Annotated in this window: 48 protein-coding genes (2 of these 48 cut by a window edge); 32 read left to right on the top strand and 16 right to left on the bottom strand. The window is 70.1% G+C overall.

What is annotated here, in order from left to right; genetic code table 11:
- Positions 1-1,098, bottom strand: partial view of a DUF4350 domain-containing protein gene (locus tag WBK31_RS29935; protein ID WP_378786351.1) — the 5' portion only. Its footprint begins 78 nt before the window's first position; the window shows 1,098 of its 1,176 coding nt (coding positions 1-1,098); it begins with the start codon at positions 1,096-1,098; the stop codon falls past the left edge of the window.
- Positions 1,099-1,379: 281 nt separating this feature from the next.
- Between WBK31_RS29935 and WBK31_RS29930 the strand changes: the two genes are divergently transcribed.
- The gene (locus WBK31_RS29930) at positions 1,380-1,730 is read left to right on the top strand and encodes a hypothetical protein (protein ID WP_406673515.1); all 351 of its coding nucleotides are present in this window, start codon (positions 1,380-1,382) and stop codon (positions 1,728-1,730) included.
- 58 nt (positions 1,731-1,788) lie between these two features.
- Here WBK31_RS29930 and WBK31_RS29925 read toward each other — a convergent pair whose 3' ends face one another.
- Positions 1,789-2,802 (bottom strand): glycerophosphoryl diester phosphodiesterase membrane domain-containing protein, encoded by a 1,014-nt coding sequence (locus WBK31_RS29925; RefSeq protein ID WP_364060196.1) that lies wholly within the window; start codon positions 2,800-2,802, stop codon positions 1,789-1,791.
- Between the two features lie 488 nt (positions 2,803-3,290).
- On the opposite strand from WBK31_RS29925, the gene mtrA reads away from it, so the two are divergent.
- The 6 genes from mtrA (at position 3,291) to WBK31_RS29895 (ending at position 10,902) form a co-directional block, all read left to right on the top strand.
- Positions 3,291-3,968, top strand: coding sequence for an MtrAB system response regulator MtrA (mtrA, locus tag WBK31_RS29920; protein WP_090763607.1), 678 nt, complete (start codon positions 3,291-3,293; stop codon positions 3,966-3,968).
- 18 nt (positions 3,969-3,986) lie between these two features.
- Entirely contained in the window at positions 3,987-5,732 is a 1,746-nt protein-coding gene (mtrB, locus tag WBK31_RS29915) for an MtrAB system histidine kinase MtrB (RefSeq protein ID WP_378786356.1), read from the top strand.
- Between the two features lie 10 nt (positions 5,733-5,742).
- Entirely contained in the window at positions 5,743-7,458 is a 1,716-nt protein-coding gene (locus WBK31_RS29910; protein ID WP_378786358.1) for an LpqB family beta-propeller domain-containing protein, read from the top strand.
- Between the two features lie 594 nt (positions 7,459-8,052).
- Positions 8,053-8,736, top strand: a complete 684-nt coding sequence (locus WBK31_RS29905; RefSeq protein WP_406673514.1) for a ComF family protein — start codon at positions 8,053-8,055, stop codon at positions 8,734-8,736.
- Positions 8,737-9,362: 626 nt separating this feature from the next.
- Positions 9,363-10,031: a ribosome hibernation-promoting factor, HPF/YfiA family gene (gene hpf, locus WBK31_RS29900; protein WP_364060209.1), complete on the top strand. Its 669-nt coding sequence runs from the start codon at positions 9,363-9,365 to the stop codon at positions 10,029-10,031.
- Between the two features lie 172 nt (positions 10,032-10,203).
- Positions 10,204-10,902, top strand: a complete 699-nt coding sequence (locus WBK31_RS29895) for a response regulator transcription factor (RefSeq protein WP_364060212.1) — start codon at positions 10,204-10,206, stop codon at positions 10,900-10,902.
- 878 nt (positions 10,903-11,780) lie between these two features.
- Here WBK31_RS29895 and WBK31_RS29890 read toward each other — a convergent pair.
- Positions 11,781-12,980, bottom strand: coding sequence for a DNA glycosylase AlkZ-like family protein (locus WBK31_RS29890; protein WP_364060215.1), 1,200 nt, complete (start codon positions 12,978-12,980; stop codon positions 11,781-11,783).
- Between the two features lie 903 nt (positions 12,981-13,883).
- Positions 13,884-14,144, bottom strand: coding sequence for an HGxxPAAW family protein (locus tag WBK31_RS29885; protein WP_364060218.1), 261 nt, complete (start codon positions 14,142-14,144; stop codon positions 13,884-13,886).
- A gap of 224 nt (positions 14,145-14,368) precedes the next feature.
- Between WBK31_RS29885 and secA the strand changes: the two genes are divergently transcribed.
- Positions 14,369-17,158: a preprotein translocase subunit SecA gene (secA, locus tag WBK31_RS29880; protein WP_364060221.1), complete on the top strand. Its 2,790-nt coding sequence runs from the start codon at positions 14,369-14,371 to the stop codon at positions 17,156-17,158.
- A gap of 287 nt (positions 17,159-17,445) precedes the next feature.
- On the opposite strand, the gene WBK31_RS29875 is transcribed toward secA, so the two are convergent.
- The 4 genes from WBK31_RS29875 to WBK31_RS29860 all read right to left on the bottom strand — a co-directional run bounded on the left by WBK31_RS29875 (position 17,446) and on the right by WBK31_RS29860 (position 21,749).
- Complete coding sequence (locus tag WBK31_RS29875) at positions 17,446-17,874, bottom strand: Rv3235 family protein (RefSeq protein WP_378786364.1); 429 nt, start codon at positions 17,872-17,874, stop codon at positions 17,446-17,448.
- Between the two features lie 191 nt (positions 17,875-18,065).
- Positions 18,066-19,301, bottom strand: a complete 1,236-nt coding sequence (locus tag WBK31_RS29870) for a PTS transporter subunit EIIC (protein WP_364061361.1) — start codon at positions 19,299-19,301, stop codon at positions 18,066-18,068.
- Between the two features lie 300 nt (positions 19,302-19,601).
- Entirely contained in the window at positions 19,602-20,915 is a 1,314-nt protein-coding gene (locus WBK31_RS29865) for a PTS transporter subunit EIIC (protein WP_406673513.1), read from the bottom strand.
- A 93-nt stretch (positions 20,916-21,008) separates the two neighbouring features.
- Positions 21,009-21,749 carry a GntR family transcriptional regulator gene (locus WBK31_RS29860; RefSeq protein WP_364060231.1) on the bottom strand — a complete coding sequence of 247 codons (741 nt, stop codon included), beginning with the start codon at positions 21,747-21,749 and terminating at the stop codon, positions 21,009-21,011.
- A 127-nt stretch (positions 21,750-21,876) separates the two neighbouring features.
- Here WBK31_RS29860 and WBK31_RS29855 point away from each other — a divergent pair, with 127 nt between their 5' ends.
- The 11 genes from WBK31_RS29855 to WBK31_RS29805 all read left to right on the top strand — a co-directional run bounded on the left by WBK31_RS29855 (position 21,877) and on the right by WBK31_RS29805 (position 31,120).
- Complete coding sequence (locus WBK31_RS29855; protein ID WP_364060234.1) at positions 21,877-22,911, top strand: SIS domain-containing protein; 1,035 nt, start codon at positions 21,877-21,879, stop codon at positions 22,909-22,911.
- 38 nt (positions 22,912-22,949) lie between these two features.
- On the top strand, positions 22,950-23,186 hold the full coding sequence (locus WBK31_RS29850; protein ID WP_364060237.1) for a PTS glucose/sucrose transporter subunit IIB: 237 nt from the start codon (positions 22,950-22,952) through the stop codon (positions 23,184-23,186).
- 10 nt (positions 23,187-23,196) lie between these two features.
- The gene (locus tag WBK31_RS29845) at positions 23,197-23,643 is read left to right on the top strand and encodes a PTS glucose transporter subunit IIA (protein WP_364060240.1); all 447 of its coding nucleotides are present in this window, start codon (positions 23,197-23,199) and stop codon (positions 23,641-23,643) included.
- Positions 23,644-23,825: 182 nt separating this feature from the next.
- A complete protein-coding gene (locus tag WBK31_RS29840) occupies positions 23,826-24,086 on the top strand; it encodes an HPr family phosphocarrier protein (protein ID WP_364060243.1) in 261 nt (86 codons plus the stop codon).
- Complete coding sequence (ptsP, locus tag WBK31_RS29835; protein ID WP_364060247.1) at positions 24,083-25,750, top strand: phosphoenolpyruvate--protein phosphotransferase; 1,668 nt, start codon at positions 24,083-24,085, stop codon at positions 25,748-25,750. The genes WBK31_RS29840 and ptsP overlap by 4 nt, the downstream gene beginning before the upstream one ends.
- A gap of 186 nt (positions 25,751-25,936) precedes the next feature.
- Positions 25,937-27,232, top strand: a complete 1,296-nt coding sequence (gene nagZ / locus WBK31_RS29830; protein WP_378786367.1) for a beta-N-acetylhexosaminidase — start codon at positions 25,937-25,939, stop codon at positions 27,230-27,232.
- A gap of 63 nt (positions 27,233-27,295) precedes the next feature.
- On the top strand, positions 27,296-27,940 hold the full coding sequence (locus WBK31_RS29825; RefSeq protein WP_364060253.1) for an HAD family phosphatase: 645 nt from the start codon (positions 27,296-27,298) through the stop codon (positions 27,938-27,940).
- Positions 27,941-28,030: 90 nt separating this feature from the next.
- The gene (locus WBK31_RS29820; RefSeq protein ID WP_364060256.1) at positions 28,031-28,537 is read left to right on the top strand and encodes a DUF6912 family protein; all 507 of its coding nucleotides are present in this window, start codon (positions 28,031-28,033) and stop codon (positions 28,535-28,537) included.
- 104 nt (positions 28,538-28,641) lie between these two features.
- Positions 28,642-29,085: a DUF2690 domain-containing protein gene (locus WBK31_RS29815; RefSeq protein WP_364060259.1), complete on the top strand. Its 444-nt coding sequence runs from the start codon at positions 28,642-28,644 to the stop codon at positions 29,083-29,085.
- A 570-nt stretch (positions 29,086-29,655) separates the two neighbouring features.
- Positions 29,656-30,282, top strand: coding sequence for an HAD family hydrolase (locus tag WBK31_RS29810; protein ID WP_364060262.1), 627 nt, complete (start codon positions 29,656-29,658; stop codon positions 30,280-30,282).
- Positions 30,283-30,379: 97 nt separating this feature from the next.
- Positions 30,380-31,120, top strand: coding sequence for a haloacid dehalogenase-like hydrolase (locus WBK31_RS29805; protein WP_364060265.1), 741 nt, complete (start codon positions 30,380-30,382; stop codon positions 31,118-31,120).
- Positions 31,121-31,187: 67 nt separating this feature from the next.
- Here the strand turns inward: WBK31_RS29805 and WBK31_RS29800 are convergent, their stop codons facing one another.
- Positions 31,188-32,759: a penicillin-binding transpeptidase domain-containing protein gene (locus tag WBK31_RS29800; RefSeq protein WP_364060267.1), complete on the bottom strand. Its 1,572-nt coding sequence runs from the start codon at positions 32,757-32,759 to the stop codon at positions 31,188-31,190.
- Between the two features lie 87 nt (positions 32,760-32,846).
- Between WBK31_RS29800 and WBK31_RS29795 the strand changes: the two genes are divergently transcribed.
- From WBK31_RS29795 to WBK31_RS29785, 3 genes are read left to right on the top strand one after another with little or no spacing between them, the layout of a single operon-like run.
- Complete coding sequence (locus WBK31_RS29795; RefSeq protein WP_364060270.1) at positions 32,847-33,764, top strand: LysR substrate-binding domain-containing protein; 918 nt, start codon at positions 32,847-32,849, stop codon at positions 33,762-33,764.
- The gene (locus tag WBK31_RS29790) at positions 33,761-34,618 is read left to right on the top strand and encodes a serine hydrolase (protein WP_364060273.1); all 858 of its coding nucleotides are present in this window, start codon (positions 33,761-33,763) and stop codon (positions 34,616-34,618) included. Before WBK31_RS29795 ends, WBK31_RS29790 begins: the two co-directional genes overlap by 4 nt.
- A 58-nt stretch (positions 34,619-34,676) precedes the next feature.
- Complete coding sequence (locus tag WBK31_RS29785) at positions 34,677-36,638, top strand: acetoacetate--CoA ligase (protein WP_378786370.1); 1,962 nt, start codon at positions 34,677-34,679, stop codon at positions 36,636-36,638.
- 88 nt (positions 36,639-36,726) lie between these two features.
- Here WBK31_RS29785 and WBK31_RS29780 read toward each other — a convergent pair whose 3' ends face one another.
- Positions 36,727-37,362 carry a GNAT family protein gene (locus WBK31_RS29780; RefSeq protein WP_364060279.1) on the bottom strand — a complete coding sequence of 212 codons (636 nt, stop codon included), beginning with the start codon at positions 37,360-37,362 and terminating at the stop codon, positions 36,727-36,729.
- A 168-nt stretch (positions 37,363-37,530) separates the two neighbouring features.
- Here WBK31_RS29780 and WBK31_RS29775 point away from each other — a divergent pair, with 168 nt between their 5' ends.
- Positions 37,531-38,325 (top strand): L,D-transpeptidase family protein, encoded by a 795-nt coding sequence (locus WBK31_RS29775; protein ID WP_364060282.1) that lies wholly within the window; start codon positions 37,531-37,533, stop codon positions 38,323-38,325.
- A gap of 911 nt (positions 38,326-39,236) precedes the next feature.
- Here WBK31_RS29775 and WBK31_RS29770 read toward each other — a convergent pair.
- The 4 genes from WBK31_RS29770 to WBK31_RS29755 form a co-directional block, all read right to left on the bottom strand.
- A complete protein-coding gene (locus WBK31_RS29770; RefSeq protein WP_406673512.1) occupies positions 39,237-40,853 on the bottom strand; it encodes an NADH-ubiquinone oxidoreductase-F iron-sulfur binding region domain-containing protein in 1,617 nt (538 codons plus the stop codon).
- Between the two features lie 28 nt (positions 40,854-40,881).
- Positions 40,882-41,733, bottom strand: coding sequence for a ferric reductase-like transmembrane domain-containing protein (locus WBK31_RS29765; protein ID WP_406673511.1), 852 nt, complete (start codon positions 41,731-41,733; stop codon positions 40,882-40,884).
- Between the two features lie 71 nt (positions 41,734-41,804).
- The gene (locus WBK31_RS29760; RefSeq protein ID WP_406673510.1) at positions 41,805-43,460 is read right to left on the bottom strand and encodes a DUF1996 domain-containing protein; all 1,656 of its coding nucleotides are present in this window, start codon (positions 43,458-43,460) and stop codon (positions 41,805-41,807) included.
- A gap of 14 nt (positions 43,461-43,474) precedes the next feature.
- A complete protein-coding gene (locus WBK31_RS29755; protein WP_378786376.1) occupies positions 43,475-44,101 on the bottom strand; it encodes a DUF4142 domain-containing protein in 627 nt (208 codons plus the stop codon).
- Positions 44,102-44,218: 117 nt separating this feature from the next.
- Between WBK31_RS29755 and WBK31_RS29750 the strand changes: the two genes are divergently transcribed.
- The 4 genes from WBK31_RS29750 (at position 44,219) to WBK31_RS29735 (ending at position 50,769) form a co-directional block, all read left to right on the top strand.
- Complete coding sequence (locus tag WBK31_RS29750) at positions 44,219-44,764, top strand: sigma-70 family RNA polymerase sigma factor (RefSeq protein ID WP_379482605.1); 546 nt, start codon at positions 44,219-44,221, stop codon at positions 44,762-44,764.
- On the top strand, positions 44,764-44,967 hold the full coding sequence (locus WBK31_RS29745; protein ID WP_364060295.1) for a zf-HC2 domain-containing protein: 204 nt from the start codon (positions 44,764-44,766) through the stop codon (positions 44,965-44,967). The genes WBK31_RS29750 and WBK31_RS29745 overlap by 1 nt, the downstream gene beginning before the upstream one ends.
- Before the next feature lie 85 nt (positions 44,968-45,052).
- Positions 45,053-45,856, top strand: a complete 804-nt coding sequence (locus tag WBK31_RS29740) for a tryptophan 2,3-dioxygenase family protein (RefSeq protein WP_364060298.1) — start codon at positions 45,053-45,055, stop codon at positions 45,854-45,856.
- Positions 45,857-45,894: 38 nt separating this feature from the next.
- Positions 45,895-50,769 (top strand): NAD-glutamate dehydrogenase, encoded by a 4,875-nt coding sequence (locus WBK31_RS29735; protein ID WP_364060301.1) that lies wholly within the window; start codon positions 45,895-45,897, stop codon positions 50,767-50,769.
- 179 nt (positions 50,770-50,948) lie between these two features.
- Here the strand turns inward: WBK31_RS29735 and WBK31_RS29730 are convergent, their stop codons facing one another.
- Positions 50,949-51,965, bottom strand: a complete 1,017-nt coding sequence (locus tag WBK31_RS29730) for a hypothetical protein (RefSeq protein ID WP_364060304.1) — start codon at positions 51,963-51,965, stop codon at positions 50,949-50,951.
- 47 nt (positions 51,966-52,012) lie between these two features.
- Here WBK31_RS29730 and prfB point away from each other — a divergent pair, with 47 nt between their 5' ends.
- On the top strand, positions 52,013-53,131 hold the full coding sequence (gene prfB, locus WBK31_RS29725; protein ID WP_364060307.1) for a peptide chain release factor 2: 1,119 nt from the start codon (positions 52,013-52,015) through the stop codon (positions 53,129-53,131).
- Here prfB and WBK31_RS29720 read toward each other — a convergent pair.
- The gene (locus tag WBK31_RS29720) at positions 53,114-53,308 is read right to left on the bottom strand and encodes a hypothetical protein (protein ID WP_364060310.1); all 195 of its coding nucleotides are present in this window, start codon (positions 53,306-53,308) and stop codon (positions 53,114-53,116) included. The two genes, prfB and WBK31_RS29720, sit on opposite strands and share 18 nt — an antisense overlap.
- A gap of 202 nt (positions 53,309-53,510) precedes the next feature.
- On the opposite strand from WBK31_RS29720, the gene ftsE reads away from it, so the two are divergent.
- The 4 genes in view from ftsE to WBK31_RS29700 are tightly spaced (at most 47 nt apart) and all read left to right on the top strand, a layout consistent with a single transcriptional unit that may run on beyond the window.
- Positions 53,511-54,200 (top strand): cell division ATP-binding protein FtsE, encoded by a 690-nt coding sequence (gene ftsE, locus WBK31_RS29715; RefSeq protein WP_127939948.1) that lies wholly within the window; start codon positions 53,511-53,513, stop codon positions 54,198-54,200.
- Between the two features lie 20 nt (positions 54,201-54,220).
- On the top strand, positions 54,221-55,132 hold the full coding sequence (gene ftsX, locus WBK31_RS29710) for a permease-like cell division protein FtsX (RefSeq protein WP_364060313.1): 912 nt from the start codon (positions 54,221-54,223) through the stop codon (positions 55,130-55,132).
- A 47-nt stretch (positions 55,133-55,179) separates the two neighbouring features.
- Complete coding sequence (gene smpB / locus WBK31_RS29705; protein ID WP_364060315.1) at positions 55,180-55,647, top strand: SsrA-binding protein SmpB; 468 nt, start codon at positions 55,180-55,182, stop codon at positions 55,645-55,647.
- Between the two features lie 19 nt (positions 55,648-55,666).
- Positions 55,667-57,496, top strand: the 5' portion of a protein-coding gene (locus WBK31_RS29700; RefSeq protein ID WP_364060318.1) for a penicillin-binding transpeptidase domain-containing protein. It continues 48 nt past the right edge of the window; 1,830 of the gene's 1,878 nt are visible here — the first part of the coding sequence; its start codon is at positions 55,667-55,669; its stop codon lies beyond the right edge, outside the window.

Raw genomic sequence — 57,496 nt, 5'->3', positions numbered from 1 at the left:
CGGGCCGTAGAGCGCGTCGCCGACCAGGTGGGGGTCCTCGCCCGTACGGGCCGCGAGCGCGGTCACCACCTCGTGCCGGGCCGCGCCCGTGCCGAGCCCCAGCCTGGGCGTGAGCCGGTCGATCGTAGCGGCGCGCAGCGCGTCGGCCGCGCGTTCCCGCGCGCGCCTGGCGCGGTAGAGCCTGCCCCGGCCCTCCACGGTCTCGGCGGCCCTGACCACGACCGGCAGCTTCTCCACGACCACCGGGCCCAGGCGGCGGCCCCGCCAGAACGCGGTGACGGCCACCGCGATGATCGCCATGTAGACGCCCCAGCGGATGCTGCCGGGCATCAGGTCGTACAGCGAGGCGCCGCTCTCGCCGGGCAGCCTCGCCGGAGGCGGCGTCTGCGGGCGTACGACCCAGATGACCGGCTTGCCGGTGCCGATGAGGTTGAGCGCCAGCGCCGCGTTGCCGTCCTCGGCCAGACGCTGGTTGGTCATGAACGAGCCGTCGCCGACGACCGTGATCGTGCCGCCGCCGTACTGGTAGCGCACCAGCGCGTACCCGCCCTCGACCGGGTAGCAGCCGGTCGAGCCCGCGGGGCCGCGCAGCCGCGCGCCGCCGAGATAGGCGCTGCCCGCCGCCGTGGCCGCCGGCAGGTCGCACTCGGGCTCGCGCGAGCGGGTGCGGGCCAGGCCGTCGGGCGCGGAGGTCACGCCGGGGGCGAGCGCGGGCAGGCCGGGCAGGTCGCCGACGAGCACCCGGTCGCCGGGGACCCTGGCCAGGCTGTAGTGGTCGAGGTAGGTGGTGTCGGTGATCAGCAGCAGCCGGTCGCCGCCCGCGCCCTTGGCGGCCGCCGCCTCGACGGAGTCGACCTTCTCGACGGTGACGCCCCGGCCGCGCAGCAGCTCGGCCAGCGCCTTGGAGCCGGCGAGCGAGGTGTCGTCGGGGTCGAGATGGCGGGCGGGTGCGGGGTCGCGGCCCAGCAGCACCGACAGCACGGCGGCCAGCACGATGGCGGCGCCCAGCAGCACGATCGTCCGGCTGGAGCGCCAGGCGGAGCGCACGGTGGGCGAGGTGGGAGTGGAGGCCGCCGGGGGGACGGTGGTGAGGCTCACGGGCCGCTCCCCGTGGCGGAGCCGGCGGTGGGCCGGCGGCGGTGGCCTCCGCGCCGGTGGGCTTCGCGCCGGTGGGTTCCGCGGCCGTGGCCATGGGGGCGGGGCGGGCCTGGCGCAGGCGCTCGTCGAGGCTCGCCATCGCCGCGTACGCCTCCCTGGTGCCCGCCACCCCGCCATAGGTCACGTCGTCGAACGAGCGGGCCGCCGCCGCGAGTTCCCCGGCGAAGGCGGGCAGCGCCTGGGCCGCTTCGGCGGCGAGCTCGTCGGCCGTGCGTCCGGGCATGCCGACGACCAGCGCGCGCTCCTCCAGGTCGCGGGCGATGGCGCGCAGGCGTTCCTGCAGCGCCTCCGTCCAGCGCTCCTGGGCGGCGAACTCTTCCGCGGCCTGGCGGTGCTGGGCCGCCGTCATGGCCTGCTCGCCGAACAGCCCGGCCGACGGGGCCGCGTCGCGGCGGGACGCCTTGCTCAGCCGCCAGCCGATGAGCGCGATGAAGCCCAGGATGATCGCCGTGATGATCACGGCCGCGATGACCCCGCCCGCCGTGCCGCCGCCGATGACGCCGTCGACGAGGTCGCCGATGAACTGGAGGATGTACCGGCGGATGCGGTCGAGCAGCGGCTCCTTCTCGTAGTCGGGGCGCAGGAGCTCTTCCGCGGCCCTGCGGGCGGCCTCCTCCCGGTCGATCGGGCTCACGACCGCGCGGAGTTGTCCGAGTGCCACAGCTCGTCGGCGGAGGCGTGCACCCAGCCCTGGCGCTGCTGCTCGATGGCCGCCGTCTGCAGGACGAGGTCGAACGCCTCGCTGCGCATGCGACGGTCGGCGTACAGCAGGCCGGCCACGCCCGCCTCGAACGGATAGACCACCATCAGGCCGACCGTCGAGCCGACGGCCAGCAGGACGGCGGTCACCACGGTCGTCGCCGCCGAGCCCGCACCGAACGTGCCGAGGGCGGTGCCGACAACCGTGAACGGAAAGGTCAGGACGCTTCCGACGAACTGCACCAGCAGCATGGTGAGCAGCAGGATGCCGAACATCCGCCAGAAGTCGCCGGTGACGAGCCGCCACGAGCGGCGCATGGCGGCGATGGGGCCAAGGCCCTCCAGCACGACGGCGGGGGATGCGAGGGCGAAGCGGGTTCTGAAGAACAGGTAGTAGCCGATGTAGAAGAGCAGGAACAGCAGCGTCGCTCCGAGCATCCCGCCGCCGCTCGCCCCGGAGACGCTGAGCCCGATGACGAGCACGGCGAACACCACCACCGGTATGATCATGATGAGGGTCATCAGCCCCACCACGCCGAACAGCGCAGGAACGCGCGACTTGGACAGCTGCCACGCCTCGCCCGCGGTGATGTTGCCGCCGAAGACGGCCCGGCCGAGAATGCGGGTCAGCACACCGGTCAGCAGCGTGACGGCGATGAACTGCACGGCGTACGAGACCAGCGTGGCGCCGAACGTGCCGACCATGGCCTCGAACTCGGCGTTGGAGGCGCGTACCGGATCCTCGATCGCGGCACGGCTGGAGTCCATGATGAGCGCCTGCCCCACGCCCAGCGGGACGGAGGTGAGCAGCGCGGCGACGGCCGACAGGCCGAGCACGGCCTTGGGGTTGGACCTGATGAGCTTGATCGTGCCGTCGAGGATGTCGCCGAGACCGAGCGGCCGGAGCGGGATGATGCCGGGCCTGAGCGCCGGCGGATGGAGCATGCTCTGGTACGGCCGCTGCGGGGGATGGGGCGGTTGATGCCCGTCATGGGGTGCCTGCGGCCCGGTGGGCGCCTGCTGATAAGGGGGGCCGCCGTAGGGCACCTGCTGCTGAGAGCCAGGCGCGGTCCAAGGGGAGGCCGGCGGGGCGCTGTAGGGCGGGGGCTGTTCGGCCGACCAGCCTGATGGCGTCTCGGGCGTGGGACCGTGACCGTCTGACATATCCCAATCCTGGCATGCTGGGCCGGACGATGGTGTCACGGAGAGGATTCACCGGTGCATCTTGCCCCCATAGGTTGATGATTCGGGGCAAGGTTCGCGTCCAGGGATGGCCGAAAGTCACCTTGTTCCCGCAGACTGAGATAGCGGTCGCGGGGGCGGACCTAAAATTCGCCTTTTGTAGGGCTCAGGTCACACTCATGGGCCGACCAAGGGTAACCTTCAGCGATCGTGCGGGTATGTCCCACAATGCGTAGAACGAATGAGGGGCCATGAAAGGTCGCGTGCTGGTCGTTGACGACGACGCCGCTCTCGCCGAGATGCTGGGGATCGTGCTGCGAGGGGAAGGCTTCGAGCCGTCTTTTGTCTCCGATGGCGACAAGGCCCTCGACGCGTTCCGGGATACACGCCCGGACCTGGTCCTGCTCGACCTGATGCTGCCGGGAGCCGACGGCATCGATGTCGCGCGCAGGATCAGGGCTGAGTCGGGGGTCCCGATCGTCATGCTCACGGCGAAGAGCGACACGATCGACGTCGTGCTCGGCCTCGAGTCGGGTGCCGACGACTACATCGTCAAGCCGTTCAAGCCGAAGGAACTGGTCGCCAGGGTGCGGGCGCGGCTGCGCCGTACGGACGAGCCCACCCCCGAGATCCTGCAGATCGGCGACATCACCATCGACGTCGCCGGCCACTCGGTCAAGCGAGGCGACGAGACCATCAACCTCACGCCGCTGGAGTTCGACCTGCTGGTGGCCCTGGCCCGCAAGCCGCGCCAGGTCTTCACCCGTGAGGTGCTGCTCGAGCAGGTGTGGGGCTACCGCCACGCCGCCGACACGCGGCTGGTGAACGTCCACGTGCAGCGGCTCAGGGCCAAGATCGAAAAGGACCCCGAGCACCCCGAGATCGTCGTGACGGTACGCGGCGTCGGCTACAAGGCCGGCCCGGCCTGATCCTCGTTCCACCCCGCCATGCCCCCGACGACGAGACGTAAGACCCGCCGACGGACGCTCCGCCAGATTCTTGGCGGCGTCCGCCGGAGGGTCCGTCGTGCGGCGGGCAGGACGCGAAGCATCTGGCGGCGCTCGCTCCAGCTCCAGGTGGTCACCAGCACGCTGGTGATCTCGATGATCGTCGTGGTGGTGCTCGGCACCTTCCTGTACGGCCAGATCTACCAGTCGGTCATCAACAGCAGCACCCAGTCGGCCACCAACGAGGCGTTCACCGACCGCCTGCAGATCGCCGACGCGCTGGCCCCGGAGACCGACGACGAGACGCAGACCGCCGACTCCGGCAAACAGGGCGTGGTCAACCGGCTCGACGAGGTCATGAACACCGTCGCAGGCACCGGCGAAGACGGCTCGGGCAAGCGCTACGACGTGCTGATACTCAACCTGACGACCCCCGGCGAGTCGCGGGCGTCCGGCAACGTCGTGCCCGCGAACGTGCCCGAGCAGCTCAAGCAGAGCCTGCGGCGCAACATCAAGAACGGCCGCTTCGACAAGACCGTCGCGTCGATCCAGACGATCAAGTTCTCCGGCGAGAGCCAGCCGCGGCTCACGTTCGTCGTGGTCGGCGCCGTGCACCAGCCCGACGGGCGCAACTACGAGGTCTATCACTTCTTCCCGATGACCGAGGAAGAAGAGATGCTCTCCAACGTCCGGCTGGCCATCGTCGTGGTGGGGCTCGGGCTGGTGCTGCTGCTCGCCGCCATCGCGTACCTGGTGGCCAGGCAGGTCGTCACCCCCGTACGGCTGGCCCGCCAGGCCGCCGAGCGCCTCGCCGCGGGCAAGCTGGACGAGCGGCTCAAGGTGCGCGGCGAGGACGACCTCGCCCGGCTCGCGAACTCGTTCAACGAGATGGCCGCCAACCTCGCGCTCAAGATCCACCAGCTCGAAGAGCTGTCCCAGGTGCAGCGGCAGTTCGTCTCCGACGTCTCCCACGAGCTGCGCACCCCGCTCACCACCGTCCGCATGGCGGCCGACCTGCTCTACGACGCCCGCGAGGACTTCGACCCCATGGTCGCGCGCTCGGCCGAGCTGATGCAGGCCCAGCTCGAACGCTTCGAGTCGATGCTGGCCGACCTGCTGGAGATCAGCCGCTACGACGCCGGCGCCGCCACACTCGACCTCGACTCCGTCGACATCCGCGACGTCGTGCTGCGCGCCATCGGCGACTCCGAGGCGCTGGCCGAGCGCCACTCCACCCGCTTCGAGCTGCGGCTGCCCAACGAACCCTGCATGGCCGAGATCGACAACCGACGGGTCGAGCGCATCCTGCGCAACCTGCTGTTCAACGCCATCGAGCACGGCGAGGGCCGCGACATCGTGGTCACCGTCGGCGCCGACCGCGACGCCGTCGCCGTCGCCGTACGCGACCACGGCATCGGACTCAAGCCAGGCGAGGAGACGCTGGTGTTCGACCGGTTCTGGCGGGCCGACCCCTCGCGGGCGCGCACCATCGGCGGCACCGGGCTCGGCCTGGCCATCTCCCGCGAGGACGCCACCCTGCACGGCGGCTGGCTCCAGGCGTGGGGCCAGCCCGGCGAGGGCTCGCAGTTCCGGCTCACGCTGCCGCGCGTCGCGGGCGCCGACCTCAAGGGCTCGCCGCTGTCGCTGGTGCCGCCCGAGATCGAGATGCGGCGCACGTGGCGCACCTCCATGACGCCCGTCCTCCTCCCCGCCACGGCAGACGGGGGCGCCCATGAGGAGGACTAGCCGGCTCGTCGTGACGGCCCTGATCGCGATCCTCGCGATGCTCGCGGGCTCCGGGTGCACGGTCATCCCGCCGAGCGCGCCGTACACGGTGAACGACGAAGGCGCGGGCGACCCGCTGACCAAGCCGTTCCAGCGCATGATCGCCATCGGGCCGCAGCGGTCCTGGGGGCCCATCGAGACGTTCAGGGGGCTGCAGGCCGCCATGGCGGCCTACCCCGAGGACCCGGCCGTGCTCCAGCAGTACCTGACGCCCCAGGCGCGGCAGAAGTGGAGCGCGTCCGGGCCGGTGACCGTGATCGAGGACCTGTACGAGGTCATACCGCCCGCATCCATGGACGGCACCGAGCCCTCCATGAAGATCACGGTCAAGGGCCGGTGGGTCGCGCAGATCAGCGAGGACGACTCGTACAAGCCGACCGCCGGGCCGTGGTCGCAGGACTTCGAGCTGGTCAGAGAGCCGGGCGGCGGCTACCGCGTCAACAGCCTGCCGCAGGGGCTGCTGCTGACCGCCGCCGACGTGGCCCGCTCGTACCGGCCGACCAACCTCTACTACCTGGCACTCGACGGCCAGTCGCGGCTCGTCGTCGACCGAGTGCGGCTGCGGCTCAAGACCACCGAGACGTACGCCGAGACCGTGCTCAAGCGCCTGCTCGAGCCGCCGACGGAGGCGCTGCGCGGCGCCGTCACCACGGGCTTCCCGGCCGGCAGCGCCATCGAGTCCATCCGCTCCGGCGAGGAACGCGTCGTCATCAACCTCCGGGGCGACTTCGACGTGCTCGACCTCAGCGCCGAGGACGCCCTGCGCGCCCAGATCCGCCACAGCCTCAACAACAACGAGATCGCCAAGGGCCGCATCATCGAGGTCCAGGTGGACGGCGAGCCGTACATCACCGACCGGCCGGGCACCGAGGACAGCTGGCTCGGCGACGGCGGCGAACGCGCCTACTACGTGGACAACGGCGCCCTGCACTACCTCGGCCAGGACGGCGCGGCCGGCGCCGTCGCCGGCGCGGCGGGCGAGCAGCGCGACGGCTACGACCACTTCGCCGTCTCCAAGGACAACGGCAACGGCATCTACGTCGCCGCCCGCACCTCCACCGGCGTCTCCATCGCCAAGATCGGCCAGGACGGGGGCTGGCAGGAGGTCATCCAGGGCAAGCACCTCACCCCGCCGACCTGGCGGCGCGACGGCACGCTATGGACGTACGACCGCGACAACCAGGCCCTGCTGCGCTACGACCCCAACGGCAGCGGCGGCCCCCAGCGCGTCGCCACGCCCAAGCAGTTCGTCGGCCTGAACATCACCGGCCTGCGCATCGCCAGGGACGGCGTGCGCGTCGTCGTCACCATCGACAACGAGACCGTGCAGATCGGGGCGCTGATCGGCGAGGGCCGCGGCGTCCGGCTCGGCAACCTGCAGTCGCTGACCACCACGGAGGGCAGCGACGAGATCATCGACGTGGCCTGGGCAGATGACCTGCGGCTGCTCGTGCTCGTGAAGAGCAAGGCCGGGCAGATACTGAACGAGATCAACGTGGGGGACGGGCAGACCAGCGGCGTGCCCTTGAAGGACCGCGTGTCCTCGCTTGCCGCCCTGAACGACCGCATCCTGGCCGGGGTGGGGAGCGGCGGCGACGGCAAGATCCTGGAGCTCAACCAGGACCGCCAGACCTGGACCGCCAAACTGGAGTCGGCTGCCGGCGATCCCCTCTTCCCCCTGGGCTGAGCGATCCGCCGGCGCCCGGCCCGGCCGCGGCCCAAGGCAAGGACCACGACCGCCACCGCCCAAGCCTCGGCCCGGCACCATGCGAGAGCACGAAGGGCCGAGCCCGTCGCTGTCCAGGTCACTGGGGAGCAAGTTCGGCACCGCTGAGGACGTTGAGAGCCGAGCCTGTCACCGCTGTGGGCGTTGAGGACCATGCCCGTCACGGCCGAGGAGGTTGAGGACCACGCCTGGCACCGCTGAGGAGGTTGAGGACCACGCCTGGCACCGCTGAGGAGGCTGAGGGCCGAGTCGGCACCGCTGAGGGGTTGAGGACCATGCCCGCCATCGCCTGGGGACGGTGAGGGCCATGCCCGTCACCGCCGAAGACGTGAAGGACCGAGCCCGGCACCGCGGGCAGGTAGAGGACACAAAGGGCATTTGCGCGGGGCCCTCGGCCGTGGGGCGGAATTGTCGGTGGCGGGCGGCATGCTGGGGCGCGTGCTGACCGCCGTACTCGATCTGGTGTTGCCCGCCGCCTGTGTGGGGTGCGGGGCGAAGGGGGCGTCGTGTTGCGCCGGCTGCCACGCAGCGCTCACCGCCGCGCCTGCGCGGCGCATGCCCGACCCGGCCCCGCCCGGCCTGCCCGACTGCTGGTCGGCGGCGCCGTACACCGGCTCGGTGCGCCGCCTCATCCTGGCCTACAAGGAGCGGGGCGCGGTGGCGGTGGCCGGGGCGCTGACGGAGGCGGTCACGCTGGCGGCGTTGACGGCGTTCGGGTGGTGGCCGCCTCCGGAGAGGCACGCGGCGGCGTTCGGGCGGTGGTCTCCGGAGAGGCGCGCGGCGGCCTTCGGGTGGCCTCTGCCGGAGAGGCGTGCAGCGGCGGCGGCGTTCGGGCGGTGGCGGCCGCCGGAGAGGTTCGCGGTGGTGCCCGTGCCCAGCTCACGCAGGATGCGCAGGGGGAGGGGGCACGACCCCGTGGGGCGGCTGGCGGCGCTGGTCGCGGACCGGCTGCGGGGGCTCGGGCTGGGCGCGGAGCTGTGGCTGGGGCTCGAGCAGGCACGCATGGTGACCGACCAGGCGGGCCTGAGCGGCACTGAGAGAGCCGAAAATCTCGCAGGCTCACTCCAGGTGCCCCAAGCCGTGAAAACGCCTCCAGGGCCCTGTGCGCTGCTCGTGGACGACATCGTCACGACCGGCGCGACGCTCGCGGAGGCCGCGAGGGCGCTGCGGGCGGCCGGCGTGAGGGCGCCACTCGCGGTGACCGTGGCCGCGACACGCCTGACTTACCGAAGATCTTGACCTTTATTACGGTCACCGTCCGTTAGAAAGATCATTTTCATCAATATGCCCAGGAGGCCACATGTCTCTGTCCTGTCACCACTGTGCCCCGGGTCGGGCGTACGGGAGTCACGTCCCCATAAGGGTTGCGGACCGGTTGAAGCGGACATCGGCGAGCGCTTACCCACCCAGGGGAAATCACGGAAAGTGATCCTTCGGCCAACCCTCCGGCTGACATTCGTGCTGGATGCGGATAGCGTTCTGACATGGCACCCGTTCGGGTCCGTGGTTGCGCAGGGTCGGGGTCCCCGGCTCTGCTAGCCGATGCCAGCCGCAGGCAAAACGGTCCACGTAAGGCGACTCTTTGTCGACCGATCACGGTGCGGCTTAGGGGTAAGTCCTGCCTTCCCGGGGGTCCAGATGTCCCCCGTCAGAAGAGAAGGGCAGTAGTGGCGACAGCGCTGCGAGACCCTCAGCAGGCGGATGTGGGGTCGAAGACCAGGTCGGCCGGGCGGGTGCCCTCCGAGATCCCGGTGACGCTCCGTCGGAAGAGGGGAACGGTGAGAGAAAGGCAGACAGTGCACCCGGTCCGGCGCACCTGTCGTCGGGCGCTCTTGCTCAGTCGTTAGACGAAGGGGGGCTGTTGCATGGACATCATCGTCAAGGGCCGGCACACAGGAGTGAGTGATCGGTTCCGCGACCACGTGACGACCAAGCTGGCCAGGATCGAACGTCTGGACAACAAACTCATCCGGGTCGATGTGGAGGTGTCGAAGGAACGCAACCCGCGTCTCGCCGGCCAGCGAGAGCGCGTCGAGCTCACCATCCACTCGCGAGGACCCACAATCCGTGCAGAAGCCTCGGCCGACGACCGGTTCGCCGCCCTCGACCTCGCCCTCGACAAGCTGGAAGGCCGCCTGAGGAGGCTCGCCGACCGGCGCAAGGTCCATCACGGCAACCACTGCCCGCCCTCCGTGGCGGAGATCACCAGAACGCTGCCCGGCGCCCTTGAGCCGGAGCCGAGCACCCAGACCGCCGTCCCCCGGCAGGCCGAAGCCGCAGAGGACGAGCGGCGGCAGGAGAACGACCAGCAGTACGACGACATCGTCCCGATCGAGATGGACGGCGAGGGGCCGCTCATCGTCCGGGAGAAGTTCCACAAAGCCGAACCCATGACCATCGACCAGGCCCTACTCGAAATGGAGCTGGTCGGCCACGACTTCTACCTGTTCCGTGACAAGGAGAGCGGGCTGCCGTCGGTCGTCTACAACAGACGTGGGTACAACTACGGCGTGCTGCGGCTCGTAGAGCCCTGATCACACGCTAAAAGATCTTCTCGACCACCCGAGAACCGCGGGTTACGTGCCATCATGGCGGTTCAACGGCTCTGGCCCCCCGACGAGGAGGAGACGTGAGCGAGCTCAGTCAGGCGCAGGTGAGCGAGCGAAACGAGGGAAAGTCAGGCACGAGGCGGATCAGGGAGGCCTCGTGACCGAGTCTGGCGAGACCCGCACACAGTCGAGCGAACCCATCCGCGTGCTGATCGTGGACGACCACGAGCTGATCAGGCGGAGCCTGGCACTGGCGTTGGCCGCGGAGCCCGACATCGAGGTGGTCGGCGAGGCGAGCGACGGGCAGGAGGCGGTCGAACTGGCCGATCGCCTCATGCCCGACGTCGCGCTCATGGACGTGCGCATGCCCAAGCAGGACGGGATCGAGGCGACGAAAGGCATCAAGGCCTCCGTCCCGAGCACCCGCATCATCATGCTGACGGTGAGCGACGAGGAAGAGGATCTCTTCGAGGCCATCAAGGCGGGAGCCACCGGTTACCTGCTCAAAGACGTGCAGATCAACGACGTCCCCGCCGCGGTGCGGGGCGTGCACGAAGGCCAGTCGTTAATCAACCCGGCGATGGCGGCCAAGCTGATCAGCGAGTTCGCCAACATGAGCCGCAAGGAGGCAGAACGCCCGCCCCAGCTGCCCGTCCCCCGCCTGACCGACCGGGAGATGGAGGTGCTGCGGCTCGTCGCCAAAGGCATGAACAACCGGGAGATCGCCAAGCAGCTGTTCATCTCCGAGAACACGGTGAAGAACCACGTCCGCAACATCCTCGACAAGCTGCAGCTGCACTCGCGGATGGAGGCCGTGGTCTACGCGGTACGGGAGCGCATGCTCGAAATCACCTGACCCCCGAACAGCGTCACGGATGGTCGCGCGCGCCGCCGATCCCGGGGCCCCCAGCCAACACCCCCACCCCGCCCAGCCAACACCCCCACCCCCCACCCGGGCCGACACCCCCACCCGGGCCGACACCCCCACCCGGGCCGACACCCCCCGCCCCGCCCGGCCGACAACCCCGCCCCGCCCGGGTCAACACTCCCGTCCCGCCCGGCGCAGCAGGTCGGTGATTTCGGTGGTTCGCGGGTGTTGCTCGTGCTGGGCCGGCATCGCCCGCCTTGCCTGGGGTTGTAGGTCGGTGATTTCGGTGGTTCGCGGGTGCTGCCCGTGCTGGGCCGACACTCCCGCCCCGCCCCGGCTCACCCTGCTGCCCCGCCCTGTCAGTCGCCAGTCGTGTGGGCTGGCCCGCTTGGTGCGGACTATGGTCTTGCTGCGCGCTGTGGCGCTGTGAGGTTCGGCGAACCGGTCTGCCTGCGTGATGGACCCGCAGGTATTCGCCCTTCGCGTTGGACTGGTCTCCTGATGCCTGGGCTTGGTGAGTGGGCAGGTCTTGCGACGGCACCGTCCTGCGCGACGGGCAGCCCCGCCCCGGCGAACCGGTGGGCGGCCGTGGGCAGTGGTGTTGGCTCCAGCGGTTCTCGGGTCTTGCGGTCGGGTGTGATGCGTGGTGTGTGGTGTGGTTTTCGCGGTCAGTCTGTGGTGCGCGGCCGGTCTCGTGAGCCGTCGGTCTTGTGAGCTGGCGGGTGCGTGAGCTCCCTGCGCGCGGCGGTTCGTACTGCCGGCCCACGGCCCCGCTCACATGCTGGGCGGGGCCATGGGGCTTAAGCGCGTTCGTCCCCAGCGCGCGTGCTGAGGACGAACGCAGGGGAGCCGAGTGTCGCTGCGGGTTACGCCCCGTCGGGCCGTGTGTTGAGGATGGGCAGGAGCTCCGGAGGGTTGGCGCGTTCGACGCGTACGTTGTCGCAGCCGACCCACGAGGCCGCGGACCACAGGGCCTCGCGCATGGCGTCGGCCCACTTGGCGGCCGAGAGGCCGGGCTCCAGGCTGAGCTGCCGGGCCACCAGGGTCGAGCCCTCGCGGGCCGGGTCGACCCGCCCGATCAGGCGGCCGCCCGCCAGCACGGGCATCGTGAAGTAGCCGTGGACGCGCTTGTGCTTGGGGACGTACAGCTCGAGCGTGTACGTGAAGCCGAACACGCGCTCGGTGCGCCCCCGATGCCAGATGAGGGAGTCGAACGGCGACACCAGCGTGGTGCGGTGGCGCCCGCGCGGCTCGGCGGCCAGGGCGGACGGGTCGGCCCAGGCGTTGGGGCGTCCACGCTTGCCCGGCCAGCCGGTGACCGTCACCGGCACCAGGCCGGCCGCGCCGCTGAGCAGGGCCTCGTCGAGGATTTCGGCGTAGCGGCCCTTGAGGCGCAGGAAGTCGGTGAGGTCGGTACGGTTGGCCACGCCGAGACTGCGACCGGCGATGCCGGCCAGGCGGGTGATGCACTCCTCGTCGGTCGGCTCCTCGGCCAGCAGCTCCGGCGGAACAGCGCGCTCGGCCAGGTCGTAGACGCGGCGCCAGCCGACGCGGCGGGTGCAGACCAGCTCGCCGATGTCGAGCAGCCACTCCAGGCCGATCTTGGAGTCGGACCAGTCCCACCAGGGGCCGCCGTTCTTGGCGCCGCCCACGTCGGACGTGGTCAGCGGGCCGGACTCGCGGGCCTGGTCGAGCAGCTTCTCGACGCCGTCGGGGACCTCGTGCCAGCGATAACGTCGCTCGCGGAAGGCCCGGCGCCGGAACGAGTAGAGCGGCCAGTGCTCGATGGGCAGCAGGCAGGCGGCGTGGCACCAGTATTCGAAGCTGAGCGCCGGGTCGTGCCAGTAGGCGCGCTCGACCGCGGCCCTGCCGATCGCGCCGAGCCGGGCGTAGGCGACCAGCTCGTGGGAGCGGGCGAGGACCGAGATGGTGTCGAGCTGCACGGCGCCGAGCCTGCGGAGCATGGCGTGCACCCCGCCTTTGCGGGCATCGGCGCCGATGAGGCCCTGCGCGCGGAGGATGATGCGGCGGGCCTCGTCGGGGGTGAGGTCGGTGACGTCGCTCATATCTGCGAGTCCGTACGGCGATGCATGCGAGCAATCTAGCGACGTCCACCGACAAAACCGCCGGCCGAGCAAACCGGCCAGACGAACCGAATGAAGGACATCGACGGTGATCACGTGATGGCCGGTCGTCGGCGTCGGGCGGTTTGGTGTGGCGAGGTGCTCGTCGGGCGGTTTGGTGTGGCGGAGTGGTCGTCGGTGCGGCTGGGTTCGCCTTACCGGGCAGTGTCCGTGTGAGGGTGGGTGGTTTCGGGTTGCTGGGCAGTGTCCGTGTGAGGGTGGGTGGTTTCGGGTTGCTGGGCAGTGTCCGTGTGAGGGTGGGTGGTTTCGGGTTGCTGGGCAGTGTCCGTGTGAGGGTGGGTGGTTTCGGGTTGCTGGGCAGTGTCCGTGTGAGGGTGGGTGGTTTCGGGTTGCTGGGCAGTGTCCGTGTGAGGGTGGGTGGTATCGGCTTGCCGGGCAACGTCCGCGTCGGGGCGGGCCGGGTGACGATCGGACTCGTCCGACGCGCGGCACGTGTGCCCGGCTCAAGGGCGCAGGTGCCGCCCTGTCGTGTGCAGCCGATGGTTCCGAGCACGAAGGCTGCGCGTGCTCATTTGGTGAGCGTTTTCGTGGGTCGCCTGGCCGGTGTGGCCGGTTCGCCCACAAGGCGTGCCGTCCCCATCGACGGCCTGGTGCGGGTCCGTTGAGTGCTGCCGGCGTGTGATCCGGCGACGGATTTCATGCCTGGCCCGCGGAGCGCGTCGAAGATCTTCTGATGGACGTTCGGTGAGCGCTACAAGACGGGGCGGAATGTGGGTGTTCGAGGGGGAATGTGGGGGTGGGACACGCCCGGGCGTAGTCGCAAAGATCTGGATATGAAACGGCGGGCGGCCCGGTGTTCGGGCGCCCGCCGTGCGAAGCCTGGGGTCAGCGATGATCCTCGGCGCGCATCCCCACCCGGGGCGCGTCGATCACGACGTCGGTGAAGATGTCGAAGACGAGGGCGAGGATTCCGCCGACGACGAACACACCGGCGCCGATCCACACGATCGTCCAGTTCGAGGCCGTGAGTCCGAAGCCGGCCACGACCGTTCCCACCAGCATCACGACCACCGCGAGCCACGAAGACGCGCGCCCGGCGTGGCTGCCGAGATGCTCGGTTTGCTCCGACTTCTTCCCCTCAACCATGACTAATCCTTCCTTTGCCGGAAATCCCGCAATTGGTGCGAGCCGGCTCTCCACCGGCATACCCTCTGCCTTCCCTTCATTCTCCCAGACCGGTTCGGTGCCCTCGTCGGCACGGTGGCTGTGTCTGGTTGCGAGACCGCCTACGATGGCAGGCGGGGAAGTTTGTCTCGGCCTCTCCTCCTGGCGGCGCCGCCGGGGTAGACCTGCGAGGAGCTTTACATAAAGTGGCAGCCATTCTCGACAAGATCCTACGTGCCGGCGAAGGCAAGATCCTGCGCAAGCTCAAGCGGATCGCAGACCAGGTCAACTCCATCGAGGACGACTTCACGAGCCTGTCCGACGCGGAGTTGCGTGCGCTGACGGACGAGTTCCGCCAGCGTCACGCTGACGGCGAAAGCCTCGATGACCTCCTGCCTGAGGCTTTCGCTACCGTGCGCGAGGCGGCTCGCCGCGTGCTCGGGCAGCGGCCCTATGACGTTCAGATCATGGGCGGCGCCAACCTTCACATGGGCAACATCTCCGAGATGAAGACCGGTGAGGGCAAGACGCTGACCTGTACGCTGCCGTCTTACCTCAATGCGATCGCAGGCAAGGGCGTCCACGTCGTCACCGTCAACGACTATCTGGCCAAGCGCGACGCCGAGACGATGGGCCGTGTCCACCGCTTCCTCGGCCTCGAGGTGGGCTGCATCGTCGCGGGCCAGCAGCCCGATGAGCGGCGCAAGCAGTACCAGGCCGACATCACGTACGGCACCAACAACGAGTTCGGCTTCGACTACCTGCGCGACAACATGGCCTGGTCGCTGGACGAGTGCGTGCAGCGCGGCCACTTCTTCGCCATCGTCGACGAGGTCGACTCGATCCTCATCGACGAGGCCCGCACCCCGCTGATCATCTCGGGTCCGGGCGAGCAGTCGGGCAAGTGGTACCAGGAGTTCGCCAAGATCGTGCCCCGCCTGCGCAGGGGCGTCGAGGCGAAGAACCCCGGCGAGGAGAGCACCGGCGACTACATCGTCGACGAGAAGAAGCGCACGGTCGGCATCCTGGAGTCGGGCGTCGCGAAGGTCGAGGACTGGCTCGGCATCGACAACCTCTACAAGCCGGAGCACACCCACCTGGTCGGCTTCCTGAACAACGCGCTCAAGGCGAAAGAGCTGTTCAAGAAGGACAAGGACTACATCGTCGCCGACGGCGAGGTGCTGATCGTCGACGAGTTCACCGGCCGCATCCTGCACGGCCGCCGCTACAACGAGGGCATGCACCAGGCCATCGAGGCCAAAGAGGGCGTGAAGATCAAGGACGAGAACCAGACTCTCGCCACGGTCACCCTCCAGAACTACTTCCGCCTCTACGAGAAGCTGGCCGGCATGACCGGTACGGCGACCACCGAGGCCAACGAGTTCCACCAGACGTACAAGCTGGGCGTCGTCCCGATCCCGACCAACCGGCCGATGATCCGCAAGGACCAGCCGGACGTCGTCTACAAGACCGAGGACGCCAAGTTCGCCGCGGTGGTCGAGGACATCGCCGAGCGCCACAAGAAGGGCCAGCCGGTGCTGGTCGGCACCACCTCGGTCGAGAAGTCCGAGCGGCTGTCGCGGGCGCTCAAGCGGCGCGGCGTGCCGCACGAGGTGCTCAACGCGAAGAACCACGCGCGTGAGGCCGCGATCATCGCCGAGGCGGGCCGCAAGGGCGCCGTGACCGTCGCCACCAACATGGCCGGTCGAGGCACCGACATCATGCTCGGCGGCAACTCCGAGTTCCGCGCCGACCAGGAGCTGCGCCAGCGCGGGCTCGACCCGGTCGAGACGCCGGAGGAGTACGAGAAGGCCTACCCCGAGGCGCTGGAGAAGGCGCGTGCGGCGGTCAAGGCCGAGCACGACGAGGTGGTCGCGCTCGGCGGCCTCTACGTCCTCGGCACCGAGCGCCACGAGTCGCGCCGCATCGACAACCAGCTGCGCGGTCGGTCCGGCCGTCAGGGCGACCCGGGCGAGTCGCGCTTCTACCTGTCGCTGGGCGACGACCTCATGCGTCTGTTCAACTCGGCCAGGGTCGAGATGATCATGACGCGGCTCAACATCCCCGACGACCAGCCGATCGAGTCCGGCATCGTCTCCAAGGCCATCGCCTCCGCTCAGCACCAGGTCGAGCAGCAGAACTTCGAGATCCGCAAGGACGTTCTCAAGTACGACGAGGTCATGGACCGCCAGCGCAAGGTGATCTACGCCGAGCGCCGTCGCGTGCTTGAGGGCGCCGACCTGCAGCAGCAGGTGCGGGGCTTCATCGAAGAGGTCATCGACGGCTACGTCCAGGGCGCCACCTCCGAGGGCTTCGCCGAGGAGTGGGACCTCGACAAGCTGTGGAAGGCGTTCGGCGAGCTCTACCCGATCACGGTCCGCATCGAGGACCTCGTCGAGGAGGCCGGCGGCCGCGAGGAGCTGACCCCCGAGCTGATCAGCGAGCGGGTCAAGGCCGACGCGCTGGCCGCCTACGACCGGCGTGAGCAGGAGTTCGGCGCCGAGACCATGCGCGACCTCGAGCGCCGGGTCATCCTGTCCGTCCTCGACCGCAAGTGGCGCGAGCACCTCTACGAGATGGACTACCTGCGCGAGGGCATCGGCATGCGGGCCTACGCGCAGAAGGACCCGAAGATCGAGTACGCCCGCGAGGGCTACGAGATGTTCACCGCGATGCTCGAGGGCATCAAGGAGGACTCCGTCGGCTTCCTGTTCAACCTCGAGGTCGAGGTGCAGGAAAACCCGATCGTCGAGGAAGAGGACGCCGCCATCGCGGAGACCCGCTCGATCATCGCGCGCGGGCTGCGCGGGCCGCAGCGTCCGGCGGAGCTCGAATACACCGCGCCCGGCGAGCAGGGCGACGTGGAGCACGTCAAGGTGCGCACCACTGCGGCCGAGCGCGCGGCGTACGGCAACGTCGAGCGCAACGCGCCCTGCCCCTGCGGCTCGGGCAAGAAGTACAAGCGCTGCCACGGCGACCCGAAGAACGCCGCCTGAGGCAGGCAGAGACTGCGGTCCCGGCCGTGGCGGTCTTCTGGTCGCCACGGCCGTAGCCGCATCGTTCTCGCTGGGCCCCCGCTCTCGTGTGAGGGCGGGGGTTCGTGCTGTTCCCACCGGTGTTCGTGGTGGTCTCACCGGTGTTCGTGGTGGTCTCACCGGAGTTCGTCTTGTCCTTGCCGGTGTTCGTGGTGTCTCACCGGAGTTCGTCCTGTCCTTGCTGGCGTTCGTGGCGGTCTCGCTGTGGTTCGTGCTGTTCTCGCCGGAGTTCGTCCTGTCGTGCCGGTTCAGGCGGTTTCGACGGCGGTGCAGAGCCAGTGGGCGCCGCGTCGTTCCAGGCGCAGGGCGAGGACGTGGTCGCGGTCGCAGCAGTGGATGAGCGTGCACATCTCGATGGCGCCGTCGCACGGCTCGGTCAGGTGGACGCGGCCCGCGAACGGCGGGCGGTTGCCGTGGTACATGCGGCCCATGCGCACCAGGTCGCGGTAGGCGCGGGCGATGAGCCGGTCGGCCACGGTCGTGGCCGGGCGGCGGCCGGCCAGCACCTCGGCCAGGGCCTGGGCGAGGTGGCGCAGCCTGCGTTCGTCGGGCGGAGCTCCGGCGGGGCCCCACACCATCGGAGGGCGGTCGAGCGCCAGGGATCCGTGGGTGCGGTGGCCCTCGTCGTACGAGGCTGCGGCGGTGGAGTCGAGGGCCATGGCGAACCTCCGTTTCATGGGGGAGAGAAGGAAACGCTTCTAGGAGTTTTCGGTCCGGCCGAGCAATACAACCGCCACCAACTTCGGCGGGTGGGGTGGCGGTATGTCCGCTGATGCGGCGGAAGTCGGTCCCGAGTTGGAGTGGTCCCGGGGTCGCCATGAGCGGTTTCGGGTAGGGCGAAGCGGTGATTTCGGGTGTCTTGAATTGATCAGGAGGGGGCTTTCGTGTCCTTCTGTGAGTCAGTGTCTGGTTCTCGGCCCGGGGTCGGCAGGTTGAGGCGGCGGATCAGGACGGCGAAGACGACGTAGTAGAGCACGAAGTACGCGGCCCCGAACGCCAGGATCAGCGGCAGGCCGTGGGTGTTGGACTTGGTGGCGTTCAGCGCCATGTCGATGGCACCGCCCGAGAACGTGAAGCCGAGCCGCGCGCCCAGCTCGGCCATCAGCGCCATCGACAGGCCCGTGAGCAGCGCGTGCAGGACGAACAGCACGGGCGCGACGAAGATGAAGGCGAACTCCAGCGGCTCGGTGATGCCGGTGACGAACGCCGTCAGCCCGGCCGAGAGCATGATGCCGCCGACCGCCTTGCGCCGGGGCGGCGGTGCGGCCCGCCACATCGCGATGGCCGCGCCCAGCAGGCCGAACATCATGACGGGGAAGAAGCCCGTCATGAAGATCCCGGCGCCCTGCTCACCGGCGAAGTAGCAGTTGAGATCGCCGGAGGCGTCCCTGGTGGCGCCGTTCACGCCCGCCCGGCACTCGGGGAGGGTGAACCAGACGATGGTGTTGAGGAAGTGGTGCAGGCCGACGGGGATGAGCAGGCGGTTCGCGACGCCGTAGATGCCGGTGCCGGCCGTTCCGTGGGCCGACAGCCAGTCGCCGACGTTCGAAAGCCAGTCGCCGATCGGCCGCCACAGCAGGCCGAACGCGACGCCGATGAGCAGCGCGGCGACGGCGGTGATGATCGGAACGGCCCGCCGCCCGCCGAAGAAGGCCAGCCAGGGCGGCGGCTTGACGCGGTAGAAGCGCTGCCAGAGCAGCGCGGCCGTGATGCCGATGACGATGCCGCCCAGCACGCCGGTCGGGTTCTGGGCGCCCAGGTCGAGCGTGGGGGAGCCGTCGCGCAGGGTCACGGCGACCTTGGTGTAGACGGCGCCGTGCCCGGCCTCGAAGAACAGGGTCTTGGTCACCCGGTCGAACACCAGGTAGCCGACCAGCGCCGCCAGCGCGGTGGAGCCGTCGGACTTGCGGGCGAACCCGATGGCCACGCCGACGGCGAACAGCAGCGGCAGGTTCTCGAACAGCGCGCCTCCGGCCGCCGCGAGCACCCCGGCCACCGGCAGGAGCCAGGGGAGCGTGCCGCCGAGCCCGTCCACGCCGAGCAGGTCGTCCTGGCCGAAGCGGAACAGCAGCCCCGCGGCCGGCAGGACCGCGATGGGCATCATGAGCGAGCGGCCGATGCGCTGCAGCACGGCGAACGCCGCGGACGACCAGGCGGGCGGCACGGCCGTCGATCACCCCTCTTCCCGAGCCTGCCGCCGCGCGCCCGGCTCGTGTCACGGGGGATCGCCGATTTCCTGCCCTGGTGGCGGGTGCGGGAAACCGTCCCCAGGCACGCGTGACGATGATGGGTGCGGGAAACCGTCCCCAAGGCGTGGGTGGCGGCGATGGGCGTAGGAGACGGTGTCAGGCGACGGTGACCGTGTCAGGCGCGGGTGACCGTGTCAGGTGTGAGGGAGCGCCGGTCAGCTTTCGCCCGCGTCCACGTCGGGCTCGGGCTCGCGGCCCGGCGTCTGGATGTTCAGCCGGCGGATGAGGAACGTGAACACGACGTAGTACAGCACGCCGTAGACCGCACCGATCGCCAGGATGCCCGGTAAGTTCTCGGTGTTCGACTTGCTGGCGTTCAGCAGCAGATCGAGCAGCCCGGCGGAGAAGCCGAAGCCGAGCTGCCCGCCGATCAGCGTGGTCACCGCCATCGCCACGCCGGTGAGCACCGCGTGCACGACCAGCAGCAGCGGCGCGACGAAGATGAACGCGAACTCGATCGGCTCGGTGATGCCGGTCACGAACGAGGCGAGCGCCGCCGTCAGCATGATGCCGCCCACGCGGGCGCGCCGGTGCTCGGGCGCGGCCCGCCACATGGCGAGCGCGGCGGCCGGCAGGGCGAACATCATGATGGGGAAGAAACCGGCCATGAACTCGCCGGAGTGCGGGTCGCCGCCGAAGTAGCAGTTCCAGTCGCCGCCGAGCACGCGGCCGTTCACCTCGCACTGCGGCACGACGTACCAGACGACGGAGTTGGCGAAGTGGTGCAGGCCGAGGGGGATGAGCAGGCGGTTGATCAGGCCGTAGAAGCCGGTGCCGAGCGGGCCGACGGAGGCCAGCGCCTCGCCGGCGTGCCGGATCCACTCGCCGATGACCGGCCACAGCCAGCCGAAGAGCACGCCGATGAGCAGCGCCGCGATGGACGTGACGATCGGTACGAAGCGCCGCCCGCCGAAGAACGCGAGCCACGCGGGCAGCTTGACGCGGTGGAAGCGCTGCCACAGCAGGGCCGCGAGCAGGCCGATGACGATGCCGCCGAGCACCCTGGTGGGGTTCTGCAGCCCGTAGTTGATCATCTCTTTGATGCCGTCGGGCCGGGCCTCGCGGATGAGCACGGTCTCCCTGATGTCGGAGCCGGCGAACATCACCTTGGTCACCCGGTCGAAGACGAGGTAGCCGACGACGGCGGCGAGCGCGGTGGAGCCGTCGGACTTGCGGGCGAACCCGATGGCGACGCCGACGGCGAACAGCAGCGGCAGGTTCTCGAACAGCGCGGCGCCCGCGGCCTCCAGCACCTCGGCCACCCGGCTCACCCAGGCCAGCCCCGCCACGTCGGCCAGGCCGCCGGGCGCGGGGCCGTTGGAGCCGAGCATGTCGGGCTGGCCGAAGCGCTGCAGCAGAGCGGAGGCGGGCAGCGCGGCGATGGGCAGCATCAGCGAGCGGCCCAGGCGCTGGAGCACGCTCATCGTGCGGGCGAACGGCGAGGGCCGGGCGGCGGTGGTCTCGTTCACCGGTCGTTCCTCCGGAGGCGTCTCTGCCGGGGCTGGGGGGTCGTACGAACGCGGCGAACCCGGTCTCGGAGGCTCGCGCGGGGCGGGCTCGGGTCAGCCCCGGCGGGCCGGCATCTCCAGGGAGGTGCGCAGCTGGTAGCGGTCGGCGCGGTAGGTGGACACGCCCAGCTCGGCGCAGACCCCGCCGGAGAACGACCGGCGCTGCAGCAGCAGCACGGCGCCGCCCCTGGGCAGCTTCAGCAGGTCGGCGTCGCTGGGGTCGGCCAGGCCGCCGTCGATGGTCAGCTCACCGGCGTCCATGACGAGCCCGTAGCGGCGCTCCAGCAGCTCGTAGAGTGATTTATCTGACAGGTCGTAGTCTGCCAGGTCCGGTGCGAGCTTGACCGGGATGTGAGCGCGTTCGATGGACAGCGGCTCCCCGTCGGCCGTCCGCAGCCGCTCGATGAAGTGCACCTCTTCGCCCGGCTGGATGCCCAGCTCCTTGGCCAGGTGGGCGCTGGCGCGCACCACGCGGCGGTCGAGGTCGCGCGAGCCTGGGACCATGCCGCGCGCCCGCATGTCCTCGGTGAACGAGGTGAGCTGCAGGGCCAGCTCGATCTTCGGCCGGGCCACGAACGTGCCCTTGCCGGGCACCCGGTGCAGCCTGCCCTCGGAGACGAGGTGGTCGACGGCCTGGCGTACGGTCATCCTGGACAGCCCGAACCGCTGGCAGAGCTCGCGCTCGGACGGGATGGCCGCACCGATGCTGAGCTCATCGCTGTCGATGAGGTCCAGCAGGATCTCGCGAAGCTGGAAGTATTTGGGCACCGGGCTGTCCGGATCGATGCGCGCCACGGATCCTCCCCTCGTCTCCGCCAAGGCCATGGGCTATGGTTCGTACTGGTCTAGTCCGGACTAGACCACCATAAGTCGCGTATGACGGCAAGTCTGAACACCGCATGAGTTGAGGGATGAGCGCGAGATGACCACGAGAATGCGCAGCGAGATCGCCGAGCAGCCGACGGCGCTGCGGGACACACTGGACTCCCTGCTCCCCAAGGCCGGCGAGATCGGCGCACTCGGCGAGCAGACCCGCCAGTTGCTCTTCATCGCGCGCGGCACCTCTGACAACGCCGCAGTGTACGGGCGCTACCTCATCGAGGCGCACGCGGGCCGCCTCGCGGCGCTGGCCGCCCCGTCGATCGCGACCACGTACAAGCGCAAGCTCGACCTCGATGGCGTGCTGGCCGTCGCGATCTCGCAGTCGGGACGTACCGAGGAGATCGTCGAGACACTGGCGTGGGCCAAGGACTGCGGCGCCAAGACCGTGGCCGTGACCAACGGCGGCGAGCAGAGCCCGCTCGCGCAGGCCGCCGACGTGGCCCTGTGCACGGTGGCCGGCGAGGAGAAGGCGGTGCCGGCGACGAAGACGTACACGACGCAGCTCGCCGCGCTGGCCGTGCTGGCGATCGGGCTGGGCGCGGACGTGGACGTGGACGACCTGCGGCGGGTGCCCGAGGCGGTGGAGAAGCTCATCGCGGAGCCCGGCGACCTGGAGGCCGTGGTCGAGGGGCTGCTGGACAAGCAGGGCGTGGTCGTCTCGGGGCGCGGGATGGCGTTCTCCACGGCGCTGGAGACCGCGCTGAAGCTCAAGGAGGCCTGCTACCTGCACGCCATGGGCCTGTCGTACGCCGACCTGCTGCACGGCCCGATCGCGGTCGTGGACGCCGACACTCCGGCGCTGCTGGTGGCCTCCGAGAACAGCCCGACGCTCCAGGGCACGGTGGCGCTGGCCGAGCGGGTGGTCGCGGCGGGGGCGGCCGCGTACACGATCGGCGGCGGCGACGCGCTGTCGCGGGCGGGCACGGCCAGCCTGAACGGCCCCGACCTGCCCGAGTGGGTGGCCCCGATGGGCCTGATCGTGCCGGGGCAGCTGCTCACCGAGGCGCTGGCCCGCCGGCTCGGCATCGACCCCGACGCGCCGCGCGGCCTGAACAAGGTCACCCAGACCGACTGATCTAGCCTGGTCAGAGAGCCGACCCTAGGGAGGACCTGATGGCGGCGGACGTGAACGCGATCATCGCCGCGCTGGGCGGCGCCGGCAACATCATCGACATCGAGCCGTGCATCACCCGCCTGCGCACGGAGGTGCACGACGCCTCGAAGGTCGATCAGGCGGCGCTGAAGGCCGCAGGCGCGCACGGCGTCATGGCCACGGGCAACGTGGTGCAGGTCGTCGTCGGGCCGGAGGCGGACACGATAGCCAGCGACATCGAGGACGCCATCGGCTAAGGGCGAGATCATGACGACTGTTCTCGCCCCGGTCGAGGGGGAGGCCGTGGGGCTGGCAGCCGTGCCCGACCCGGTGTTCTCGGCGGGCATGGTCGGCCCGGGGGCGGCGATCGACCCGCTCAGGGGGCCGGGCGAGGCCGTGGCCCCCATCGCCGGAAAAATCATGAAACTTCATCCGCACGCGTACGTCATCGTCGGCGATGACGGGAAGGGCGTGCTCGTGCACCTGGGCATCGACACCGTGCAGCTCAAGGGGGAGGGCTTCGAGCTGCTGGCGTCGGAGGGCGACCGGGTCGCGGCCGGTCAGCCCGTGGTGGCCTGGGACCCCTCGGTCATCGAGGCGGGCGGCCGTTCCCCGGTCTGCCCGGTCGTCGCGCTCGACGCGCTGTCCGGCGCCGTCACGGAGGTCACGCAGGGAGCGGTGCACGCGGGGGACCAGCTCTTCGAGTGGGATTGAGCGTGGTTTGCGCCCTAGTGGGCAGTTTCGCGGCTATCGGGGAATAAGAGGTGTCCAGGGTGGCATCAACGGTAGTCGGGTGGGCTCGTGTGAGCCGTCACAATATTGTCGGTCGTCCGTTTTGGTGGCGATCGTACGAAGGTCCGGCTGGTCTGGACCGGCACAGAAGGAGGAGCACGAAAATGGGGCAACGCAAGGTCACCGTGGCGGCTGAGGTAGGGCTGCACGCCCGTCCCGCGGCGACGTTCGTGCAGCGGGCCAAGCAGGCCCCGATGGACATCACGGTCGAGAAGGCGCACGGTGGCGGGCCGGTCAACGGCAAGAGCATCCTCGCCATCATGGCGCTCGACGTCCGTCAGGGCGAGACCGTGGTGATCTCCGCGGAGGGCGAGGGCTCGGAAGAGGTCCTCGACGAGCTGGCCGCGATCGCCGGCACGCCATGAACCTGCGGGGGGTGGGGGTCAGCCCGGGCATCGGGCACGGACCCTCTTTCGTGCTGACCGTCTCTGTGCCCGAACCCCCCGAGGGCGCCACCTACACCGGTGAGGCGGAGCAGGAGAAGGAGCGTGCCATGGTCGCGCTCCAGCAGGTCGCGGGCGAGCTCGAAGCCCGCGGCAACCAGGCGGGCGGCGAGGCAGGGGAGATACTCAAGGCCCAGGCGCTGATGGCCGAGGACCCCGGGTTGGTCGTCAAGGTGCGCTCGCTCATCGACCGCGGACTCGCCGCCCCCAGAGCGGTCTTCGAGGCGTTCTCGAAGTACCAGGACGTGCTCGCCGGATCCGGCGGATACCTGGGCGAGCGCGCCGCCGACGTGCGCGACATCAGGGATCGCGTGATCGCGCTGCTCTACGGGCAGGCGCTGCCGGGGCTGCCGGTCGCACCCGAGGAGCCGTACGTGCTGGTCGCCAAGGACCTCGCACCCGCCGACACCGCGCTGCTTTCCAGGGACGACGTGGTCGCGTTCGTCACCGAGGAGGGCGGCCCCACCAGCCACACCGCCATCATGGCCAGGTCGATCGGCGTGCCCGCGGTCGTGGCCTGCCAGGGCGCCACCCGCATCCAGCCGGGCGTCCAGGTCATGGTGGACGGCACCTCCGGCGAGGTCCGCGTCTCGCCCGCCGACGCCGACGTGGCCGACGCGGTCGGTGCCGCGACCGCCCGGCAGGCCGCGCTCGCGTCGTGGACCGGTCCGGGAGCGACCGCCGACGGCCATCCCGTGCCGCTGCTCGCCAACATCGGCGGCCCCGCCGAGATCGACGCCGCGCTCGCCGCGGGCGCCGAGGGCATCGGCCTGTACCGCACCGAGTTCCTCTTCCTCGACCGCGCCGAGCCCCCTTCGCTTGACGAGCAGGTACGCGCCTACCGCGCGGCGCTCGACGCCTTCCCCGGCGGCAAGGTGGTGGTGCGCATGCTCGACGGCGGCGCGGACAAGCCGCTGCCGTTCCTGACCGTGCCGCCCGAGCAGAACCCGGCGCTGGGCGAGCGCGGGCTGCGCCTGTTCAAGCGCGCGCCCGAGGTGATGGATGTCCAGCTCAGCGCCCTGGCCGCGGTGGCCGCGCCGGAGCTGCAGGTGATGGCCCCGATGGTGGCCACGGCCGAGGAGGCCACCTGGTTCGCCAGGGAGTGCGCCGACAAGGGGCTGCTGGAGGTCGGCGTGATGATCGAGATCCCGTCGGCCGCGCTGCGCGCCGCTGACGTGCTCTCCCAGGTCGACTTCGTCTCCATCGGCACCAACGACCTCAGCCAGTACGCCTTCGCCGCCGACCGCAGGCTCGGCGCCGTCAGCGACCTGCACGACCCCTGGCAGCCGGCGCTGCTCGATCTGGTCGCCATGGTCGCCGGCGCGGCCGGGCGCGCGGACAAGCCCTGCGGCGTGTGCGGGGAGGCCGCCGCCGACGCCGCGCTGGCCTGCGTGCTGGCCGGGCTCGGGGTGTCGTCGCTGTCGATGGCGCCGTCGGCGCTGGCCGGCGTACGCGCCGGGCTGGCCGCGCACACGCTGGAGCAGTGCCGTGCGGCGGCCGAGGCGGCCAGGGCGCAGCCCACGGCGGCCGACGCCCGCGCGGCGGCCCGCGTGCACCTGCCCGGCCTCGCCAGGCTCGGCCTGTAGCCGTCATGCAGAGGTCCGGACTTATGAGCTGAGGCCCGGCTTTGTGGGGGCTCGGCTCTTGGACTGAGGCTCGGTTGTTGTGGGGGCTCGGCTCTTGGGCCGAGGCTCGGCTCTTGTGAGGCCGGGTTCTTGCGCTGAGGGCGAGCGCGGGCCCGGGCGCGTCGTCGTGTGGATACCTTTGGAGTCATGCTTCGACGGATCGGTACGACAGGACTCCTGGTGATCGCGCTCGTCGCGTGCGGCGGTGGCGGCGGACCCGCGGGGGCCGAGCCGACCGGAGGCAAGGCCGCGCCGCCCGCGCGCAGCAGCGCGCCCGCGACGCCTTCGGCCGCGACCACGCTCGCGCAGAGCGAGGTCCAGCGGGTCCTGTCGCGCCTGACCACCGAGGAGAAGGTCGGCCAGCTCTTCATGCCCGTCCTCTACGGCACCACGGCCGGCTCCGCCTCGGGTGAGAACCAAGCGCGTTACGGCGCGCAGACCCCGGCCAAGGTGATCGCGAAATACCACCTGGGCGGCGTCATCCTCTTCCCCCACAACGTCAAGAGCACCACGCAGGTCGTCGGGCTCACCAACGGCCTGCAGCGCGCCTCGGGGAAGGTGCCGCTGATCATCGGCACCGACCAGGAGAACGGCCTGGTCTCGCGCATGTCGGCGCTGATGACGAAGTTCCCTGGCCAGGGCACCATCGGCGACACCAAGGACACCGCCCTGGCCCGCGAGGTGGCCAAGGCGACCGGCGAGGAGCTGCGCGCGCTCGGGGTCAACCTCGACTTCGCGCCCGTCGCCGACGTCAACGTCAACCCGCGCAACCCCGTCATCGGCCGGCGCGCGTACGGCGACGACCCCAAGCGGGTGGCGAAGATGGTGGCGGCGGCGGTCAAGGGCTTCGGTGACGCGAAGATCGCGGCGACCGCCAAACACTTCCCCGGCCACGGCGACACCAGCGTCGACAGCCACACCGGGCTGCCGGTCATCAAGCACACCAAGGCGCAGTGGGAGCGCATCGACGCGCCGCCGTTCAAGGCCGCCATCGACGCGGGCGTCGACGCGGTGATGAGCGCCCACATCGTCTTCCCCAAGCTCGACCCGTCGGGCGACCCCGCCACGCTGTCCAAGCCGATCCTGACCGGCCTGCTGCGCGAGAAGCTCGGCTTCAAGGGCGTCATCTCCACCGACGCGCTCAACATGGCGGGGGCGCGCAAGAAGTACGACGACGGCGAGGTCGCGGTACGGGCCGTGCTGGCCGGGGCCGACCTGCTGCTCATGCCCAACGACCTGCCCAAGGCGTACAAGGCGGTGCTGAAGGCGGTGAAGTCGGGCCGCATCTCCGAGCAGCGGCTCGACCAGTCGGTCACCCGGCTGCTGACGCTCAAGCAGAAGCGCGGCTTCCTGACAGAGGCGCCCGTGGCCTCGGCGGCGAAGGCGGCCGGGGTGCTGCGCTCGTCCGCGCACCGCAAGCTCGCCGCCCGCGCCGGACGCTGATACTCCTCGATCCACCTGGATCGGGGAGTAAACCGGCGTTTCGTGACGCTCTACCCTAGAACGATGGTTACGGGTGTGCTCATCGACTGGGGCGGGGTGCTGACGACCAGCCTGTCCGACTCCATCGCGCGCTGGATCGCCGCCGACAGGATCGACGCCGACCACTACTACAAGGTGATGCGCGAGCTCATCGACCACGCCTACCGCGGCGGCGACGGCGACAACGTCGTCCACGCGCTCGAAAGGGGCGAGATCGACGGCGCCGCCTTCGAACGCGACCTGGCCGCCCGGCTGCTCACCGTCGACGGCGTGCCGCCGGTCGCCGAAGGGCTCCTCGAGCGCATGTTCGCGGGCTTCGAACGCGTCGAGGCCATGTACGACATGCTGCGCGACGTCCGCGGCAACGGCGTGAAGACCTGCCTGCTGTCCAACTCGTGGTCCAACACCTACCCCCGCGACGACTGGGACGAGCTGTTCGACGCGGTCGTCATCTCCGGCGAGGTCGGCATGCGCAAGCCCGAGGAGCGCATCTTCCGCCACGCGCTCGATCTCATCGGCCTGTCCGGCGAGGACTGCGTGTTCATCGACGACATCGAGGCCAACATCGTCGCCGCCCGCGCCCTTGGTATCAACGGCATACACCACCGCGACCCCGTCACCACGATCACGCGGCTGGAGGGCCTGCTGCGCCTCACCTTGCGGAAGTAGTCCATCACCACGGTCGTGACCAGGGACCGGCAGTAAGGTTGCGATCGGGCTCCCGCCTGGTCGAGCCCCGCACGTTTGGAAAGGTTCGTCATGCGCGTCTATCTGCCGTGTACTCTCCCGGCTCTTGCTGCTGCGGTGAAGGCCGGAGAGGTGGGCCCGGCCCCGCTGACCGGCTACGCGGTGACCCCCGCGCTGATCGAGTGGTACGCCTCGGGCGACACCGAGGAGCTCGAATACGTCGCGCTCACCGAGGCCGCCCGCGCCTCGCTGCGGATGCTGGCCGCCGACCGCGCCGACGGCGTCGACGCGCCGGCTCGGCGCGTCGTGATCGCCGCCGAGGTGCCCGAGAAGGGCGTCACCGTAGGCGCCGCCCTGGAGGAGCGCGGCCGGGTCCGTCTGTCGCGGGCGGTGCCGATGACCAAGGTCGCCGCCGTGCACATCGACGACCACGACGCGGTGACCGACATCGAGGCCGCCATCGCCGCGCTGCCCGCCGCCGACGCGGGCGACGACGATGCCCGCTTCACCGTGGACGGAGCCGAGGCCCACGAGCTGATGTGGTACGCGACGCAGGAGATTCCCGACCTCCTCAGTTGATAACGGTGAGGTCACGGGGCGGGCGGGTCACGTTCAATGATCGTCACATCCCGCTAATGTCCCGACACGGCAGAGTAATCAACTTAAGGAGTCGGTTCTACGTGATGCGTCGAGTCCTGGCGGTCGCCATCGGGGCGGCGGCCATTCTGGCCAGCTCGCCCGCCAACGCTCAGGCCGCCCTCAAGCCGGGGGACCACAAGGATCCGTACAAGTCGGGCTGCGGCAACTCGGCCCGCGCCGTGCGTACGGCGAACATCTCCAGCCGGGTTCACGGGACGGTGGGGACGATCAAGCTCATGTGGTCGGGCAAGTGCCAGACCAACTGGACCGAGATCAAGGTCGGCTCCTCCATGGTCGGCACCATCCACGTCTACACCGCCGACGGCCGCCACAACTCCTTCCGCTTCAAGGCCGGCAACGGCGGACGGCACTGGGGCGACATGCTCTGGGGCAAGGACATGTGCGCCTGGGGCAGCGCGTTCGTCCAGTGGGGCGGCGGGCGCGGCGGCCAGAACGCCCAGGGCACGACCAGCAAGGCCTGCGGCTGACGCCGCTCAGGACCTCAGCTTGGACGAGGGTAAGGCCCTCGTCCGACGGGAATAGGGCCCCTCGCCTGACGGGGTTAGGGGCCCTCGCCTGACGGGTTGGGGCCCGTGTGACGGGGTCAGTGCGCCTGACCGCTTGCGTGCCGCCCGACGGCAGGGAATCCGCCGTCGGCCTGCAGCTCCGCCCGGCCGGGCCCGCGTCGCCTCTCAGCAGTGAGGCCCGCCCGGCGGGCGGCTTCGGTCGCGAAGCCGGTGGATTCGCGCTGGGGGCCGGCTCGCCGCCGCCCGGCCCGGGGCGTCGCAGCGGGAGTCCGGCGGTCGTTGCCCAGTGCCGAGGGGCGGTGGCGGAAGTCTGGCCGTCGTTGCCCCGCTCCGAGAGGCGGTGGCGGGGGGTGGGGGTGGGCCGGTCGCCCCCCAGGGTTCTCAGGTCGGGGTGCTGGAGTTCGAGGCGTGGTGGCTGGGACGGCTATCAGCCCGGGCCACGGAGGCTTGTGGGCCGGGGCGTTCGAGTCCTGGGGCGGCGGAGGGGCCGTCATCGAAATGTCATGTCGGGCATTTAGTCTTGTGCCCGACATGACACAGCACATCATCTGGGACTGGAACGGCACCCTCTTCCATGACATCGAGGCCGTCGTAGGGGCCACCAACGAGGTCTTCAAGCCGTACGAGCTTCCCCCACTGACCGCCGACGGCTTCCGGGCGGTCTACACGCGCCCCATCTGGGTGGCGTACGAGCGCCTGCTCGGCCGCCCGCTCGTCGAAGGCGAGTGGAAGCGCCTCGACGACGGCTTCCACGAGCACTACTTCCGGCTGGCCGAGGTGTGCGAGCTGGCCACCGGTGCCGAGATGGTGCTGGCGAGCTGGACGGGCACGCAGTCGCTCTGCTCGATGGCCCCGCACGCCCACCTGGTGCCCAAGGTGGAGTCGTTCGGCATCACCCGGCACTTCACCAGGATCGACGGCATCAACGGCGCCACCGGCGGCGAGAAGGCCGCGCACATGGCCGAGCACATCAAGGCGCTCGGCATCGACCCCGCCCAGATCCTGGTGATCGGCGACAGCGTGGACGACGGGCTGGCCGCACGCCACGTGGGCGCGAGGGCCGTGCTCTACACCGGCGGCATGACGACCAGGCAGGAGCTGGAGAGCACCGGCTTCCCCGTGGTCGATCACCTCGCCGACGCGCTGAACCACATCTGATCTGCTGGTCACCGCCGGCCCTCCTGCGCGGCCGTCCGGTCATGCCGGATTTCCCGTGGTGAGGGTCCCGGCGGCTCGTGATGGCCTAACCTTTGCAGTGATCCTTCAGGAGGCCGCCATCAACCGCCTTGTGCTGTGGAACGTCGACCTGACGCTGGTCGACGTCTCCATCGTGACCAGAGACGCCTACGCAGAGGCGTTCCGCGTCGTGACCGGGCGCCCGCTCGTCAAGCTCGTCCCTCCGCTGGGCCGCCCCGACTCCGAGGTCGTCTTCGAGACGCTCGCCGTGAACGGCATCGTGGCCGAGGACGACCACCTGCCCGCCTTCCTCTCGGCGCTGGCCTCGGCCTTCGCCGACCGGCGCGGGCGGCTGTCCAAGGAGGGCCGCATGATGGCCGGGGCGAAAGACGCGCTCAAGGCCGTCTCCAGGCTCGACGGCGTCGTCCAGACGGTGCTGACGGGCACGATCAAGAGCAACGCCGTGCTCAAGCTCAAGGCGTTCGGGCTCGACAAGTACATCGACTTCGAGCTCGGCGGCTACGGTGAGGAGGTCTACCCCAAGGCGACGCTGCTGCAGGTCGCCCAGTCGCGGGCCAGGCAGCGGCTCGGCACGCCGTTCACCAAGGCCAACACCGTGGTCATCGGCGACTCCACCCGTGACGTGCAGGCCGCCAAGATCGGCGGGGCCGGGATGATCGGGGTCGCCTCGGGGCGGTCGATGGCCTCCGAGCTGCGCGAGGCCGGGGCCGACATCGTGCTGCCCGACCTGTCCGACGCCTCCGAGGTGGTGAAGGCGGTCGCGGCCCTGACCGCGCCGGTGGACAGCAAGGCCGTCTGACCGCGCCGGTGGGCAAGAAGGTGGTCTGCGCCGGTGGGCAGCAGGGCGGTCTGACCGCGCCGGGGCGTCAGGAGAGGGCGTTGAGAAAGCGGGCGGCGATCGGCGCGGCCACCGCGGAGCCCGCGCCGCCGCCCTCCACGATGACGGAGAACGCCAGGTCGCCCCGGTAGCCGATGAACCACGAGTGTGCGGGCGGCTCCTTGCCCGAGCCGTACTCGGCGGTCCCGGTCTTGCCGGCGGTGCCCGGCGGGAAGCTGACGCCGTGCGCGGTGCCGTCCGTCACCACGGCGGGCATGAGGGCGCGCAGCGCGTTCACGACGCCCTTCTCCAGCGGACGCGGCGTGCCGGGCTGCTGATCGGGGATGCGCTCGCCGACGACCAGCCGGGGCGGGGTCCACGCGCCCGAGGCGATGGCGGCGGCCACGGAGGCCATGTTGAGCGGGCTGGCCAGCACCCGGCCCTGCCCGATGGCGGCGGAGGCGAGGTCGGTGTCGTCCTTGGGGTCGGGGAACTCGGCCCGTACGGCGGGCACGCCCGGCGTGATCGGCGTGCCGAAGCCGAAGCTCTTGGCCACCTCACCGAGCCGGCCGCCGTTCAGCCGGTCGACGCTCATCTGCCCGAACGTGGTGTTGCACGAGTGCGCGAACGCGTCCCGGAACGACAGCGTGCCGAAGTCCTCGTAGCCGGCGTTGTGGAAGGGGAAGCCGCCGATGTTCTGCTCGGCCGGGCAGGCGACCTGCTGCCCGGGCTGGATGCCGTCGGCGACGAGCGCGGAGGCGGTGACGACCTTGAACGTCGAGCCGGGCGGGTACTTGCCCATGAGCGCCCGGTTGAACCCGCCCGGCGCGTTGACCACGGCCAGGATCTCCCCGGTCGAGGCCCGCAGGGCCACCAGCGAGACCGGTTTGTCCACGCCCTTCAGCGCCTTCGCGCCCGCCCGGTGCACCTTGAGGTCGAGCGTGGTCTGGATGGGCCGCTCGCCGCCCTTCTCCTCGGTCAGGATCTTCACCGGCTCGTTCCCCCGGTAGAGGCCGATGACGGTACGGCGGCGCGCCGAGAACCGTTCGGGGAGCGTCGTCTTCATGCCCTCGATGAGCTGCTGCACGGAGCCGGGCGCCGAGGGGTCGTTGACCTGGGTGCCGTCGGCGGCGAGCACGCGTACCGGCTCGGCCTCGCGCGTCACGGCCCGCAGCGACAGTCCTTGCTTCAGCTCCGGGTGGATGGTGGCGGGCGTCCAGGCCACCTTCCATGAACGGTCGCGCTCGACCAGGCGCAGCCGCCCGGTGTAGGTGAAGTCGCGCGGGCCCTGCAGGGCGGCGCGGAAGGCGATGACGCCGTCACGCGCGGCGGAGTCGCGGCGCCGGAAGGTCGCGCCGGTCAGCTTGAGCCCGGTACGGAAGTCGCGATGGGCGCGCTCGAAGCCGGCGGGCGGGTCGGCGACCAGGGACCGCATGGTGGCGTAGTCCTGGGCGCTCCACGCCGCCAGGTAGCGGTCGGCGGTCTCCTCGGGAGAGCCCTGCGTACGCATCACCCAGACGACGCCGCCCGCCGCGACGGCCGGGACCAGCAGCCCCGCCACGATGAAGGGCCATCGCCTGCGACGACGCCGCCCGTAGATTCTCCCCGTTCGCTGTGCCATGCCGCAGAGGACACCAGAGTGGGAGCAATAGTGTCCAATATTGATATGAGGGACATCTAGATATAAATCTGGATATATTTGCTGGTCATGGACCTCGTCCGGCACCTCCGCTACTTCATTGTGGTGGCGGAGGAACTGCACTTCGGCAACGCGGCCATCCGGCTCGGCATGGCCCAGCCGCCGCTCAGCCAGCGCATCAAACGGCTGGAGGAGGAGCTGGGCGTACGGCTGTTCGACCGTTCCGCCCGCCAGGTGCGCCTCACCGAGCAGGGCCGGCTGCTGCTGGGCGAGGCCCGCGAGATCGTCTCCCGCGTCGACCGGCTGCATGAGCTGGCCAGGCAGGGCGGCGGCGCGGTGCTGAAGGTCGGCGTGCCGCCCGACCTGGCCGCCTCCGTGCTGGCGGCCCTGGTGGCGAACTTCCGCGCGGCCAACCCGGACGTACGCGTCGCGCCCGCCGAGATCTGGACCGCCGACCAGGTGACGGCCCTGGCGGAGGGCGCGATCGACGTCGGGCTCGTCCGGCATCCCGTCACCGCGCCCGGCCTGCGCTTCGGTCGGATGCTGGTGCAGACGCAGGGCGTGCTGCTGGCCGAGAGCGATCCGCTGACCGCGGTCGGCGAGGTGCACCTGGCCGACCTGGCGGGCCGTGAGCTGCTGTTGCCGCCCCAGGAGGGCGAGCCGGGCTGGCGGGCGGAGGTGCTGTCCGAGTGCCGCCGCCACGGGTTCGTCCCCGCGCAGGTGCACGACGGCGCCGGGCTCGGCCTGGTGCTCGCGGGGGCGGCGGTGGCGTTCGGTCCGAGGGTGGAGCTGCCGGGACTGGCCTGGCGGCCGCTGCTAGGCTCGCCGATCGCGAGCCGGGTCTCCACGGCCTGGCGTACGGAGACGGCCGCGACCGCCGACTTCTCGGCCGTGGCCGTACGGACGTTGAAGGAGAGCGCCGGGATGACCGAGCAGGGCCTCGCGCCTCAGCGGCGGGTCAGCCGAAGGCCCGGGATGCTGGCATGAACCCGCCCGACTTCGACGCCCTGTTCACCCGCGCCGGCGTGACCGGCTGGCTGTACGCGGCCGACATCGACACCGGTCACGACGTCGGCCACGGGCCGGACGAGCCGCTGCCGACGGCCTCGATGTTCAAGGTGCCGCTGCTGGTGGAGCTCTGCCGGCAGGCCGACGCCGGGCGGCTCGGCATGACCGACCGGGTCACGGTGCCCGCCGAGGGCCGCGTGCCGGGGCCCACCGGGATCGCCGCGATGCTCGACGACGTGACGATGTCGCTGCGCGACCTCGCGTATCTGATGATCGCGGTCAGCGACAACACCTCGGCCGACACGCTGCTGGAGCTGATCGGCTGCGAGGCGGTCAACGCCATGCTGGACGGGTTCGGGCTGACGCGTACGCGGGTCGTGCAGGGCGCGGGGGAGGCCAACGCGCGCATGCGGGAGGACGCCGGGCACGGCTGGCCGTACCTCGACCCCGAGGACATCGCCCGGCTCAGCGTGCTCGACCCGCAGCGCACCAACCGCAGCACGCCGCGCGAGATGGTCCGGCTGTTCGAGCTGATCTGGCGCGACGAGGCCGCCTCCGCCGAGTCGTGCGCGTGGATGCGCAGCGTGCTCAACATGCAGGTCTGGCCGCACCGGCTGGCCTCCGGCTTCCCGTACGACGACGTGGCCGTCAGCGGCAAGACCGGCACCTTCCCGACGCTGCGCTGCGAGTCGGGCGTCGTGGAGTATCCCGACGGCCGCAGGTACGCGGTGTCGGTCTTCACCCGGTCGTTCAGCACCGCGCTCAACCAGCCGCGCGCCGACGCGGTGATCGGCACGGCCGCGCGTATGGCGGTGGACCACCTACGGAGGTAGCAAGTTATGGGGAGCGCCGGGTATGACATTCCTCCGTACGGGCGACAGGATGAGTGACATGGTTGCTGAGGGCGAGCTTCTCTGGGAGCCGGACGACGAGGTGGTCGCATCGGCCAGGCTGACCCACTACCTGAAGTGGCTGGGCCGGTCGGAGGACTATGAGGACGTGTGGCGGTGGTCCGTCGACGATCCCGCCGCGTTCTGGACGTCGATCTGGGACTACTTCGAGGTGATCGGCGAGCGCGGCGACGGGCCCGTGCTGTCGGGCACGATGCCCGGCGCCAAGTGGTTCGCCGGCGCCACGCTCAACTACGCCGAGAACGCCTTGCGCCACGACGAGGGCCCAGGGCTGATCTTCCTGAGCGAGGACGGCGGGCGGCAGGAGATGAGCAGGGCCGAGCTGCGCGAGGAGGTCGCGCGGGTACGGGCCGGGCTCATCAGGCTCGGCGTCGGCCGCGGCGACCGGGTGGCGGCCTACCTGCCCAACATCCCGCAGGCGCTGATCGCGTTCCTGGCCACCGCGTCGCTGGGCGCGATCTGGTCGGCCGGTTCGCCCGACTTCGGCGTGCCGTCCATCGTCGACCGGTTCAAGCAGATCGAGCCGAAGGTGCTCATCGCCGTCGACGGCTACCACTACAACGGCAAGAGCTTCGACCGCTCGGCCGCCGTCCACGAGATCGCCGCGTCGCTGCCCTCGCTGCGCGCCACCGTGTGGATCCCCTACCTGGCCGCCGCCGACGAGGGCCGCGCGCCGCAGCAGGCCGAGCCGGTCGCCGCCCACACCGCCGACGTGCCGCACGGCGAGGTCATCGGCTGGGAGGGGCTGCGGGCCGAGGAGGGGCCGCTGGAGTTCGAGCGGGTACCGTTCGACCACCCGCTGTGGATCCTCTACTCCAGTGGCACGACCGGACTGCCCAAGCCGATCGTGCACGGCCACGGCGGCGTGGTGCTCGAACACCTCAAGGCGCTCACCTTCCACCAGGACCTCGGCCGCGGCGATGTGTTCTTCTGGTACACCACCACGGGCTGGATGATGTGGAATTACCTCATCGGCGCCTTGCTGGTGGGGGCCACGCCCGTCCTCTACGACGGCTCGGCCACGCATCCGTCGCCGGCCGCGCTGTGGCGCATCGCCGCCTCCGAGGAGGTGACGTACTTCGGGGTGGGGGCGCCGTACATCATGGCCTCGCTCAAGGCCGGGCTGCACCTTGAAGGGCTGGAGAAGCTGCGCGGGGTCGGCTCGACCGGCTCGCCGCTGCCGCCCGAGGGCTTCGCCTGGCTCGCGGGTCAGCTTCCCGACACGCCGCTGGGGTCGTTCTCCGGCGGCACCGACGTGTGCACCGGGTTCGTCGGCGCCACCCCGCTCCATCCCATCAGGGCCGGGATCATCCCGTGCCGGTCGCTGGGGGCGAAGGTGGAGTCGTACGACCCGGCGGGCAAGCCGGTGATCGGCGAGGTGGGCGAGCTGGTGGTGACCCAGCCGATGCCGTCGATGCCGGTCTGCTTCTGGAACGACCCCGACGGCCGCCGCTACGCCGAGAGCTACTTCGACGTCTACCCCGGCGTCTGGCGGCACGGCGACTGGATCAAGATCAACGAGGACGGCGGCTGCGTCATCTACGGGCGCTCCGACTCCACGCTCAACCGGGGCGGCGTCCGCATGGGCACCAGCGAGTTCTACCGGGTGGTCGAGCGCTTCGACGAGATCGCCGACAGCCTCGTCATCGACACCGGCCAGCTCGGGCAGGAGGGCAGGCTGCTGCTCTTCGTCACGCTCGCCGAGCAGGCCGAGCTGACCGAGGACCTCGAACGCAGGCTGCGCGCCGCCCTGCGCACGGAGCTGTCGCCGCGCCACGTGCCCGACGAGATCCGGGTGGTGCCGGGCATCCCCCGGACCCTGTCGGGCAAGAAGCTCGAGGTCCCCGTACGCAAGATCCTGCTCGGCACGCCCGTCGAGCAGGCCGCCAACCCCGACGCCATGGCCAACCCGGAAGTGCTGCGCCACTTCACCCGGGACTGACGCGGGGTCGCCTGAGGTCGGCGCGGGCTCGCCCGGGTTGGCGCGGGTCCGCCCGGGATCGGCGCGGGTTCACCCGGGGCGGCGCGGGTCAGTCCTTCAGGCCGAACAGGGGCAGGCACGCCTCCAGGCCGTGGATCTCGAACCCGGGCTGCTCCTTCCAGTCCTCCCTGGGCAGGCGGAAGCGGCGGCTGACCACCGGCTCGCCGCCGCGCTTGAACAGGTTGAAGCCGTCGTCGTGGTAGCCGAGCTTCCGCGTGACGCCCAGGGAGGCGGGGTTGTCGTCGAACGCCTCGGTCAGCGCGTACCGGGCACCGAGGCCGGCGAACGCGAAGTGCAGCACCGCCTGGCGCATCTCGGTGCCCACGCCCTGCCCCTGGAAGCGCCTGCCCAGCCAGGAGCCCGTCTGGACCTCCTTCAGGACGGGGAAGCCGCTCGCCGTCACGCCCTGGGTGCCGACGACCTGGCCGTCGCGTACGACGACGAACTCGATCGCCCACTCGTCCGCGTTGAAGCGGCCCCAAGTGGTGAAGTGGTACTGGATCGTGCGCTGCGCGCGCTCGGCCGGCGTGCCCTCGGTCCACGGGACGACGAACGGCATCTGCCCCTCCTCGTGGACGCCCTCGGCGGCGCGGTCGGCCAGCTCGTCGAGCTCCTCCAGGGAGGGGACGCGCAGGCTGAGGTTGGGTGTGGTGATCTGTAGCTCGAAGAGCGGCCAGTTACGCATGGCACGGGATGCTGCCAGACGCGGTGGCGGCCGCGCGAGTCATTTTTCCGACAAAAGCGCATTTTCCTGAATCTCGATATTAGCCGCGTCTTTTCCTCGACAAAACCATGAATTCTCTGGTGTCTGGGTAGGCGTCGATTTATGACGATAAAGCTTCAGACATTCACCGTGTTCGCTCTGTCCGCCGCCGCCGTCGTTCCGTTCACCGAGACCCCGCTGCCCGCCTCCGCCGCGTCTGCCGCAACGCCGGCCACCACGTCCGCCGCAGGGGCGGTCCGCCTCCTCAGCCCGCCTCCCCCCGCCGAGAGCACGACGACCGAGGAGGAGGCGGAGAGCAAGCCGGTGCTGCTCCGCCCGGGTGACAAGGGCGCGGCCGTCCGTACCCTCCAGCGCAAGCTCCACCGGGGCCGCTACTACTTCGGACCCATCAACGGCAAGTACGACGAGCAGACCAAGTTCGCCGTCTGGGCGTTCCAGAAGCACAAGCGGATGATGCTGAGCAACCAGGTCGGGCCGAAGATGCTGTCAGCGCTGGACAAGCCCGTCAGGCACAAGGTGCTGGTGCCGCAAGGCGCGGCCAACCGGGTGGAGATCAACCTCACCAAGCAGCTGCTCGTCGTCTACCGCAGCCGCAGGCCCGTGCTGATCTCGCACATCTCCACCGGCGCCGAAGTGCGCTACTGCGAGAACGGGCGCTGCGGCAACGCCATCACGCCGGTCGGCGACTTCCGCGTGCTGCGCCGCGCTCCCGGCTGGACGACCGGGCCGCTCGGGTCGATGTACAACTCGCTCTACTTCACCGGGGCCATCGCCATGCACGGCTCGACGAAGGTCCCGCTGCGCCCGGCGTCGCACGGGTGCGTGCGGCTGCCGCTCGAGACGTCCAAGCGGCTCTACCAGATGGTGAAGATCGGGGAGCCGGTGCATGTGCGCGGGAAGTTTTCGGTGCGCGCCTTCCGATGAGATTTCTCGAAATTTCGGACCATAGTGACATTTCTGGCGCGCGCTGCTGGCGCGGCTGCGGGACGCCATTCTTGCCTGCGCCGTTCCGCCGAGGGGCCCGGCTCGGCCATTCCGGCAATACGCCCGAATTCGCCCACTCCGGCTCGGCCGCAGTCCCGACCACGGGTACTCCGGGCCCGCTCCGGCTGCGCGGGGGCGGTCGGCCGGTCCGGCTGCGCGGGGGCGGTTGGTCCGGCCGGGGACGGTCCCACCCTGACCGCTCTGGGGGGACGGGCGCCGGGGAAAGAACGGCGGGCGTAACGCTCCTGCGGCGGGCGCGCTGTGGCGTGGGTGGCGTGGGCCTTTCGGGGCGATGGGGTAGCGGTGCGTGAGCGTGCCGGACGGCGGCGCAGCGCTCCGGGCGGTGGCGCAGCGCTCCGGGCCGGGGTCGGGGATGAGTGGCGGGTGTCGCGAAGGGTGGCGAGCGTAACGGTTCGGGCGCGAGAGCCGCGGTGCTGGGCGGCGCTGTTCGGCGCTGGGCGTCGGGAAGAAGCGGTGGGTGCAGCACTTCGGCGGCGGGCAGCGTGGCGCGGGCGGTAAGTGGCGTGGCGCGGGTGGCGTGGCGTGAGGGGCGGGTGGCGTGGCCCGGGCGGTAAGTGGCGGGTGCGTGAGTGGTGGGTGGCGTGGTGCGGGCGGTAAGTGGCGGGTGCGTGAGTGGTGGGTGGCGTGGTGCGGCGATAGGCGGAGCTCTTCGCGCGGGAGGGTGCGGTGGGTGGTGGGGCGTCTGGGCGGGTGGGAAGGCTGGTGGGTGTCTGTTCGGTGGGCGGGAGGGCCGGTGGGCGTCTGTTCGGCGGGTGGGGGCCCGGCGGGTGGTGCGCGTCTGCTCGGCGGGTGTTGCGAGGACGGGCGTTCACGGCGCCGGGCCCCTCGGGTCAGGCGGGGCCGCCTACCCGGGAGAAGCGGGGGAGGCCGCCCACGCGGGCCAGGCGGGGCACGCCGTCCCCGGCCTTCTTCAGCACGCCGCCCTTGACCAGCCGTAGCGGGGAGCCGGCCGGTTTGGGGCTGTCGCCGGTGGTCTGGGCCAGGCGCAGGGCGAGCGCGGGGCACATGTCGACGGCCCGGCGCGCCTCCTTGAGCATGAACCCGGGAATCGTCCTGAACGACGGGAACCCGTAGTCGTCGAGGTCCACGAACTCGGGCAGCAGGTGCGCGCACAGGCCGTGCCCGGCGCAGCGGGACCAGTCGACCTCCAGCCGGTACTCGGGTTCGGGCTCGCGCTCCGGCATGGGCAGTACGCCGCGTACCGGACGGCCGCACGAGCCGTGCTCCAGGTGGATGGCGATCTCGTCCTCGAACGCGTCCAGAGCCGACAGCACGAACTTGGCCGTGCCGTCCGGGTGGAAGCAGGCACCGCGGCGCTCGACGACGCGTACGGCGCGGCGCACCGCGTCCACGGAGCCGGTGCCCTCGGCGAGCGCGCAGAGGGCCCTGGCGACGTCGGGCAGCCCGAGCCGGCACGGCCCGCACTGCCCGGCGGACTCCGACGCCAGATAGGAGGCGACCCTGGCCGCCTCGCCGAGCGGGCACGTGGACTCGCCGAGCGGCACGATGATGCCCGCGCCGAGGGTGGCCCCTGCCGCCTTCATGCCCTCGCGCGAGATGACCGCCGTCTCGACGGCCTCGGCCGACAGCCACGCGCCGTGGTAGCCGCCGACCAGCACCCCGTCGCCGGCGTCCGCCTCGCACAGCGCGAGCACGTCGGCCAGCAGGGTGCCGGTGGGCGTCTCGATCACCGCGCCGTTGGCGGCGCCGCCGCTGACGGTGAGCAGGATCGTGCCGGGCTCCTTGGCGGTGCCCACTTCCGCGTACTTATCGGGGCCGTACTCGGCCAGCAGCGCGAGCTGCGCGTACGTCTCGGTGTTGGACAGCAGGGTCGGCAGCCCGTCCACGCCGCTGTGCGCGGCGCGCTTCTTCCTGCCCGGCGGGATGCCCTCCTCCCCGTTGACCGCCCGGACGAGGGCGCCGCCCTCACCGGAGATGAACCGTTCCTTGATCCCGACCACCCTGATCGGGACGCGGCTCTCGGCACCGCCGGAGACGTTGGCCGCGCGGCGCTCGGCCACGGCGGCGGCGACGGACGCCTCGGCGACCTCGCCGCCCGCCGTGGCGACGACGACCTCGCGGGCGCCGAGCGCCTCGGCGGCCAGCACCGCGCCGTCGAGTACGAGGTGCGGGTTGCGGGTGAGCAGCATGGCGTCCTTCGAGCTGGCCGGCTCGCCTTCGGCGCCGTTGACCAGCACGACGCTCTCGCCGGTGCCCGCGGCGTCCGCCACCGCGCGCAGCTTCCTGGCGAAGGGGAACGCCGCGCCGCCGCGGCCCCGCATGTCCACCTCGTTGGCGTACGAGATGAGCTCGGTCAGCTCGCGCGGCTCCACGAGGCCGTGCAGGGTGCGGTGGGCGGGCAGGTCGAGACGGCGGCAGTGGTCCAGTCCGGCGGTGAGCCGGGCCGGACCCATGCGCAGCACCCGTGGGACGCGGGCGGGTATCACGAAGCCTCCTGTTCGCGTGCGGGCGGGGTCATCCCGCCTCCCTGTACCTGCGGCGCGCCTCGGCGAGGCTGACGGGCGCGTCGGCCCGTGCCGTCGCCGCGGCGGCGGCCTGCCTGCTGCTGTCCTGCGCCCTGTTCCGGGCGGCGGCGGGGCGCTCGGCGGGCACGCCCACCGGAGCGGCGGACGTGACCGCGGGCCCCGGCACCCTCTCGGGTACGACCGGCGGCCGCCGGACCGTGGCCAGCACGCGGACGATCAGCGCGCTGCCGACCGCCGCCATGCTGGCCACGTACGACCAGGCCACCCAACCGGCCGGCGGGCAGCCGGCCGTCAATCCGTGCATGATGCCGATGGGCCAGGCGAGGTACGCGGCGGAGTGGAGGATCCGCCACATCCACGGCCTGTTCCGTACGGCGAAGCGTCCTCGGATCATGCCCGTCACCACGGCCACGACCATGAGGTCGAAGGCCAGGGTGCCGAATCCCACCCAGATCCCGGCGATCGGCACGACCGCGGCCCCCGGCGGCACGTGCCCCAGGCTGATCATGAGCGTGATGTGCGTCAGCAGGAACGCCAGCCCGATGAGCGCGGTCGCCCGGTGCGCGAGCTGGGCCCTGACCCGGTTGGCCGGGGACAGGAAGACGCGTTCTGTGGTGATCAGGCCGAGCGCGACGGTCGCGGTCAGCAGTACCAGGGCGAACACGCCCGCGTAGAACTCGAGGAAGCCGACCCCTCGGCCCAGCAGCGCGATGCCTTGCTCCGTCCTGGTCAGCGCGAACGCCGAGAGCAGGACGGCCGCGATCAGCGCGCTCGCCCCCAGCCGGACGTTCCTGGTGTCCAGCAGGGTGGGGGCGTGCCTGGGGTGTCGTCTGTGGAGCATGTATTTCCCTCCAAGGTCGAGTGAGGGTGCGACTCGGAAGGCTGGGTGCCCTGGTCGGGCGGCCGATCAGATCAGCAACGGCGGCCCCGGTTGATGCAGTTGACGACGTTCTGCATCAGCCTGTCGGGCATCACGTTGACGAAGTCGCCGTGGTCGGTGACCGGGTTGTGCTTCTGCTCGGGGAAGGCGTCCAGGGCGTACGAGGGTCCTTGCGGTACTGCGTACGTGAGGGTCATGCGGAGCTGGGGGATCGCCCTGGTCCCCTGGGGGCAGGCACCGTTCTGGCCGGGGAAGACCACGTGCGTGCGGTGATTGGCGCTGTCGGTGTTCTGGCCGTCCCAGCAGCTGGGGAAGTCCAGGATACGAACCACCAGGCTCCCGCGCGGGCAAAGCGGATATTTGTCGGTTGTTATGCGATTTTGGAATCCCGTGCACGTCCAGGCGGCGCGTGCGTTAGCGGTGCCGTTGGTGGCCGCCTTGGCGTCGCCGGTGATGATCCTCATGAACCTCGGCATGGCGACGACCCTGGAGGTCGGGTTGCCGCGGAACTGCAGCTGCACCGAGCGGGGCCGCAGCACCTGGCCGACGTTGCCGTCCGGGTCGCCGGCGTTCGTGTCGGACCTGCGATCCCTGATCACCGGCCAGAAGTACGTGGACTGGTCGCCGAGCCGGCAGGTCGTGTCCGCCGCCGCCAGGCTCTCGTCGGTCGAGAACGCGTCGGTCGAGAGGTTGCCCACGTAGTCGTGCAGGTGGTGCGCGCCGTTCTGCACGCCGGGGGCGACGATGAAGTTGTCCGGGTTGTTGTGGCCCTCGCGGTTGGTGCCGCAGCGCGAGACGAACGAGCCGCGCGAGCCGTTCCTGCTGAACCGCGCGTCGAGGCGGGTCGGCTGGACCCGGCGGATGTCCACGAAGTCCTGGAGGAACGGGCCGAGGTCGGCGCAGGGGTCACCGGCGGTCGGAGAGGGCGAGGGGCTCTGCGAGGGGTCGGCGTTGCCGTTGTCCCCGCCGTTGTCGCCGCCATTGCCATTGTCGCCGTTGTTGTTGCCGTTATCCCCGTTGTTTCCGTTGTTGCCGCCGTTGTCGCCTGTATTCCCGTCGTTCCCGTTGTTCCCGTTGTTGTCGCCTACGTTCCCGTTGTCGCCGTTGTTGCTCCCGTCGTTGGTTCCGTTCCCGTTATTGTCGTTGTTATTTCCGTTGTCCGGATTGCCCTGATTATCGGTCGGGCTGGGGGTCGGGCTGGGGGAATTGATCGGGTTGCCGCCGCGGCGGCGCGAGAAAAGCGAGGGGCTGTCATCGGGCTCGTCGCCGGGGGAGCGCGGGTCCACGGCCACGCTGCCGCCCTGCGGCGCCTGCCGGTCGAAACCCTGCCCGTCCTGATCCTGCTGCCGGCCGCCCTGACGGTTGCGGCTCTGCTGGTCCTGGTCCTGGTCCTGCTGTCCCCGGCCGCGCCGGTCGAAGTCCCGGTCGAAGTCCCGGTCGAAGTCCCGGTCGAAGTCTCGGTCGAAGTCTCGGTCGAAGTCGCGGTCGTTCCTGCCCTGCTGGTTTCTGCCCTGCTGGTTCCTGCCGGGCTGCTGTGTCTGCCGCCCCTGAGGTGACTGGCCGGTCTGTCCGGGGATGCAGGGGGCGGCCATCGCCGGGCCTACGCCGATGACGGCCGCGGACACCAGGCCGGTCGCCGTCACGGCCAGCGCGGACACGGCCGCGGCCATGCGTCTGGATCTCGTCATGTGTGTCTCCTCTTTCAACCGCCGTTGACGACGGGTGGAGCGGGTGAGGGCGTCGGCGCTTCCGGGAGCCGGCGATGGTCGACCAGGCCCGTGGACTCCAGGTACGCCATGTGGCGCATCACGTAGTTGATGCCTTCCTGGGCGAACTTCCGGATCTCGGAGTTCCTGGTCCCGGACCGCACGCCCGCCACGACGGGGAAGACCTTCCCGTGCGCGGCACGCAACAGGTTGGCGAAGTCCTTGTCGAAGGCCGGGCCGCTCTCCGACGCCAGCTGGGCCATCCAGCGCTGCTGGTCGGGGTTCGGCTCGTCGGGCAGGGCCACGCCGAGCTTCTTGGCCGTCTGGCGGGTGAGCAGGTCGAGCTCCTTGTGCTCGTCCCGCAGAAGCTTCCCGACTTCCTTCACGCGTTGGGACTCGGCGCGGGTCTGGGCGTACTCACCGACGGGCATCTCCCAAAGGCCCGCCTGGCGTACCTTGATGAGCAGATCGACGTCGGCGGCCGTCAGCGGCCCCGACGACCGCGGCGCCCACTGAGCGGACGCGGGGCCGATCGCCGAGGGCATGACCAGCGCGATCGTCGCGGCGGCGGCTACCACGAAGCCGCCGAGCATGAACAACTCGCCGCGCAAAAGCCTGTGCATGGTCGGAGGTACGCGGCCGTAGCAGGCGAGGTTCACGTATGGCCGGAGATAGTTAGAAATGACTGGAGTTATCGGAGTGGCTACCGCTTGGATAACGAAGGTGTAAAGATGTGCCCCGTGCTAGGTCACCTCGACGGCAGGTTCGAGAGTGCGGATGCCGAGGCGGAGCACCGCATCGCGGTGCTCTACCAGGAGTTCGGCGGCCCTCTGCTGCGCCACGTACGCAAATCAACAGGTAACGACCTTCAGTGGGCTGAAGACGTCGTGCAGGAGACGATCGTCAGAGCCTGGCGAAACTCGGCAAGACTGCAATGGGAACCGAGCCTGATATGGGCGTGGCTGCTCACCGTGGCCCGCCGCATAGTCATTGATGGTCGTCGGCGGAAGAGCGTCCGGCCGCAGGAGGTCGAGCCGCCTGAAGTCGACATGATGTCGGTCCCGGACGGATCGGAACGCGCGTTATCGGCGATGGTCGTCGCTGACGCGCTGCGGTCCCTGTCTCCGGAACACCGCGAAGTCATTGAGCAGACCTACCTCCGAGACCGTACGATAAGTGAAGCGGCGGAGATTCTGGGGATCCCGCCGGGCACGGTGAAGTCCCGGCTCTACTACGGGATCCGGGCTCTCCGCGAGCTGCTGCGGGACAAGGGGGTAGCCGGCTGATGCACGACGGGGTGGCCGCCTACGTCCTCGGCGTCCTCGATGAGGAAGAGCACGAGGCGTTCGAACGCCACCTCGAAACGTGTGAGCGATGCCAGGCTGAGCTGGTCGAGCTCGCCGAGGTGCCCCTGCAGCTCGACGAGCTCAAACACGACCCCTCCTCGACCACGGGCGACGACCCGCCGATGTCCTCCATGTCACGTTGACGTTCGTCCCCTTTTCGGGTGGTATCGGTAGGGCAAGGCGTCACGCCCGGTCTGACCTGGCCGGGTGGTCAGGGGGAGGTGTTCGGTGGGCATCGATGGTGATGCGCCCGATCCCCCACGCCGGCGGTTCGGTGAGGAAGGCGGTCTGCTCTCCTACGGCGACTACCTCCGCCTGCCCGAGCTCCTCGACCAGCAGCGGCCGCAGTCCGCGGCCCCTGACGAGCTGCTGTTCATCACCACGCACCAGGTCTACGAGCTGTGGTTCAAGCTGCTGCTCCACGAGCTGGAGTCGGCGCGCGCCGCGATGTTCGCGGGCGAGCTGTGGCGGGCCAGGCACCTGTTCCGGCGGGTGCACGCGGTCGAGCGGGTGATGATCCAGCAGGTCGAGGTCCTGGAGACGATGACCCCGCAGGACTTCCTGGCCTTCCGCGCCGGTCTGGCGCCCGCGAGCGGGTTCCAGTCGGTGCAGTTCAGGGAGCTGGAGTTCCTGCCGGGGCTGAAGGACGAGCGCTATCTCGGCTCCTTCAGGCACGCGGGCGAGGACGAGCTCGCCCGGCTGCGCCGCAGGCTCGCGGAGCCCACCCTGTGGGATGCTTACCTGACCGCCCTTTCCCAGCGTGGCCTGCCGGTCTCCGACAGCGAGATCATGGACTCGCTGCTGGCCGTGGCGAGGGACCGCGGGTCTCACGACGACCTGTGGCAACTGGCCGAAGACCTGCTGACGCACGACGAGACCGCCGCGCTGTGGCGGATGCGCCACGTCCAGATGGTCGAACGCCAGATCGGCACCAAGTCGGGCACAGGCGGCTCGACCGGTGCTCCCTATCTGCGCGGCAGGACGCGCCTGCACTACTTCCCGCTGCTGTGGGAACTAAGGGCCTGGCTATGAACAGCCATGGCGAACCCTCACAAAGGAGTGAGAGCGAGATGCCGCTCGACGAGGCCAAGGATGAGCTGCTCCAGCGAGCCGCGGAAAGCTGCGCGGCCGGCAGTGAGCATATGAGCGCCGAGGAGGCGCTGTCCTTCCTGCGGCTCTATTACCGACATGTCGCGCCGGAGGACCTGCTCGACCGCAACCCCGTTGACGTGTACGGCCCCGCGATGTCCCAGAGGCAGCTCGCGGAGGTCCGCCCTCAGGGCAGGGCGGTGGTCCGTGCCTACACCCCCACGATCGAGGAGAACGGCTGGGACCCCGGCCACTCCGTGGTCGAGGTGGTGACCGACGACATGCCGTTCCTGGTCGACTCCGTCACGATGGAGCTCGACCGCCACGGCCTCGGCACCCACCTGGTGGTCCACCCGCAGATGCGGGTACGCCGCGACATGACCGGCAGGATGCTCGGCCGCGGCCAGGAGGACATCACCGGCCAGATGCTGGCCGAGTCGTGGATCCACATCGAGATCGACCGGCAGTCCGACCCCCTGGTGCTCAAGAGGCTCGAGGCCGACCTGCTGAAGGTGCTCGCCGACGTGCGCCACACGGTCGAGGACTACGCGAAGATGCGCGCCCTCGCCGTACAGACGGCAGAAGACCTGGGCATGAACCCGCCGCCGCTTGAGCCCGCCGAGGTCGAGGACAGCATCGACCTGCTGCGCTGGCTCGCCGACGGGCACTTCACCTTCCTCGGCTACCGCGAGTACCGCCTTGAGCACACCGACGACGGCGAGGCGCTGCGCGCGGTGCCCGGAGCGGCGCTCGGCATCCTCCGCGACGACAAGGCCGGCTCGGAGAGCTTCGCCGCGCTGCCGCCCGAGGTGCGGGCCAAGGCGCGCGAGAAGCAGCTCATGATCATCACGAAGGCCAACTCCAAGGCCACCGTGCACCGGGCCTCCTACCTCGACTACATCGGGGTGAAGCTGTTCTCACCCGAGGGCGAGGTGATCGGCGAGCGGCGCTTCCTCGGCCTGTTCACCCACGTGGCCTACAACGAGTCGATCTCGCGGATCCCCGTGCTGCGCCGCAAGCTGGCCGACGTGCTCGATAAGGCCGGGCTCGCCCCCGACAGCCACGACGGCAAGGACCTCATCGAGATCCTGGAGACCTTCCCCCGCGACGAGCTGTTCCAGACCTCGCTCGACCAGCTCCTGCCGATCGCGCTCGGCGTGCTGCGGCTGCGCGAGCGCAAGCAGGTCAAGCTCTTCCTGCGCCGCGACGACTACGGCCGCTACATCTCCTGCCTGATCTACCTGCCGCGTGACCGCTACACCACCAAGGTCCGGCTGAAGATGCAGGAGGTGCTGCTCAAGGCGCTCGGCGGCACGTCCATCGACTACAGCGCCATGATCGGCGAGTCGACGCTGGCCCGGCTGCACGTCGTCGTACGCGGCGAGCGCGGCAAGCAGCTCCCGCCGCCCAGCGTGGACGTCGAAGAGCTGGAGTCCCGGCTTGCGGCCCTCACCCGCTCCTGGGAGGACGACCTGGCCGCCGCGCTGACCGAGCTGACCTCCGAGGAGGAGGCGCCCCAGCTCATCAAGCGCTACGCCTCCGCCTTCCCCGAGGGCTACAAGGCGGACTTCCCGCCCAAGGTGGCCGTGGCCGACCTCCAGCGGCTCGAACAGCTCGTCGCGGCCGGCGACGGCGACAAGGTCGGCATCAACCTGTACGAGCCGTACGACGCGGCCGAGGGGGAGCGGCGGCTGAAGATCTACAAGATCGGCTCGCCCATCTCGCTGTCGCAGGCGCTGCCGCTGATCCAGCGGCTCGGGGTCGAGGTCGTGGACGAGCGGCCGTACGAGATCGACCGCGACAACGACCCGCGCACCAAGAACGCCTGGATCTACGACTTCGGCCTGCGCTACACCCCGGCCGAGGGCGTCGACAGGAAGGACTTCAAGAAGCTCTTCCAGGACGGTCTGAACGCCCTGTGGACGGGCCGGGTGGAGGCGGACGACTTCAACGCGCTCATCCTCAGCGCCGGGCTCACCTGGGAGCAGGTCGAGATCCTGCGGGCCTACGCCAAGTACCTGCGCCAGGCGGGCAGCACGTTCTCCCAGCCGTACATGGAGGCCGTGCTCAACGGCAACGTCAGGATCGCGCGGCTGCTGGTGCATCTGTTCGAGGCCAAGCTCGACCCGAAGCGCGGCGAGGACGTGCGGACCGACCTCGTCGAGGCGCTCAACGAGGAGATACTCGGGGCGCTTGACGAGGTGGCCTCGCTGGACGAGGACCGCATCCTGCGGGCCTACCTGGAGATGATCCACGCGACGCTGCGGACCAACTACTTCCAGACGGTGAACGGGGCGCGCAAGCCGTACATCTCGCTGAAGTTCGACCCGCAGGCCATCAGCGTGCTGCCGCTGCCCCGGCCGAAGTACGAGATCTTCGTGTACTCGCCGCGCGTCGAAGGTGTGCACCTGCGCTTCGGCAAGGTCGCGCGGGGCGGTTTGCGGTGGTCGGACCGGATGGAGGACTTCCGTACGGAGATCCTCGGCCTGGTCAAGGCGCAGATGGTGAAGAACACCGTGATCGTGCCGACCGGCTCTAAGGGCGGATTCGTCGTCAAGAAGCCGCCGAAATCCGGCAAGCGGGAGGATCTGCTCGCCGAGGGCGTGGCCTGCTACCGGATGTTCATCTCCGGCCTGCTCGACGTCACCGACAACCTCGTGGCCGGCAAGGTCGTGCCGCCGCCCGACGTCGTCAGGCACGACGGCGACGACACCTACCTCGTCGTCGCCGCCGACAAGGGCACCGCGACGTTCTCCGACATCGCCAACGAGGTCGCCAAGGAGTACGGCTTCTGGCTGGGCGACGCCTTCGCCTCCGGCGGCTCCATCGGCTACGACCACAAGGGCATGGGCATCACCGCCCGCGGCGCGTGGGAGTCGGTCAAGTACCACTTCCGCACGATGGGCGTGGACGTCCAGACGACCGACTTCACCGTGGTCGGCATCGGCGACATGTCGGGCGACGTGTTCGGCAACGGCATGCTGCTCTCGCAGCACATCAGGCTGGTCGCCGCCTTCGACCACCGGCACATCTTCGTCGACCCCTCGCCCGACGCCGCCCGCTCGTACGCCGAGCGGCGCCGCCTGTTCGAGCTGCCGCGCAGCTCGTGGGAGGACTACAACCCCGAGCTGATCTCCCCGGGCGGCGGCGTCTTCCCGCGCACCGCCAAGTCGATCCAGATCACCCCGCAGATGCGCGAGGCGCTCGGCATCCCGGCCGGAGTCGCGTCCATGGCGCCCCACGAGCTGATCAGCGCCATCCTGAAGGCCCCGGTAGACCTGCTGTGGAACGGCGGCATCGGCACGTACGTCAAGGCCACCTCCGAGTCCCACACCGACGTGGGCGACAAGGCCAACGACGGGCTTCGCGTCAACGCCTCCGAGCTGCGCTGCAAGGTCGTCGGCGAGGGCGGCAACCTCGGCTTCACCCAGCTCGCCCGCATCGAGTTCGCGCTCAACGGCGGGCTGATCAACACCGACTTCATCGACAACTCGGCCGGCGTCGACACCTCCGACCACGAGGTGAACATCAAGATCCTGCTCGACCAGGTCGTCCGCGACGGCGAGCTGACCGACAAGCAGCGCAACCAGCTCTTCACCTCGATGACCGACGAGGTCGCCGAGCTGGTGCTGCGCGACAACTACGCGCAGAACGTCGTGCTCGCCGCGGCCCGCGCGCAGGCCGTCTCGATGCTGCACATCCACTCTCGCTACCTGCGCAAGCTCGAACGCGACGGGCTGGTCAACCGGGAGCTGGAGTTCCTGCCGTCGGACAAGACGCTCGCCGAGCGGCGCCAGGCCAGGCTCGGGCTCACCGCGCCCGAGTTCTCCGTGCTGCTCGCCTACACCAAGCTGGTGGCCGACGCCGAGCTGCTCGGCTCCGACCTGCCGGACGACCCCTACCTGGCGTCGTGGCTGGTCGAGTACTTCCCGTCCGCGCTGCGCGAGCGGTTCAGGACGTACATGGACGCGCACCCGCTGCGCCGCGAGATCATCACCACCCGCGTGGTGAACGAGCTGGTCAACTCCGCGGGCACCACGTTCCTGTACCGCTTCGGCGAGGAGACCGGCGCGTCCACGCCCGACATCGTGCGGGCGTACCTGGTGGCGCGTGAGGTCTTCGACCTGCCCGGCTTCTACCGCGCGGTCGAGTCGCTGGACAACCAGGTCGACACCGCCACGCAGATCAAGATGCTGCTCGAAGCCCGCAAGCTGGCCGAGCGCGGCGCGCGCTGGCTGCTGGTCAACCGGCGGCCGCCGCTCGACCTCGCCGCCTCGATCGCGTTCTTCGACAAGGGCGTCAACGGGCTCATCGCGCACCTGCCGAAGCTGCTCACCGGGCCCGACCTCGCCGCGTACGAGGAGCGCCGCGACTCGTTCGTGGCCCGCGGGGTGCCCGAGGAGATGGCCGAGCGGGTGGCCGCGATGGTGCCCGCGTACTCGACGCTGGACCTGGTGGAGATCGCGTCGCTGACCGGACGTCCGGTCAACGAGGTCGGCGAGGTCTACTTCGACCTGGCCGACCGGCTGCAGCTCGCCCGGCTGCGCGAGCGCATCATCGCGCTGCCCCGCGACAACCGGTGGAACTCGATGGCGCGCTCGGCGCTGCGCGACGACCTGTACGCCGCGCACGCCTCGCTGACCCGCGACGTGCTGGCGCACAGCAAGCCGGGCCTGTCGCCCGAGGAGCGGCTGGCGAGCTGGACCGAGGCCAACTCGGCGGCCGTCGCCAGGGCCAGGCAGACGCTGTCGGAGATCTGGGAGAGCGACAACTTCGACCTGGCCACGCTGTCGGTCGCGCTGCGCGCCATCCGCACGCTGGTGGCCTCGAGCAACCTGCCTCACACGGAGGCGTGAGAGCGGCCGGGGCGGGCTTTCCCGCCCGCCCCGGCACTCTGGGCAGGCATCGGGCACGGGCGGCCGCTCACAGGGCTCTCGCGCGCGTCTGAGCCCGCCTGGGCCGCCGCTCAAAGGGCTCTCGCGCCGCCTTCACCGCTGCTCAGCGGGCTCTCGGCGTCCTCCGGGCGCCCTACCGGCTACTGGCCGGAGGCGCGGGTGAGCGCGCCGTCGTGGGCGATCACGGGCGCGGGCGCCGGGGCGGACAGCGGCGGCACGGCGGTCGCGTACTGGTGTGTCTCGGTGAGCTTGAGCGAGCGGCGCAGCACCGGCGAGCTGATCGCCCAGCGCGCCGAGTCGGGCACCGGGATGTAGTCGTCCTCGGCCGTCTTGGTCTGCGTGGACGTGGTGCGCGACAGCGAGTACTGGATGAGCGCGCCGCCGTCCTCGGTGCGCAGTGCGTACACGGGGAAGTTGTCGGCGCTGAAGATCGAGTCGTAGCTGAAGCCGTCGCTCTTGGCGCTCTCGCGGCGCTCGGCGATCTGCTCGGCCACCTCGGTGGTGTAGGGCCCGGCGGCGAGCAGGCCGTCGGTGACGCCCGCCTTGCCCGTCTCGGCCACGCTCGCGTGGACGGGGCCGATGAACTGCGGGCTGATCGTGATGGTCTTGTCGTCGGCGGGCACGGCCGTGGCGTAGCCCTCGGCGTCGAGCTTGATCGGCGGCAGCTTCTGGCCGGGCAGCAGCTCGGCGGCCGAGCTGAGCCGCCAGCGGTCGAACTTCACGAACGTCAGCAGCGTGGGCCGGTCGTCACGCGTCACCAGCACGCTGAACCAGGGCGCGCCGTCGCCCTTGGCGAACCTCGGCACGTAGAACGTCGGCGTGCCCCACCGGTGGCGCGGCGGGTCGTAGCCGGTGGACAGGTAGGCGGCCTGGGTGAGCTGCCACTGCCCGCCGGTCGTGATGTCCTGCACCTGCAGCAGCCGGCCCTGGAAGTCGCTCGGCACGCGGCGCAGCAGGTCGTCGGTACGGGTGTAGGCGGCGAACTCCTCGGCCGCCTCCTGCTTGGTGACGACCGGCGGCTCAGGAGATGGCGAGGGTGTCGAGGTGGCCGCCGCCGGTGTCGAAGGGGCCGGGCGGGCATCGCCGGAGCAGGCGGTCACCGCGGCGAGAAGACCGGCGGCGAGCGCCAGCGTCCTCCGCCGACCGTATGCACGCACCTCGCCATGTTATTCGGGCCCGCGCGGGTCGCGTACCCTTGGGAGACGTGGCAGGCATCGATCCGGCAGAAGAGATCAACGAGCTTCGGGGCACGCTCCGCAGCATCCAGGACGTGCTCGACCTCGACGCGATGCGCAAGCAGATCGAGGAGCTGGAGCAGCAGGTTGCCGCGCCCGACCTGTGGGACGACCCCGAGCAGGCCCAGAAGGTGACCAGCAGGCTCTCCCACCTCCAGGGCGAGCTCAACCGGGTCGAGGGCATCGCCAGGCGGCTCGACGACCTGACGGTCCTCTACGAGCTGGCGGCCGAGGAGGGCGACGACGACACGCGGGCCGAGGCCGACAAGGAGCTGCAGTCGCTGCGCTCCGACATCGGCGCGCTGGAGGTCCGCACGCTGCTGTCGGGCGAGTACGACGCCCGCGAGGCGCTCATCACGATCAACTCCCAGGCCGGCGGCGTCGACGCGGCCGACTGGGCGGAGATGCTGCTGCGCATGTACCTCCGCTGGGCCGAGCGCAAGGGCTACCCGACCGAGGTCTACGAGACCTCCTACGCCGAAGAGGCCGGCATCAAGTCGGCCACCTTCGCCATCAAGGCGCCCTACGCCTACGGCACGCTGCGCGGCGAGCACGGCACCCACCGTCTGGTGCGCATCAGCCCGTTCGACAACCAGGGGCGGCGGCAGACCTCGTTCGCGGGCGTCGACGTCGTGCCCGTCGTCGAGCAGACCGACCACATCGACATCAACGAGGACGAGATCCGCGTCGACGTCTACCGGTCGAGCGGCCCCGGCGGCCAGGGCGTCAACACCACCGACTCCGCGGTGCGCATCACCCACCTGCCGACCGGCATCGTGGTCTCCTGCCAGAACGAGCGTTCGCAGCTGCAGAACCGCGCCACGGCGATGGCCGTCCTGCAGGCCAAGCTGCTGGAGCTCAAGCGGCAGGAAGAGGCCGAGAAGATGTCGGAGCTGCGGGGCGCGACGACCACCTCGTGGGGCACGCAGATCCGTAACTACGTGCTGCACCCTTATCAGATCGTCAAGGACCTGCGCACCGGCACCGAGGCCGGCAACCCGTCAGCGGTGCTCGACGGCGACCTCGACGAGTTCATCGAGTCGGAGATCCGATGGATGCGGCGGCAGGAGTCAGGCGCCGCCGACTAGGTGCTCGGCGGCCAGCGTCAGCAGGAGCAGGGCGACGAGCAGCAGCGCGACGAGCGCGGGTGACAGCCCGGCGAAGCCGTGGTTGTGCATCCGCTCTCGGCTCGCCCGGCACATGGGGCAGCGTCCCTCGATCACGGGGTGGGCGCACTGCGCGCATACGAGGTGTTCGCAACTCATGACAGCCCCAAGTCTAGCCGCACAATCGTTTTGTTTCCGTTATGGACGTTCCATGCCAGTCTTCCCCCTAGACTGTCGTCTGGCCAATCGGAACGTCGATCATCAGTAAAGAAGACGTAACCGATGGTCGCCCGGCGGGAAGTGGGCATATGCCACCCTCGCTTCCGTCCTGACCCCTAGACTGGCATGCCGTGATGCTCTCGTGATCCATTTCGATAATGTCACCAAGGTCTACGCGAACCAGAACCGGCCCGCCCTCGACCACGTATCCGTTGACGTGGACAAGGGTGAGTTCGTGTTCCTCGTCGGTCCCTCGGGATCAGGCAAGTCCACGTTCCTGCGTCTGATCCTGAAGGAGGAGCGGCCCAACTCCGGCGCGATCCACGTCGCCGGCAAAGACCTGAGCCGCCTCTCCAACTTCAAGGTGCCGCACCTGCGCCGCCGCATCGGCTGCGTCTTCCAGGACTTCAGGCTGCTCCCGAACAAGAACGTCTACGAGAACGTGGCGTTCGCGCTCGAGGTCATCGGAAAGCCGCGGCGCTTCATCCGCAAGGTGGTGCCCGAGGTCATCGAGCTGGTCGGCCTCGAAGGCAAGGCGCACCGCATGCCCGACGAGCTGTCCGGCGGCGAGCAGCAGCGCGTCGCCATGGCCCGCGCCTTCGTCAACCGGCCCATGATCCTGCTGGCCGACGAGCCCACGGGCAACATCGACCCTGCGACGAGCATCGGCATCATGAAGGTGCTCGACCGCATCAACAGGACTGGCACCACGGTCGTCATGGCCACGCACGACGCGGCCATCGTCGACTCCATGCGTAAGCGTGTCGTGGAGCTGGAGGACGGCAAGATCGTCCGTGACCAGTCGCGTGGCGTGTACGGCCAGGCGTACTGACAGGGAGCTGCAGACAAGACATGCGGGCGAATTTCATCTTCTCCGAGGTCTGGATCGGCCTCCGTCGTAACCTGACGATGACGATCGCCGTGATCATCACGGTGGCGGTCGGTATGGCGATGCTCGGCGTCGGCCTGATGATCAACACCCAGGTCGGGCTGATGAAGGGCTACTGGGACGACAAGGTCGAGATCTCCGTCTTCCTGTGCAAGAAGGGGACGGCCATACCGGACTGCAAAGGCAAGGCGATCACGCCCGCGCAGATCAAGGCGCTCGAGCAGCACATCAAGGGCACCAAGGGCGTCAAGGAGGTGTTCTTCGAGACCGAGGCCGACGCGTACCGGAACTTCAAGCAGTCGTTCTCGTCCTCGAACCCGGCCCTGGTCGACGCGACCAAGGTCGAGGACCTGCCGCAGTCGTTCCGCATCAAGCTCGAGGATCCCGACAACTACCAGCCGGTGATCCAGGCCGTGACCGGGCAGCCGGGCGTGGCCCAGGTGATGGACCAGAAACAGCTCATCGCCCCGTTCTTCGACATGCTCGACAAGCTCGCGCTCGCCGCGCTGACCGTGGCCATCATCCTGGTGCTCGCGGCGGCGCTGCTGATCGGCAACACGGTGCGGTTGTCGGCGTTCAACCGGCGCCGCGAGACGGGCATCATGCGGCTGGTCGGCGCCTCCAACCTCTACATCCAGCTCCCCTTCGTCATGGAGGGCGTCATCGCCGGTCTCGTCGGCGGCGTCTTCGCGGCGATCATTCTGATCTGCGCGAAGGTGTTCCTCTTCGAGGAGATCGTCGGCTTCTTCGGCGGTGCCACGGCTCAGCTCAGCTGGAACGACCTGGCCCAGACGATCACCATCACCATGATCATCGGTGTCGTGATCTGTATCCTGGCCTCGTTCGTGACGCTACGTCGCTATCTGCGGGTGTAGCGGTGCGCATGGGCTGCGAGCGTCCCTGTCGCCGGTAAAGTCGAAGCATGCCACGTGAGACCGGGCGGAAGGTCATCGCCCAGAACAAGCGCGCTCGGCACGACTACCACATCGAGGACACTTTCGAGGCGGGTCTCGTGCTGCAGGGCACCGAGGTGAAGTCGCTACGCGAGGGCCGCGCCTCGCTCGTCGACGGCTACGCCACGATCGACGGCAACGAAGCGTGGCTGCTCAACGTGCACATCCCCGAATACGCGCAGGGCACCTGGACCAACCACGCGGCCCGGCGCAAGCGCAAGCTGCTGCTGCACCGCAAAGAGATCGACAAGCTCGCCGCCAAGATCAAGGAGGGCGGGCTGACGATCGTGCCGCTGTCCCTCTACTTCAAGGACGGCAGGGCGAAGGTCGAGATCGCCGTCGCCCGGGGCAAGAAGGACTGGGACAAGCGGCAGGCGCTGGCGGAGCAGCAGGCCAAGCGGGAGATGGCCCGGGCGCTGCGCTACCGCAACAGATGAGACGGCGGCACTGCGACCGATGAGACGCGGACCTTTCAGGCGTACGGCGATGCACCGCGCCCGCCGCCTGCTGGCGGCGACCGCCACGCTGGCGGTCGCCAGCACGACGCTGACCGGCTGCTTCGAGGAGTCGTCACCCCACGACGCGGTGCGCGACTTCCTCGTGGGCTGGCAGTCGGAGGACTACGAGCTGGCCGCCCGCCGCACCGACGGCGACCCGGCGAAGGTGCGCAAGGCGCTGGAGGACGCCAAGCTGGAGCTCGACGCCGCCTCCTTCCGCTTCAAGATCACGGCCATCAGCGTCGACGGCGACGAGTCGGAGGCCGACTTCCACGCCGAGGTCGACCTCGGGGAGAACAACCCGCTGTGGCAGTACGACAGCAAGCTGCCGCTCCACCTCGTCGACGGCGCGTGGAAGGTCCGCTGGTCGCCCTCCGTGCTGCACCCGCAGCTCAAGGAGGGCCAGCGCTTCGCGGTCGACACCGAGCCCAAGCCGCGCCAGCCCGTGCTCGACCGCGACAACGACCCGCTGCAGAGCGACACCATCCTCTACGTCGCCGGCGTCGTCCCCGACGAGCTGGGCGACCGGGCCGAGGAAGTGGTCGCCAAGCTGTCCGACGTCACCGGCTACGCCCAAGACCGCCTGCTCAGCCGGGTCAGGTCGTCGCCGCCCGACAAGTTCGTGCCGCTGGTGACGTTCGGACGCTCGCGCTACCAGTCGATGCAGACCAAGCTGGCGATCGACGGCATCAAGATCGTGTCGCAGAAGCAGCCGGTCAACCCCGACGCGCCGCGCCAGATCGTCGGCACCGTCAGCGCGCTCACACCCGAGACCGAGCAGAAGCTCGGCGGTCCGCAGCGGGCCGGCGACTCGGTGGGCAAGAGCGGGCTGCAGCAGGCGTACCAGGACTATCTGACCGGCTCCACCGAGACGAAGGTGATCACCCTCGATCTCAAGACCGGCCGGCAGGTCGCGCTGCTGGAGGAGTGGCCAGGACGGCAGAACGTCTCGGTCAAGACCACCATCGACAGGAAGGTGCAGGCCGCGGCCGAGCAGGCGGTTGCCGAGACCCAGACCAGCGCCCTGGTGGCGGTGCAGCCCGACACCGGCGAGATCCTCGCGGTCGGCAGCAAGGGGCTACACCAGGAGCGGCATGGGCTGGCCGGGAAGTTCCCCGCCGGCACCGCGTTCTCGATCATCGCCGCCGACGCGCTGCTGAAGGCCGGGGTGAGCCCCAAGCAGCGGCTGGCCTGCCCGCAGGAGCGCACGGTCGGCGGCGCCAAGTTCGTCCAGGCGGCCCACAACGCCCCACTGCCGGCGTCGGCCTCGTTCCAGGACAACTTCGCCAAGGGGTGCGTGACCGCGCTGGCCTCGCTGGCCCGCCGCGTCTCGGGTGACGATCTGCTCAGGAGCGCGCAGGCGCTGGGCTTGGAGCAGCCCTGGCGGCTGCCGCTGAAGTCGTTCAGCGGCAAGCTGCCGAGGCTGTCCAGCGACGCCGACAAGGCCAAGGCCATCGCGGGCCAGAGCGTCCAGGTGAGCCCGCTCAGCATGGCTCTGGTGGCCGCTGCGGTGGCGTCCGGGACGTGGCGGCCTCCCGTACTCGTGACCGAGCCCAAGACGCCCAGCGCGACCGCCACGGCGCCGCCCGCGACCCAGCCCGCGCCCCAGCAGATGGACCCGAAGGTGCGCGCGACGCTGACGACGATGATGCGCGCCGGTGCGGTCGGCTCGCCCGCGCAGGCCGGTAAGGCCAAGGTCTACGGCATCACCGCCACCGCGGAGGGCGGCCTCACCTGGTGGGTCGGCTGGCAGGGCGACGTCGCCGTCGCCGTCCTGGCGAAGAACCAC

Source organism: Nonomuraea sp. N2-4H, assembly GCF_045291505.1.
Classification (GTDB): Bacteria; Actinomycetota; Actinomycetes; order Streptosporangiales; family Streptosporangiaceae; genus Nonomuraea; species Nonomuraea fastidiosa.
This window is presented reverse-complemented; position numbering and strand designations above follow the sequence as displayed.

Bases quoted from the DNA above. Each gene is read 5' to 3' on its own strand.
- WBK31_RS29930 (WP_406673515.1), top strand. From the start codon at position 1,380: ATGCCGACGACCAGCGCGCGCTCCTCCAGGTCGCGGGCGATGGCGCGC.
- WBK31_RS29925 (WP_364060196.1), bottom strand. From the start codon at position 2,802: ATGCTCCATCCGCCGGCGCTCAGGCCCGGCATCATCCCGCTCCGGCCG.
- mtrA (WP_090763607.1), top strand. From the start codon at position 3,291: ATGAAAGGTCGCGTGCTGGTCGTTGACGACGACGCCGCTCTCGCCGAG.
- mtrB (WP_378786356.1), top strand. From the start codon at position 3,987: ATGCCCCCGACGACGAGACGTAAGACCCGCCGACGGACGCTCCGCCAG.
- WBK31_RS29905 (WP_406673514.1), top strand. From the start codon at position 8,053: ATGCCCGACCCGGCCCCGCCCGGCCTGCCCGACTGCTGGTCGGCGGCG.
- hpf (WP_364060209.1), top strand. From the start codon at position 9,363: ATGGACATCATCGTCAAGGGCCGGCACACAGGAGTGAGTGATCGGTTC.
- WBK31_RS29890 (WP_364060215.1), bottom strand. From the start codon at position 12,980: ATGAGCGACGTCACCGACCTCACCCCCGACGAGGCCCGCCGCATCATC.
- WBK31_RS29885 (WP_364060218.1), bottom strand. From the start codon at position 14,144: ATGGTTGAGGGGAAGAAGTCGGAGCAAACCGAGCATCTCGGCAGCCAC.
- WBK31_RS29875 (WP_378786364.1), bottom strand. From the start codon at position 17,874: ATGAAACGGAGGTTCGCCATGGCCCTCGACTCCACCGCCGCAGCCTCG.
- WBK31_RS29870 (WP_364061361.1), bottom strand. From the start codon at position 19,301: ATGATGCCCATCGCGGTCCTGCCGGCCGCGGGGCTGCTGTTCCGCTTC.
- WBK31_RS29855 (WP_364060234.1), top strand. From the start codon at position 21,877: ATGACCACGAGAATGCGCAGCGAGATCGCCGAGCAGCCGACGGCGCTG.
- WBK31_RS29850 (WP_364060237.1), top strand. From the start codon at position 22,950: ATGGCGGCGGACGTGAACGCGATCATCGCCGCGCTGGGCGGCGCCGGC.
- WBK31_RS29845 (WP_364060240.1), top strand. From the start codon at position 23,197: ATGACGACTGTTCTCGCCCCGGTCGAGGGGGAGGCCGTGGGGCTGGCA.
- WBK31_RS29840 (WP_364060243.1), top strand. From the start codon at position 23,826: ATGGGGCAACGCAAGGTCACCGTGGCGGCTGAGGTAGGGCTGCACGCC.
- ptsP (WP_364060247.1), top strand. From the start codon at position 24,083: ATGAACCTGCGGGGGGTGGGGGTCAGCCCGGGCATCGGGCACGGACCC.
- nagZ (WP_378786367.1), top strand. From the start codon at position 25,937: ATGCTTCGACGGATCGGTACGACAGGACTCCTGGTGATCGCGCTCGTC.
- WBK31_RS29825 (WP_364060253.1), top strand. From the start codon at position 27,296: ATGGTTACGGGTGTGCTCATCGACTGGGGCGGGGTGCTGACGACCAGC.
- WBK31_RS29820 (WP_364060256.1), top strand. From the start codon at position 28,031: ATGCGCGTCTATCTGCCGTGTACTCTCCCGGCTCTTGCTGCTGCGGTG.
- WBK31_RS29815 (WP_364060259.1), top strand. From the start codon at position 28,642: ATGCGTCGAGTCCTGGCGGTCGCCATCGGGGCGGCGGCCATTCTGGCC.
- WBK31_RS29810 (WP_364060262.1), top strand. From the start codon at position 29,656: ATGACACAGCACATCATCTGGGACTGGAACGGCACCCTCTTCCATGAC.
- WBK31_RS29800 (WP_364060267.1), bottom strand. From the start codon at position 32,759: ATGGCACAGCGAACGGGGAGAATCTACGGGCGGCGTCGTCGCAGGCGA.
- WBK31_RS29795 (WP_364060270.1), top strand. From the start codon at position 32,847: ATGGACCTCGTCCGGCACCTCCGCTACTTCATTGTGGTGGCGGAGGAA.
- WBK31_RS29790 (WP_364060273.1), top strand. From the start codon at position 33,761: ATGAACCCGCCCGACTTCGACGCCCTGTTCACCCGCGCCGGCGTGACC.
- WBK31_RS29785 (WP_378786370.1), top strand. From the start codon at position 34,677: ATGGTTGCTGAGGGCGAGCTTCTCTGGGAGCCGGACGACGAGGTGGTC.
- WBK31_RS29780 (WP_364060279.1), bottom strand. From the start codon at position 37,362: ATGCGTAACTGGCCGCTCTTCGAGCTACAGATCACCACACCCAACCTC.
- WBK31_RS29765 (WP_406673511.1), bottom strand. From the start codon at position 41,733: ATGCTCCACAGACGACACCCCAGGCACGCCCCCACCCTGCTGGACACC.
- WBK31_RS29760 (WP_406673510.1), bottom strand. From the start codon at position 43,460: ATGACGAGATCCAGACGCATGGCCGCGGCCGTGTCCGCGCTGGCCGTG.
- WBK31_RS29755 (WP_378786376.1), bottom strand. From the start codon at position 44,101: ATGCACAGGCTTTTGCGCGGCGAGTTGTTCATGCTCGGCGGCTTCGTG.
- WBK31_RS29745 (WP_364060295.1), top strand. From the start codon at position 44,764: ATGCACGACGGGGTGGCCGCCTACGTCCTCGGCGTCCTCGATGAGGAA.
- WBK31_RS29735 (WP_364060301.1), top strand. From the start codon at position 45,895: ATGCCGCTCGACGAGGCCAAGGATGAGCTGCTCCAGCGAGCCGCGGAA.
- WBK31_RS29720 (WP_364060310.1), bottom strand. From the start codon at position 53,308: ATGAGTTGCGAACACCTCGTATGCGCGCAGTGCGCCCACCCCGTGATC.
- ftsX (WP_364060313.1), top strand. From the start codon at position 54,221: ATGCGGGCGAATTTCATCTTCTCCGAGGTCTGGATCGGCCTCCGTCGT.
- smpB (WP_364060315.1), top strand. From the start codon at position 55,180: ATGCCACGTGAGACCGGGCGGAAGGTCATCGCCCAGAACAAGCGCGCT.